Annotated in this window: 52 protein-coding genes, 1 pseudogene and 1 riboswitch (1 of these 54 only partly in view); of the genes and pseudogenes, 28 read left to right on the forward strand and 25 right to left on the reverse strand. The window is 65.2% G+C overall.

The annotated features are described in order from the left end of the window. The 9 genes from NTD88_RS01255 to NTD88_RS01295 all read right to left on the reverse strand — a co-directional run. Nucleotides 1-427, reverse strand: partial view of an LLM class flavin-dependent oxidoreductase gene (locus NTD88_RS01255; protein WP_095153648.1) — the 5' end (the start) only. Its footprint begins 893 nt before the window's first position; only the first 427 of its 1,320 coding nucleotides appear in the window; the start codon lies at nt 425-427; its stop codon lies beyond the left edge, outside the window. A 52-nt stretch (nt 428-479) separates the two neighbouring features. Next, complete coding sequence (locus tag NTD88_RS01260) at nt 480-2,918, reverse strand: TonB-dependent receptor plug domain-containing protein (RefSeq protein WP_095153647.1); 2,439 nt, start codon at nt 2,916-2,918, stop codon at nt 480-482. 177 nt (nt 2,919-3,095) lie between these two features. Then, nucleotides 3,096-4,064, reverse strand: a complete 969-nt coding sequence (locus tag NTD88_RS01265; protein ID WP_262154820.1) for an ABC transporter substrate-binding protein — start codon at nt 4,062-4,064, stop codon at nt 3,096-3,098. Between the two features lie 10 nt (nt 4,065-4,074). Further along, a complete protein-coding gene (locus tag NTD88_RS01270) occupies nt 4,075-4,884 on the reverse strand; it encodes a class II aldolase/adducin family protein (protein WP_262130603.1) in 810 nt (269 codons plus the stop codon). A 703-nt stretch (nt 4,885-5,587) separates the two neighbouring features. Continuing rightward, nucleotides 5,588-6,916 carry an LLM class flavin-dependent oxidoreductase gene (locus tag NTD88_RS01275; protein ID WP_262154819.1) on the reverse strand — a complete coding sequence of 443 codons (1,329 nt, stop codon included), beginning with the start codon at nt 6,914-6,916 and terminating at the stop codon, nt 5,588-5,590. A 34-nt stretch (nt 6,917-6,950) separates the two neighbouring features. Continuing rightward, complete coding sequence (locus NTD88_RS01280; RefSeq protein ID WP_262154818.1) at nt 6,951-7,643, reverse strand: peroxiredoxin-like family protein; 693 nt, start codon at nt 7,641-7,643, stop codon at nt 6,951-6,953. Between the two features lie 18 nt (nt 7,644-7,661). After that, nucleotides 7,662-8,750, reverse strand: a complete 1,089-nt coding sequence (locus tag NTD88_RS01285; protein WP_262154817.1) for an alkene reductase — start codon at nt 8,748-8,750, stop codon at nt 7,662-7,664. Nucleotides 8,751-8,779: 29 nt separating this feature from the next. Beyond that, a complete protein-coding gene (locus NTD88_RS01290) occupies nt 8,780-9,133 on the reverse strand; it encodes a ferredoxin family protein (protein WP_262130607.1) in 354 nt (117 codons plus the stop codon). Beyond that, complete coding sequence (locus tag NTD88_RS01295) at nt 9,130-10,731, reverse strand: FAD-binding protein (protein WP_262154816.1); 1,602 nt, start codon at nt 10,729-10,731, stop codon at nt 9,130-9,132. Before NTD88_RS01295 ends, NTD88_RS01290 begins: the two co-directional genes overlap by 4 nt. 288 nt (nt 10,732-11,019) lie before the next feature. On the opposite strand from NTD88_RS01295, the gene NTD88_RS01300 reads away from it, so the two are divergent. The 3 genes from NTD88_RS01300 (at nt 11,020) to NTD88_RS01310 (ending at nt 13,612) form a co-directional block, all read left to right on the forward strand. Beyond that, a complete protein-coding gene (locus NTD88_RS01300) occupies nt 11,020-12,108 on the forward strand; it encodes an HNH endonuclease (protein WP_262154815.1) in 1,089 nt (362 codons plus the stop codon). 73 nt (nt 12,109-12,181) lie between these two features. After that, complete coding sequence (locus NTD88_RS01305; protein ID WP_262154814.1) at nt 12,182-12,520, forward strand: hypothetical protein; 339 nt, start codon at nt 12,182-12,184, stop codon at nt 12,518-12,520. Nucleotides 12,521-12,631: 111 nt separating this feature from the next. Continuing rightward, nucleotides 12,632-13,612, forward strand: a complete 981-nt coding sequence (locus NTD88_RS01310; protein WP_262154813.1) for a helix-turn-helix transcriptional regulator — start codon at nt 12,632-12,634, stop codon at nt 13,610-13,612. Between the two features lie 29 nt (nt 13,613-13,641). Here NTD88_RS01310 and NTD88_RS01315 read toward each other — a convergent pair whose 3' ends face one another. Then, nucleotides 13,642-15,564: a tyrosine-protein phosphatase gene (locus tag NTD88_RS01315; RefSeq protein ID WP_262154812.1), complete on the reverse strand. Its 1,923-nt coding sequence runs from the start codon at nt 15,562-15,564 to the stop codon at nt 13,642-13,644. 630 nt (nt 15,565-16,194) lie between these two features. Between NTD88_RS01315 and NTD88_RS01320 the strand changes: the two genes are divergently transcribed. The 3 genes from NTD88_RS01320 (at nt 16,195) to NTD88_RS01330 (ending at nt 18,558) form a co-directional block, all read left to right on the forward strand. Beyond that, complete coding sequence (locus tag NTD88_RS01320) at nt 16,195-17,292, forward strand: HNH endonuclease (RefSeq protein ID WP_262128773.1); 1,098 nt, start codon at nt 16,195-16,197, stop codon at nt 17,290-17,292. 83 nt (nt 17,293-17,375) lie between these two features. Next, nucleotides 17,376-17,909 carry an AAA family ATPase gene (locus NTD88_RS01325; protein WP_262154811.1) on the forward strand — a complete coding sequence of 178 codons (534 nt, stop codon included), beginning with the start codon at nt 17,376-17,378 and terminating at the stop codon, nt 17,907-17,909. Nucleotides 17,910-18,018: 109 nt separating this feature from the next. Next, nucleotides 18,019-18,558 carry a hypothetical protein gene (locus NTD88_RS01330; protein ID WP_143501855.1) on the forward strand — a complete coding sequence of 180 codons (540 nt, stop codon included), beginning with the start codon at nt 18,019-18,021 and terminating at the stop codon, nt 18,556-18,558. A 28-nt stretch (nt 18,559-18,586) separates the two neighbouring features. Here the strand turns inward: NTD88_RS01330 and NTD88_RS01335 are convergent, their stop codons facing one another. The 8 genes from NTD88_RS01335 to NTD88_RS01370 all read right to left on the reverse strand — a co-directional run bounded on the left by NTD88_RS01335 (nt 18,587) and on the right by NTD88_RS01370 (nt 28,820). Continuing rightward, nucleotides 18,587-19,636 carry an NAD(P)-dependent alcohol dehydrogenase gene (locus tag NTD88_RS01335; protein WP_262128771.1) on the reverse strand — a complete coding sequence of 350 codons (1,050 nt, stop codon included), beginning with the start codon at nt 19,634-19,636 and terminating at the stop codon, nt 18,587-18,589. Nucleotides 19,637-19,736: 100 nt separating this feature from the next. After that, the gene (locus tag NTD88_RS01340) at nt 19,737-20,216 is read right to left on the reverse strand and encodes a VOC family protein (RefSeq protein WP_262154810.1); all 480 of its coding nucleotides are present in this window, start codon (nt 20,214-20,216) and stop codon (nt 19,737-19,739) included. 79 nt (nt 20,217-20,295) lie between these two features. After that, nucleotides 20,296-21,306, reverse strand: coding sequence for a hypothetical protein (locus NTD88_RS01345; RefSeq protein WP_262154809.1), 1,011 nt, complete (start codon nt 21,304-21,306; stop codon nt 20,296-20,298). A 136-nt stretch (nt 21,307-21,442) separates the two neighbouring features. Beyond that, nucleotides 21,443-22,501, reverse strand: a complete 1,059-nt coding sequence (locus NTD88_RS01350) for an ABC transporter substrate-binding protein (RefSeq protein WP_095153630.1) — start codon at nt 22,499-22,501, stop codon at nt 21,443-21,445. 74 nt (nt 22,502-22,575) lie between these two features. Next, the gene (locus NTD88_RS01355) at nt 22,576-23,724 is read right to left on the reverse strand and encodes an LLM class flavin-dependent oxidoreductase (RefSeq protein ID WP_095153629.1); all 1,149 of its coding nucleotides are present in this window, start codon (nt 23,722-23,724) and stop codon (nt 22,576-22,578) included. Between the two features lie 217 nt (nt 23,725-23,941). Then, nucleotides 23,942-25,780, reverse strand: coding sequence for an ABC transporter ATP-binding protein (locus tag NTD88_RS01360; RefSeq protein ID WP_262154808.1), 1,839 nt, complete (start codon nt 25,778-25,780; stop codon nt 23,942-23,944). Beyond that, a complete protein-coding gene (locus NTD88_RS01365; protein ID WP_095153627.1) occupies nt 25,773-27,539 on the reverse strand; it encodes an ABC transporter ATP-binding protein in 1,767 nt (588 codons plus the stop codon). Before NTD88_RS01365 ends, NTD88_RS01360 begins: the two co-directional genes overlap by 8 nt. Before the next feature lie 63 nt (nt 27,540-27,602). Further along, nucleotides 27,603-28,820, reverse strand: a complete 1,218-nt coding sequence (locus NTD88_RS01370; protein ID WP_262155210.1) for an acyl-CoA dehydrogenase family protein — start codon at nt 28,818-28,820, stop codon at nt 27,603-27,605. A 309-nt stretch (nt 28,821-29,129) separates the two neighbouring features. On the opposite strand from NTD88_RS01370, the gene NTD88_RS01375 reads away from it, so the two are divergent. From NTD88_RS01375 to NTD88_RS01450, 16 genes are all read left to right on the forward strand, one after another. Beyond that, a complete protein-coding gene (locus NTD88_RS01375) occupies nt 29,130-30,197 on the forward strand; it encodes an ABC transporter substrate-binding protein (RefSeq protein WP_262128767.1) in 1,068 nt (355 codons plus the stop codon). 12 nt (nt 30,198-30,209) lie between these two features. Next, nucleotides 30,210-30,944, forward strand: a complete 735-nt coding sequence (locus NTD88_RS01380; protein WP_262155211.1) for a class II aldolase/adducin family protein — start codon at nt 30,210-30,212, stop codon at nt 30,942-30,944. Between the two features lie 12 nt (nt 30,945-30,956). Next, nucleotides 30,957-32,144 carry an LLM class flavin-dependent oxidoreductase gene (locus tag NTD88_RS01385; protein WP_262155212.1) on the forward strand — a complete coding sequence of 396 codons (1,188 nt, stop codon included), beginning with the start codon at nt 30,957-30,959 and terminating at the stop codon, nt 32,142-32,144. 10 nt (nt 32,145-32,154) lie between these two features. Further along, nucleotides 32,155-33,726, forward strand: a complete 1,572-nt coding sequence (locus tag NTD88_RS01390) for an ABC transporter substrate-binding protein (protein WP_095153622.1) — start codon at nt 32,155-32,157, stop codon at nt 33,724-33,726. Next, the gene (locus tag NTD88_RS01395) at nt 33,719-34,777 is read left to right on the forward strand and encodes an ABC transporter permease (protein WP_262128764.1); all 1,059 of its coding nucleotides are present in this window, start codon (nt 33,719-33,721) and stop codon (nt 34,775-34,777) included. Before NTD88_RS01390 ends, NTD88_RS01395 begins: the two co-directional genes overlap by 8 nt. Nucleotides 34,778-34,789: 12 nt before the next feature. Next, nucleotides 34,790-35,608, forward strand: coding sequence for an ABC transporter permease (locus tag NTD88_RS01400; protein WP_095153620.1), 819 nt, complete (start codon nt 34,790-34,792; stop codon nt 35,606-35,608). Continuing rightward, a complete protein-coding gene (locus NTD88_RS01405; protein WP_262155213.1) occupies nt 35,605-37,416 on the forward strand; it encodes an ABC transporter ATP-binding protein in 1,812 nt (603 codons plus the stop codon). Before NTD88_RS01400 ends, NTD88_RS01405 begins: the two co-directional genes overlap by 4 nt. A gap of 342 nt (nt 37,417-37,758) precedes the next feature. Then, entirely contained in the window at nt 37,759-38,592 is an 834-nt protein-coding gene (locus tag NTD88_RS01410) for an urease accessory protein UreD (RefSeq protein WP_262155214.1), read from the forward strand. Nucleotides 38,593-38,602: 10 nt separating this feature from the next. Beyond that, nucleotides 38,603-38,905, forward strand: a complete 303-nt coding sequence (locus tag NTD88_RS01415; protein WP_095153617.1) for an urease subunit gamma — start codon at nt 38,603-38,605, stop codon at nt 38,903-38,905. 21 nt (nt 38,906-38,926) lie between these two features. Further along, complete coding sequence (locus NTD88_RS01420; RefSeq protein WP_262128760.1) at nt 38,927-39,244, forward strand: urease subunit beta; 318 nt, start codon at nt 38,927-38,929, stop codon at nt 39,242-39,244. Next, on the forward strand, nt 39,241-40,944 hold the full coding sequence (gene ureC, locus NTD88_RS01425; protein WP_095153615.1) for an urease subunit alpha: 1,704 nt from the start codon (nt 39,241-39,243) through the stop codon (nt 40,942-40,944). The genes NTD88_RS01420 and ureC overlap by 4 nt, the downstream gene beginning before the upstream one ends. 15 nt (nt 40,945-40,959) lie before the next feature. Then, the gene (gene ureE / locus NTD88_RS01430; RefSeq protein ID WP_095153614.1) at nt 40,960-41,463 is read left to right on the forward strand and encodes an urease accessory protein UreE; all 504 of its coding nucleotides are present in this window, start codon (nt 40,960-40,962) and stop codon (nt 41,461-41,463) included. A gap of 19 nt (nt 41,464-41,482) precedes the next feature. Then, nucleotides 41,483-42,028 carry a HupE/UreJ family protein gene (locus tag NTD88_RS01435; RefSeq protein ID WP_095153613.1) on the forward strand — a complete coding sequence of 182 codons (546 nt, stop codon included), beginning with the start codon at nt 41,483-41,485 and terminating at the stop codon, nt 42,026-42,028. After that, nucleotides 42,028-42,702 carry an urease accessory protein UreF gene (locus NTD88_RS01440; RefSeq protein WP_262155215.1) on the forward strand — a complete coding sequence of 225 codons (675 nt, stop codon included), beginning with the start codon at nt 42,028-42,030 and terminating at the stop codon, nt 42,700-42,702. Before NTD88_RS01435 ends, NTD88_RS01440 begins: the two co-directional genes overlap by 1 nt. A 10-nt stretch (nt 42,703-42,712) precedes the next feature. Beyond that, a complete protein-coding gene (ureG, locus tag NTD88_RS01445) occupies nt 42,713-43,342 on the forward strand; it encodes an urease accessory protein UreG (RefSeq protein ID WP_262128757.1) in 630 nt (209 codons plus the stop codon). A gap of 76 nt (nt 43,343-43,418) precedes the next feature. Continuing rightward, nucleotides 43,419-45,317 carry a M14 family metallopeptidase gene (locus NTD88_RS01450; protein WP_262155216.1) on the forward strand — a complete coding sequence of 633 codons (1,899 nt, stop codon included), beginning with the start codon at nt 43,419-43,421 and terminating at the stop codon, nt 45,315-45,317. A 33-nt stretch (nt 45,318-45,350) separates the two neighbouring features. On the opposite strand, the gene NTD88_RS01455 is transcribed toward NTD88_RS01450, so the two are convergent. Continuing rightward, nucleotides 45,351-46,055: an SDR family oxidoreductase gene (locus NTD88_RS01455; protein ID WP_262155217.1), complete on the reverse strand. Its 705-nt coding sequence runs from the start codon at nt 46,053-46,055 to the stop codon at nt 45,351-45,353. Nucleotides 46,056-46,162: 107 nt separating this feature from the next. Between NTD88_RS01455 and NTD88_RS01460 the strand changes: the two genes are divergently transcribed. The 4 genes and pseudogenes from NTD88_RS01460 (at nt 46,163) to NTD88_RS01475 (ending at nt 50,631) form a co-directional block, all read left to right on the forward strand. Next, nucleotides 46,163-46,867, forward strand: coding sequence for an alpha/beta fold hydrolase (locus tag NTD88_RS01460; RefSeq protein WP_262155218.1), 705 nt, complete (start codon nt 46,163-46,165; stop codon nt 46,865-46,867). 1,116 nt (nt 46,868-47,983) lie between these two features. Continuing rightward, nucleotides 47,984-49,042: a methyl-accepting chemotaxis protein gene (locus tag NTD88_RS01465; RefSeq protein ID WP_410017241.1), complete on the forward strand. Its 1,059-nt coding sequence runs from the start codon at nt 47,984-47,986 to the stop codon at nt 49,040-49,042. A 265-nt stretch (nt 49,043-49,307) separates the two neighbouring features. Further along, nucleotides 49,308-49,475: pseudogene (locus NTD88_RS01470) on the forward strand (RNA 2',3'-cyclic phosphodiesterase); the annotation flags it as partial. 127 nt (nt 49,476-49,602) lie between these two features. Then, nucleotides 49,603-50,631, forward strand: a complete 1,029-nt coding sequence (locus tag NTD88_RS01475) for a hypothetical protein (protein WP_262155220.1) — start codon at nt 49,603-49,605, stop codon at nt 50,629-50,631. 232 nt (nt 50,632-50,863) lie between these two features. Here NTD88_RS01475 and NTD88_RS01480 read toward each other — a convergent pair whose 3' ends face one another. After that, nucleotides 50,864-51,676, reverse strand: coding sequence for a gamma-glutamyl-gamma-aminobutyrate hydrolase family protein (locus NTD88_RS01480; RefSeq protein ID WP_175650110.1), 813 nt, complete (start codon nt 51,674-51,676; stop codon nt 50,864-50,866). 378 nt (nt 51,677-52,054) lie between these two features. Here NTD88_RS01480 and hpaR point away from each other — a divergent pair, with 378 nt between their 5' ends. Both hpaR and NTD88_RS01490 read left to right on the forward strand, forming a co-directional pair. Beyond that, nucleotides 52,055-52,477: a homoprotocatechuate degradation operon regulator HpaR gene (gene hpaR / locus NTD88_RS01485; RefSeq protein ID WP_262155221.1), complete on the forward strand. Its 423-nt coding sequence runs from the start codon at nt 52,055-52,057 to the stop codon at nt 52,475-52,477. Between the two features lie 168 nt (nt 52,478-52,645). After that, nucleotides 52,646-52,942 carry a hypothetical protein gene (locus NTD88_RS01490; RefSeq protein WP_371864249.1) on the forward strand — a complete coding sequence of 99 codons (297 nt, stop codon included), beginning with the start codon at nt 52,646-52,648 and terminating at the stop codon, nt 52,940-52,942. A gap of 116 nt (nt 52,943-53,058) precedes the next feature. Here NTD88_RS01490 and NTD88_RS01495 read toward each other — a convergent pair whose 3' ends face one another. The 5 genes from NTD88_RS01495 to NTD88_RS01515 all read right to left on the reverse strand — a co-directional run bounded on the left by NTD88_RS01495 (nt 53,059) and on the right by NTD88_RS01515 (nt 55,461). Then, the gene (locus tag NTD88_RS01495; protein WP_095153602.1) at nt 53,059-53,304 is read right to left on the reverse strand and encodes a DUF1272 domain-containing protein; all 246 of its coding nucleotides are present in this window, start codon (nt 53,302-53,304) and stop codon (nt 53,059-53,061) included. Nucleotides 53,305-53,374: 70 nt separating this feature from the next. Then, the gene (gene cobM / locus NTD88_RS01500; RefSeq protein ID WP_095153601.1) at nt 53,375-54,121 is read right to left on the reverse strand and encodes a precorrin-4 C(11)-methyltransferase; all 747 of its coding nucleotides are present in this window, start codon (nt 54,119-54,121) and stop codon (nt 53,375-53,377) included. 28 nt (nt 54,122-54,149) lie between these two features. After that, complete coding sequence (locus tag NTD88_RS01505; protein ID WP_262155222.1) at nt 54,150-54,575, reverse strand: cobalamin biosynthesis protein; 426 nt, start codon at nt 54,573-54,575, stop codon at nt 54,150-54,152. Continuing rightward, nucleotides 54,575-55,267, reverse strand: coding sequence for a CbtA family protein (locus NTD88_RS01510; RefSeq protein WP_262155223.1), 693 nt, complete (start codon nt 55,265-55,267; stop codon nt 54,575-54,577). Before NTD88_RS01510 ends, NTD88_RS01505 begins: the two co-directional genes overlap by 1 nt. Before the next feature lie 11 nt (nt 55,268-55,278). Then, nucleotides 55,279-55,461, reverse strand: coding sequence for a CbtB-domain containing protein (locus tag NTD88_RS01515; protein WP_095153598.1), 183 nt, complete (start codon nt 55,459-55,461; stop codon nt 55,279-55,281). 98 nt (nt 55,462-55,559) lie between these two features. Continuing rightward, nucleotides 55,560-55,747, reverse strand: a riboswitch (cobalamin riboswitch). Between the last annotated feature and the right edge of the window lie 19 nt (nt 55,748-55,766).

Genomic DNA, 55,766 nt, shown 5'->3' on the forward strand with positions numbered 1-55,766 from the left:
CGACGTGGTCCTGGCGGTTGAAATTCTCTCCGCCGCCCAGCGAGGTGACCAGGTTCCAGCCGGCGCGACCGCCGCTAAGGTGGTCCAGCGCGGCGTATTTGCGCGCCACGTTGTAGGGCTCGTTGTAGGTGGTGCTGGCGGTGGCGATCAGGCCGATATGGCGGGTGCTGGCGGCCAGCGCCGGGGCCAGGATCAGCGGGTCCCAGCGCACGCTGTTGGGGCCGCGCTGCAAGGCCAGGTCGAGTTTGACGTCGAGGGTGTCGTTGAAGAACAGCGAGTGGAAGCGCCCGGCTTCCAGCTTGCGGGCGATGTACTGGTAATGCTCCAGGCTCTTGAACGTGTCCAGCGGCGCTTCCGGCAGGCGCCAGGCGCTGCCGCTGAGGGTGCCGGGGATAAAGGCGCCGAGGACGAAGGGTGCGTGACTCATGGGGTGTTCCTCCGGGCGCCCGCGCCACTGCGCGAGCGCCGCTTGCGTGGGCTCAGAAGTTGTAGGCGATGCGCGTGTACCAGAAGCCGCCGTAGGGGTCGAACGGCGAGATCGAGCCGAATTTCGCGAAACCATTGACGTCGCCGGCTGGGAAACCGTTGTTGTCGGCGCGCACGTCGAACAGGTTGTTGGCGCCCACGGCGATATCGAAGTTGTCGGTCAGGGCGTAGGCCACTTCCAGGTCGGTCAGCCACTTGGCGCCGTAGGTCACGTCGTAGGTCGGGTTGGCGTCGAGGGCGACGACCTTGTCGTAGCGGGTCAGGCCCGCGTTGACGGTGAAACGGTCGATCTGCCAGTTGGCGCTGAGGATGACCTTGGTCTTGGGGTTGGCCACGGTGAGGTAGCCCTGGGCGACGCGGTCGAACAGTTCCAGGTTGTTGCCCGCGGCCCTGAGCGACGCCGGGGTTTCCTTGATGTCGTCGATCTCGGTCTTGTTGTAGTTGAGCCCGACCCCGTACTTGACCTTGCCGAACTGGCCGTAATCGACGCGGTAGTCGGCCACCAGATCGATGCCGCGGGTGGTGGTGTCGGCGGCGTTGGTGAAGTACTTGATGCGGTAGCCAGGCTTGAAGCCGTTGGCGATCAGTTGCTGGTCGACGCCGTTGCCATAGAGGAAGCCGGTGAGGGCGATGCGGTCGCGGATCTCGATCTGGTAGGCGTCGAGGGTCACGCTGGCCTGGGGCAGCGGTTGCCAGGTCAGGCCGAGGCTGAAGTTGCGCGATTTCTCCGGGCTCAGGTCTTCGGCGCCGAGGGCCTTGGCCAGCGGTGAGTCGACCCGCACGGTCTTGGCTTCGACGAACTGCGCGATGCCGTTGACGGTGGTGTACTGGTTGGCGGTCTGGGCGTACACCGACTGCGACAGCGACGGTGCGCGGAAGCCGTTGCTGATGGTGCCGCGCAGGGCGAAGGTCGGGGTGAAGTCATAGCGCGCGGAGAACTTGCCGCTGCGGGTGTTGCCGCTGCTGTCGTCGTATTTCTCGAAGCGCGCGGCGACGCCCAGCCAGAGTTTCTCGGTGGGGTTCACGCCGAAGTCGACATAGCTGGCGTAGCTGTTGCGGCTGAGCTGGCCGGCATCTTCGGGGGTGAGGGTGATCGCGCCCTGGGCGCCCACCGAGCCGGGCTGCCCGGCCAGCGGACCGCTGGGGTAGATGTAGCCGCCATTGATGTATGAGAGCGGGTCGTCGGACTCGGTCTTGTAGCGCTCGTGACGGTGTTCCAGGCCCCAGGACACTTGCAGTGGCTTGCTCAGGCCGACGTCGAAGGCGCGGGTCAGGTCGAGGTTGTTGGTCCACTGGTCGAAGTAGTTGGTGTAGGTGTCGAAGCGGGTCGGGCTCGACGGGCCGAGGGAGGCGTTGAGGGTTTCGTCGGCGCCGGCCTGGCCCTTGTCGCGGCCGAAGGTGGAGCTCAGGTCCCAGTGCCAGTCGGCGATCTCGCCCTTGCCGCCGGCGGCGGCCTGGTAGTCGGTTTCCTCCAGGGTGTAGAAGGGCGCGGTGCCGTCCGGGTAGATCTCGGGAATGATGTTGGTGGAGTTGGGCCGGCGGTAATTCTGGCCGCCGCGGGCATCACGCTTGCTGAAGGTCGAGAACGAGTACAGGGTCAGGTCGTCGCTGACCGGCAGTTCGGCGTTGTACGACAGGTTGATGGCCTTGATCTTCGGCAGGCCGTTCTTCTGCACTTCGCGGTCGGCGGTGGCGTTGCGCGGGTCGCCGGCGAAGTACAGGTTGCCGGTGGCTTCGCGGGAGCGGGTCGCGGTCTGCACTGATTTGGCGTCCAGCGCGTAGTTGAAGAAGCCGCCGTCGCTGCCCAGGGCCAGGCCCTGGTTGAGGGCCTGGCGCAGGTTGCCGCCGTCGCCGTTCTCGTAGTACTCGCCATATTGGGTGGTGACCGAGCCGCCGTTGTCCTTCTGCTTGAGGATGATGTTGATCACCCCGGCGATGGCGTCGGAGCCGTACTGTGCCGAGGCGCCGTCGCGCAGCACTTCGACGTGATCGATGGCGCTGATCGGGATCAGGTCCAGGTCCACTGGGTTGGTGCCGTAGGCGGCGGTGGAGTCGAGGTTGATCACCGCGCTGTTGTGGCGGCGCTTGCCGTTGACCAGCACCAGCACGTTGGAGCCGTTCAGGCCGCGCAAGCTATAAGGCCGGGCGATGCTGTCGTTGGAGGTGCCGGAGGGCCGCTGCGAGAACGACGGCAGGGTTTTCTGCAGGGCGCCGCGCAGGCTGGACTCGCCGGTCTTTTCCAGTTGCGTGCTGTCGATCACGTCGATCGGTGCCGGGCTGCTGGTGACGGTGCGCACTTCGCTGCCCCGCGAGCCGGTGACGATCACCGTGTCGAGGGCAGTGTCTTTGTCGGCGGCAACCGCCAGCGGGGTGAGCAGGTAGCCGGCGAGCAACGCCGGCGCCATGGACAAATGGGTGAACACAGACTTCATGATTGTTCCTTGGGTTCGATTGGCAGATCAGGCCCTGGATGTGCGATCGAACGGGCTCTCATAGGGTTTTTCACGCATCACGGGCGTGGCCGGGCTCGCGCAAGGTCCGTTGCTTGCGTGGCTGGCGTGCCTGTTGGTCGTCCGGCGCGCGCCGGTGCGTTGTGCTCCGGCAGGTCCCTAGCCGCTGAGCAGGAGGTTGAAGCGCTCATCCCAGAAGCCGCGTACGTCCAGCGACTGGCGGATCAGCCCGCTGTCATGGAACAGGTCGGCGATGCGCTGCTGGGCGAGGATGTCGGCCTCGCTCACCGGCAGCAGCCGGCTGGGGCGCTGGCGCTGGTTGAACTGTTGCAGGTACAGCTCGCGGGAAATCCCGGTGAGTTTTTCGTTGCGTTCGGCCCAGGCCTGGGGGTTGTGCTCGACCCAGTCCCAGGTGGCTTGTTCCCGGCGCAGGAAGTCGCTGATGGCGGCCTGCTTGCCGGGTTGTTGCAAGACCCGCTCGGTGGTGGCGATCAGGTAGTTGCCGCAGTGGTATTGGCTGGCCTGGGCGAGGATCACGCCGTCCATGCCGGTTTGCGCCTGCAGCGCGCCGATACCGCCGGCGACGATGGCGTCGACATGGCCGTTCTGGAACGCCACCAGCGCATCCCGCGCCGGCATGGGCCGGGCCTGGATATCGGCGAGGGTCAGGTGGTTGTCGCGCAGCAGGTTGAGGATCAGGTAATGGGTGTCGGTGGCGCGGACGAAACTCACGCGCTTGCCCTTGAGGTCGGCGATTGACGCGATGCCGCTGTCGCGCTTGACGATCAGGCTGCTGCGGTTCTGCTCGCCCTGGTAACTGGCGATCAACACCAGCGGATTGCCGGCCGCGCTGGCAAACAGCGGCAGCACCGGGCTCATGAAGGCGTAGTCCAGGCTGCTGCTGGCAAAGGCTTCCAGCACCATGCTGCCGCCGGGCACGTCGATCCACTCCAGCGGGTAGGGCGTCGCGGCCTGGCCGGCGTCGGCGAGAAAACTCGCGGCCTGGCCCTTGTAGCGCCAGACCCGCAGCGCTTCGCTGGCATTGGCCAGAACAGGCGCGAGCCCGGCGGCCAGGCCGGCGACGGCACTGTGCTGGAGGAACGCGCGGCGGCTGATGCTGATTGCCATGACGGGCTCCTCAGTCCAGCAGATCAGGTTGCTGCTGGACGATGCGGTCCCACAGCGGCAGGAAATTCAGCCAGCCGAACAGCTCGCGCTGCGCCGGGTTGAAGCTGTCCTCGCTCACTTCGGGAATGCGTGGCTGACCGGCCGAATACGCCAGCAGATGAGCGCGGGCGGTGTCGTCGGCGAGGATGAAACGCCATGCGGCGCTTTCCACGGTCTGGCCGGCGGCCCACAGCCCGTGGTTCTGCCAGACCAGCAGATTGTTGTCGGCGAAGGTCTCGACGAAGGCCTGGGCAACCAGGTCGCGGTCTTGCAGCAAGCCGCCTTCGGCATTGCGCAGGGCGTGGCGGTCGAACAGCACCTGCTCGCCGATAAAGGCCGAGGACTCGGCGGTGATCGGCTGGAACAACTGCCCCAGCGACGACCAGACCCGGCCATGGAAACCGTGCAAATGGGCGATGCCCACCACCTCCGGGCGCGCCCGTTGCAGTTCGTAGTGCAGTTCCAGGGCGCTGGTGTTGAGCAGGCCGTCGCCTTCCACCACCTGGCCTGCGCCGTTGACCCGCAGCAGGTCGCTCGTGCGGATCTGCGAGAAGGGCACACCCAGCGGATTGATCCAGTAATGGTCGGTCTCGATCGGGTCGCGGGCGGTGAAATGCCCGGCCAGGCCCACTTCGAAACCCAGCTCGGCGAACAGCCGGTACGACGCGGCCAGACGCTGCTTGCGGTGCAGGCGTTCGGCGAGCGGGTCGGCATGGACGGGCGGGGCGCTGAGTTGCAGGCGGTGGTTGTGGTTGGGCAGGGTGGTGATGCTGTGGCTCATCGGGCGTACTCGCAGGTGATGGAATCGGGAGCCTCCACCGTGCGAGGGGTCGGGTCTGAGAGGGACTGTAACAAGGGGGCGGGGCGGGGAATAAATACTGTTTTGATCTATTTTTATTATTATTTTTCAGAATAAAAAATTGGATGGATATTTAAGAATTGCATTTTCTTAGGGGCGTTTTTTGGGGTTGCTTCGGGCCTCATCGCTGCATGGGTATCTACACATCTTTCGGTCATGTGGAGGCTGGAGGGCGTTTGTCAAAAGACCGAGTGATGGCCACCAGGCGCATGCCGGAAATTTTCTAGCGCTCTCAAGACCGAGCGCCGCCCGCGCGGCGCATCGCGAGCAAGCTCGCTCCTACATTGGTTGCAACGTGCCATGGTCTGACAGAGAGGTGTTGCCCGCCCTTGGCGCCTGGCGATGAATCGCGGGGAGGCTGTTGAAGTTAACCTTATACCGCTTCGTACAAACAAGGCGTTCAACTATGGCCTGACAGGCATAGGTACGTTGCAACCAATGTAGGAGCGAGCTTGTCGGGGCGCCGAACCGTCGCGATGCGCCGCGCGGGCGGCGCTCGGTCTTCCAGCCACCACATGACCGAAAGGATTATTTGAAAATAAATCCTCAAAGACAGTTGCTCCCACAGGTTCACAGCGAGCCCGCTCTTTGTGGGAACTGGCTTGCCAGCGATGACTGCCTCAAATCAGGCCACTTGCGCAGCCTTCACACTGTGCCGATTCACCGGCACGTCCAGGCCCAGATGATCGCGCAGCGTCCGCCCCTGGTACTCACTGCGGAACAACCCGCGCTCGCGCAGGAGCGGCACCACTTCATCGGTAAACCGGGCAAACGCCGCCGGCGCGCCGACGTGGATGTTGAAGCCGTCCACCGCGCCATCCTTGAACCAGCGCTCGATTTCGTTCGCCACGGTCTGCGCCGAGCCGGCGAAACCGGTGAACGGCCGGGCAAAGCGCAACGCCGTTTGACGCAAGGTCAGGCCCTGTTCCCGCGCCACGCGCTTGATTTTCTCGGCATGCCCGCGGTAGCCGTTGCTGCCCAGTTCGCCGAGGTCAGGGAAGGGCGCATCGAGGTCGTACTGGCTGAAGTCGTGGTAGTTGAACGGCCGGCCCAGTTGCACCAGCGCTTTCTTCAGGTCCAGCTCGCCGGTGCGCTGTAGCAACAGCGCCTGGGCCTCTTCGTCGGTGTCGGCAATGATCGGCGAGATGCCGGGGAAGACCAGCACCTGGTTCGGGTCGCGTCCGGCCTCGGCGGCGCGGCGCTTGATGTCGGCGTAGTACTCGCGGGCATCTTCGAAGTTGTCGACGCCGGCGAAAATCCCTTCGGCGATCCGTGCCGCCAGCCCGCGCCCGGACTCGGACACCCCGGCCTGGAAGATCACTGGCTGGCCCTGCTCCGAGCGGGAGATGTTCAACGGCCCGGTGACCGAGAAGAACTCGCCGCGGTGGTCGAGGCGGTGTTGCTTGGCCGGGTCGAGGAAGCGCTTGTTGGCGCGGTCGCGGGGGAAGGCGTCGTCCTCGTAGGAGTCCCACAGGCCCTGGACCACCGCCACATGTTCGTGGGCGCGGCGATAGCGCTCGCCGTGGTCGATATGCTGCTCGCGGCCGAAGTTGCCGGCGGCGCCTTCAAGTCCGGTGGTGACCACGTTCCAGCCGGCGCGGCCATGGCTGATCTGGTCCAGCGAGGCGAACTGGCGGGCGACGTTGAAAGGCTCGGTGTAGGAGGTGGTCAGGGTCGCCACCAGGCCGATCTTGTCGGTGGCGCCGGCCAGCGCCGAGAGCAGGGTCAGCGGCTCCAGGCGGTTGAGGAAGTGCGGCGCCGAGTCCGGCGTGATGTAGGGGCTGTCGACGATGAACACGAAGTCGAACTTTGCCGCTTCGGCGGCGCGGGCCTGCTGTTTGTACCAGTCGATGTCGATGCTGGCGGTGCCGGGGATCTGTGGGTCCAGCCATTCCTGCGGGTCGGTGCCGACGCCGGTAAGGATGGCGCCGAGGTGCAACTGCCGTGTGCTCATGGTTCAGGTCCTATCGGGTTGAAGGAAGAAGGGCTCAGGCCCAGGCGTGCCGTATCAGCAGGCTGTCGGCATCCAGCGCGGCGTCCACCGCGTCGATGATCGGTTGTGCTTCGCTGCGCACCAGCCAGTCCGGGCTGACCTGGGCGAAGTGCACGCGGTGGTCGCGGCCGATCACCACCACGGTGGGTTGCGGCAATTCCCAGGTGCCGGTGCCGGTGAGGGCGCCAATGCCCGGGCCTTTCGCCAGCGACGCCTGGCGCGAGGCCTCGTCGAAGCTATAGAGAATGCCGAAGCGCTGGCCGAGGGCGTTGTCCTTGTCGCTGGCGACGTGCAGGGTCAAGGCGTGCTTGTCCTTGATTTCCTTCAGGCGCTCCGGCACCTGCGGACTGATCGCCACCAGCGGCACGCCGCGCCGTTTCAGCGCCGGTTGCAGGTTGCGTTCGTAATAAGGGATGGCGATGTTGCACGCCGGGCAACCGGCGAAGCGGAAGAACACCAGCACCGCGGGCCCCTTGCTCACCAGTTGTTCGAGGCTGAGGCTGCCGCCTTCGACCTTGAGCAGGGTGAACGGATCGACGATATCGCCGGCGCTGATGAAACGCTCGGGGTCCGCCTCATCCACCAGGCGTTGGCGCTGGTCGACGTTGACCTTGAGGGCTTCCGGGGTCCAGGTGCGCAGGCGTTCAGCGTGCAGTTCAGCCAGCAAGTGATTGACGGATTCGCTCATGAAAGGCTCCTGTGTTGGTCAGCCGGCAACGGCTTCGCGGCGTGGTTCGAGAAAGGGGTAGTCGATGTAGCCCTGGTCGCCGCCAACATAGAAGCTGGCTTCGTCCGGAGTATTGAGCGGCGCTTCTTGGCGGAAGCGCTCGACCAGGTCGGGGTTGGCGATGAACAGCCGGCCAAAGGCGACGAAATCGGCGCGGCCCTGCTCGACGGCCTGGCGCGCGCTGTCGCGGTCGAAGTCGCCGGCGAGGATCAGCGGGCCGCTGAACAGCTCGCGCAGGGTCGGCGCCAGGCGGCGCGCGGGCGGGGTGGCATCCGGCTCGATCAGGTGCAGGTAGGCGATGCCGCGCTGTTGCAGTTCGCGGCCGACATGGCTGTACAGCGCCAGCGGGTCGCTGTCGCGGATGCCGTCGTATTCGACGTTCGGCGAGATGCGCACGCCCACCCGCTCGGCGCCCAGCTCGGCGATAGCGGCATCGACGATTTCCAGGAGGAAGCGCGTGCGGTTTTCCACGCTGCCGCCGTAGCGGTCGTCGCGCTGGTTGGCGCCGTCACGCAGGAACTGGTCGATCAGGTAACCGTTGGCGGCATGGATTTCCACGCCGTCGAAATCGGCGCGTCCAGCATTGCGCGCGGCGAGGCGGAAGTCTTCGACGCGCTGGGCGATTTCGTCGGTTTCAAGGGCGCGGGGCACCGGGAAAGGCTGCTGTCCGCTGGGCGTCGCGATTTCACCGAGCGCGGCGATGGCCGACGGCGCCACCGGCAGCAGGTTGCCCGGCAGGCGGTGTGGATGCGCCTTGCGCCCGAGGTGGAACAGTTGCTGGAAGATCCGCCCGCCTTCGGCGTGCACGGCGGCGGTCACCGGCTTCCAGGCCTCGACCTGGGCGTCATCATGGATCGCCGAGCCGCCGGGGCGGCTGACGCTTTCGGCGGACACATGGGTGGCCTCGGAAATGATCAGCCCGGCGCTGGCGCGCTGGCGGTAGTAAGTCGCCACCCGCGGCAGCGGCTGGCGGGTCTGTTGGTCGGAGCGGGCCCGGCCCAGCGGGGCCATGACCACGCGATTGGCCAGGGTCAGGTTGCCCAGCGGTGCGTTGCTGAAAAGACTCATGAATGACTCCTGCTCAGGGGGAAACGGGTTCAGTGGGTGGCCAGTTCACGGGCCAGGACAAAGATGCCCTCCATGCGCCAGTGCTGGTTTTCGTAGCGCGGGTTGGTGGCGAACTCGTCCCAGCCGGAATCCCGGCGGTATTGGCCGACCAGGCCGCTGGCGAGCACCTGCGCCGGATCAAGGCTGACCGGCTGCTCGCAATCGGGGTGCACGTAGAGCGCGTCGCTGTGGCAGTACAGCTCGCACATGAAACAGGTCTGGCAGGCCGACTGATCGGCAATGCGCGGCTTGCCGTCGCTGCCCACGGCGAGGACGTTGCTGGGGCACGCCGTCACGCACTGGCTGCAGCCGTTGCAGCGGTCGCTGAAGATCAACTCGATCATGCCGGCACCTCGTTGGCGTGAAGGGTGGCCAGCGCATCGCGGCGCACCCAGGGCGTGTCCAGCCCGGCGCTGCGCAGATGGGCATCGAAACTCGCGAGGCGGGTTGGCGCGTCGCTACGCTGGTGCATGCCGCGGCTTTCCTTGCGCGCCAGGGCGCTCTGGTAGCACCAGCGGGCGCTGGCCAGCAGCGCCGCGGTTTCCCGCCAGTGCAACAACGCGGCGGGATCGTCGACGCTGCGCTGCTCGCGCAGGCGGTCCCAGTGGTTTTCCAGCACGCCGAGGGAGCGCTGCAACTGCGCGCCGCTGCGGAACAGGTTTTTGTCGTAGGGGTGCAGTTCGTTCTGGATGGCGCGGACGGTCTTGCGGTGATCGTCCCCGGCATTGCCAGATTTCAGGAGTCCGGCCTGTGCCACGCTACGTACCACGGTATCTTTCGCCGGCTGGGCCAAGGCATGCCGTGCCGCGCCGGCACCGGCCCATTGGCCGCTGGACAAGGCCCAGGACGAATTCACCGCGCCGCCGCCGGAGATCGCCCCGGTCACCGCTTCGCGACTGGCCGCGTCGCCCGCGGTGAACAGGCCGCGCACGCCGGTCTGGCAGTCCTCATCGACAATTCGCAGGCCGCCGACACCGCGGATGGTGCCTTCGCCGTGCAGCGTCACCTGGAATTTGTCGCGGTACGGATCGATGCCCTGACGATCGAATGGCAGCATCAGGTTCGGCTGCACATACGGCAGGCGCGCGCGGATGTCTTCGGGAATACGGTCCAGCCGGCAGAACACCGGGCCCTGCAACAGCGCACGGGCGAGGGCGTCGTTGAAGCCCGGGCCCTGGGTAATTTCCAGCTCACGGCCGGCCGCGTCGAAATAGCGGCCGAAGCTGTAGACCATCGAACGGGTCATGGTGCTGCCGGCCGGGGCGATGCAGTAGTAGTTGGAAAACTCCATCCCCGACAGCTCGGCGCCGGCCTCGACGCCCATCAGGTAACCGTCGCCGGTGTTGGTGTGGCTGCCCAGCAGCCGCGAAAGAAAACCGCAGCCGCCGGTGGCCAGCACCACCGCCGGCGCGCTGACCTGCCACTCGCGCTTGGCCTGGCGCTGCCAGCCACGCGCGCCGGCCAGCTCGCCGGCATCATTCTTCAACAGCTCCAGCGCCGGACTCTGGTCCAGCACGGTGACGCCGTGCTCCAGCGTCAGTTGGCGCATGGCCCGCATATATTCCGGGCCGCGCAAGGCGCGGTACTGCTTGTTGCCGCGCTCGTCGCGAGGAAAACCGTAAAGGCGGTCCAGTTGCGGCAGCGATTGCCAGGTGGTGTCGAGAATCCGCGCCATCCAGCGCGGATCACCCAGTGCTTCGGCACTGAGGGTACGTTTCTCGATCGCCGCTTCGCGTTGTTCAGGCGGCACCCACCAATGGCCGGGGCCGGCGGTGGCGGTCACACCGCTGGTGCCGCAGTAACCCTTGTCAGCAAGAACCACCTTCGCGCCCTTGCGCGCCGCGGCAACCGCCGCCCAGGTGCCGGCCAGGCCGCCGCCGATCACCAGCACATCGGCGCGCAGGTGGAGCGGGGCGGGGGCGTTGTGAAACAGGGGAATCATGGATGCGCAGGCTCCTGCAGAGGTCGTTGGGGGACGGCCTCCGCCAGGAGTGGGGTCGGGTCTGGTAGAACGATATGCCTGCGTTCGACGCGAGGGAAAGGCTTTTTGGTTCTAAGCTAATTATGTGAGTTTGGTATTTATTGACTAGTTAAAATTACATTTGGTTATTTTGTGCCGGCCATCGCCAGAGGCCGTCGAGCAGCGCGAATGACTGCTGTCTTTTTGCTATCATCGCTCTACAACGAGAGCCTGCGGATATGAAGGCTGCTGACACAAGGATTGAAGGTAATGGCGTTATTCGTACAAAAGCCGGTTTTCTGGAACACCAACAACTACGTGGCCCCCTCTGGCGCCTTTGCCACCAGCGGCTATCCCAAGGAAAACGGCTACGGCCACGAAGAGTGGAACAACTCCCCGCGCTTGCTGCTGCGGCGTGGCGCTGAGCGCTTCCGCGTCTTCCACACCGAAGGTTTTGGCACTGCGCCGCTGATCGACAACGCCGGCCAGACCTTCGTCTTCATGACCGCCGCGCACAACGGCATCCTGCAACTGGTCGGCATCGCCGGCAACGCCGTCGGCCTGTTCGATGAGCGCCTCCAGGCCCAGCGCGAAGAAATCGTCCAGAAGCTGGCCCTGAACGACCTCTGGGAAGAAGCCTGGTCCGTCACCAAAGTACGCAGGATCCACGAGGATGACCGCCACCACTTCCTCAAGAACTGGAAACAGCACCTGCACTGGATCCCCAACTGGGTGTGCCCGGACGATTACTTCTGGTGGTTCGATGAGCCCGTGACCCTCGACCCGAGCGTCGTCGGCGGCAAGCAGAAGAGCTACACCGAGCTGGACCTGGCGCTGGTTGGCCGGATCATGGATGCGATCCCGCAGGAGCAGCGCGGCGACAAATGGGTGCGGCTGATGGACGCCATTCAATGTGCGCCAACTGAACCCGTGGCGGCTTCGGAGCGGGATGAGTTGCTGGAGGGCACCGAGCACGTTACCGAGGTCATGGCCCAGATCCAGGCCCGACGCGGACGCGGGAAATTCCGCCAGGACTTGCTTGAAGTCTGGGGCGGCGCCTGTGCGGTGACGGGGCTGGCCTGTACCGAAGTGTTGCGCGCTTCACATATCAAACCCTGGGCGGAATCGACGGCGAAGGAACGGCTGGATAGCAGCAATGGCCTGCTGTTGGCGGCGAATCTGGATGCGCTGTTCTATCGCGGGTTGATCAGTTTCGATTCACGCGGGCAGATGTTCGTTTCGAAGCGCCTGGGCGAGGAGAGTTGCGCGGCGTTGGGGCTGCCGCGCGGGTTGCGGTTTGTGCCGGACGGGGTGGGGGACTACCTGGATTATCATCGGGAGCAGGTGTTCCAGCACTGACGATGGTTGCGCGCGGGCGCGCACCCTCCATTCCCTTTCGGGAATTTCATTCAATCTTTAGACGGACAAGAAAATGCCATCGAGTCTCGAAGATCAATTTCACGCTGCAATGCTCAACATCTATGAATCTGCAGCTCGGTTGAAGCCTCCCTATCGAGCCACACGGTTTTTACAAATGGTTCAGAGTAGTGGCGGCAAGAACACAGCAGATCAACTGCTGGCCTCTGCAAATCCGTCCCAAGGTTTTACTGAGCTTTTCCTGCGAGGAGAGGACAACCTCAAGTTGAGCGTTGAGTATCTGGTCTTACAGGATCGCTGGCGGAGCCTCTTTACCGAAGAGCAACTGTCGATCGCCCACAAGCGTCTGCGGCAGGTTGGCGTAACGCCGCCCGCGACAGGTGGCACCGACTAATCTCCGGATGGTAGATGGCATGTTGAGAGAGGTTTACGTCCTTGGAAAAACTCTGAAACCTCACTGTCATCGCCACCTGCCAGCATCCCTGCGCCCGCCGCCAAAAGGTTGATGACACAGGTGATTTCCGCCCCTCCCCGCAAACAATTCCTGATCCGTTCGGATGACCTCAGTGCCGATGATTTCGGCGCGCTTTTTACCCGCATGTTCGGCAGTCTCTATGCCCACCTGCCACGCCTCGACCGCAAGGTAGTCATCGCCGGGGTTTATGGCCGCTACGAGGGCGTCAGCTTTCGGCGGATGAGCTACCTCGGCGATTTCACGACGCAATTGCCCGATATGGACGACGAGATCACCTTTGTCTTTCCTACGGCGGGGCGGATCGTTTTCGCGCTGGGCGACGATCAGGTGGGTACTCCGCGCTATGGCCTGGCGGTGGAGAAGGCCGAGGTGCGCTCGGTGAGTTTTGTCGATGGCCATCAGCAGTACGGCATTTCCGTGCGGCGCGAGTTGTTCGCCCGGCGGCTGGCGACGCTGCTCGGCAGGCCGGTGATGGACAAGGTGCGCTTCCAGCCGGTGGTGGACCTGACTGCCGACAGCTTCCAGGGCATCCGCGCGATTATCTCGATGGCCACCGGCAGTGCGTTCGACGGGCTGATCAATTCCAGCGCGCTGATGCCGCTGCGTCTGCAGGAGATGCTGGTGGACGCGGTGCTGGAGGCCTGGCCGCACAACCACAGTGACGCGTTGCGCGCACCGGCCCCGCAGATTGCGCCGCGTCATGTGAAGCTGGCCGTCGAGTACATCCGTGAGCATCCGGATGCGCTGGTGAGCGGCACCGAGCTGGCGGCACTGAGCAACGTCAGTCTGCGGGCGTTGCAAGACGGGTTCCGGCGTTTCGTGGGCTATTCGATCGTCGGCTATCAGCGACAGGTGCGTCTGGAACGGGCGCACGCGGCGCTGCGCGGGGATTGCGCCCAGTCCATCAGCGAACTGTCGCTGAGCCTTGGATTCAGCAACGTGGGACGCTTCTGTCATTACTTCCAGAATGCCTATGGTGTGAGTCCGGCAGAACTCAGGAAGGGACGCTAGCCCGGCTGTGAGGCCGGGCTAGCTTTCGGTCAGAACTGATAGCTGGCCTTGAGGCCGCCACTGACACCGTGGCTTTCACCGCCGGCGACGGCACCGACCTCTGCTCCGATGCTCAGGGCATCCAGGCTTGCGGTCAGGCTGAAGGCACCGTTGAATTGGTCGCGGTTGTCGAAGGCTGCGCGTTGCTGGATATCCAGCCCGAGCAGGCGGCCATCGCTTTGCACCTGATGATCGCCGAGGGCATGGTCGTAACTCAGTTCGATGCCCGGCACCAGTTGCCAGCCGCCGCTCAGGCCGAGCGCAGCGAAGGTGGCTTTCACGCCTGCCGTGGCGCTGCGCCGGGTGGCCTGGAGGCCATCGACGTCCAGCGCCAGTTCGCTGCCTTTTTCCTGGAAACCGGAGAGGTCGAGATGGCTGACGCGCAGGCCCAGGCTCGGCTCCAGGGTCATGCCGCTCAATGGAATGCGATAGCCCAGCGCAAGGCTGGCGCCGCTCAATGTCCCGTGGGTATCGCCCTTGGCGCTGCCGAGCCCGGTGCCCAGTTCCCGTTTGCCGTTGTAGTCGAGCCAGCCGGCGTTGATCCCGGCGTCGATGAACAGGCCCTGTTCCAGGCTGCCCGGTGCATAGCGGGCGCCGGCTTTGAGGAAGGTCAGGTCGGTGTCGACATCACCGCTGCTGCTGCCGACGCTGCCACGGCTGTAGCCGAAACCGGCATGGCCGCTGAGCTGTTCGGAGAAACGCTGGGTCAGGCCGAACAGCGCGCCCTGGGTGTGTTCGTTGCTGCTGGCCGCCTGGGCCGAGCCGTCGGTGCCGAGATAGCCGGCGAGGGCGTTGGTCCACAGGCGGGTCTGGCCGACCTTGAGGTCCAGGCCGCTGGTGTAGCTGGCGGCGGCCCGGTCGATCAGCGCGCCCTGGCGCAGCAGGTAGCTGGCGGCGTCGGCATGCACCTGGCCGCCGACGGTGGACTCGACACCGCCGAGGCTGCCGGCATCGATGGCCGATTGCAGGTAGTAGTTGTAGGCGCTGTAGGTGCCGGACAGTTCGCTGTTCTGCAGTTGTTGCAACAGCAGGGCGCCGGCGGCGGCGTTGCCGGCGAGGCCGGTCATGCCGGGCAGGCTGTTGTAAAAGACCATCTTGCCGCGCAGCACATAGATGGTTTCTTGCGACAGGCCCAGGCCTTCCTTCAGGTAGTTGTCCATGCTGCCGTACTGCGCGGTGACCTCGTTCAGGCCGGCTTGCAGGTAGCTGGCCTGCACGCCCAGCAGCGGCGCGTAGACGGCTGCCATGCTCGACGGCATTGCGGCGAGGGTCGCGGCGACACGGGCGGCGGTGTAGTCGTTGGTGGCCAGGTAGTCGGACATGATCGTGCCGCTGTCGACTCCGGCGATGCTCAACAGCACGGCCGCGGTCCAGCCGGTGCGGTCCTTGCCCGCGGTGCAGTGGAACAGCGCCGCGCCGTCAGCGCTGGCCAGCTCGTTGAACAACACCGAAAACTGCCCGCGCATGCCGGCATCGCTGACGAAGGCACGGTTGGTTTCCTCCATCATCGCCACCGCCTGGGCGGCGCTGGTGAAGGCGATATTGGTGACATTAGCGCCCGAGGTGGTGCTGCCGATGATGTCGATATTCTGGTACTCGGCACCGGTGGGCAGCGTATCCGGCGTGGCGGCGATCTCGCTCGGCGTGCGCAGGTCGTAGACGTTGCTCAGGCCCAGGCTGTTGAGGGTCGCCAGGTCCGAGGCGGTCGGCGTCAGCGCATTGGAGCGGTAGAACTGCCCGGCGCGCATCACCCCGTCATTGCTGGTGGTGTAGGCGCTGGTGGTGCCGGCGACGTCACGGAAGTTGTCGATGCCCTTCAGTCGTGGCGTATCGAGAGGTTCGCCGGCCTGGACCTGGGCGGCGGCGATGGACAGGCTGAGCAGGGACAGCGAACACAGGATGCGATGGAACACGGCGTAGCCTCTGGAAAACCTTGGGGAGGGCTACTATCAGCGGCGCGCGGGGCGTGAATGTGACAGAAAAGGGGGTTGGCGAAATGCTTGCGCGATTGGTCCGTGGCGTGCGTTTTTGGTCTGTGATCCGCAACGGGCTCGGATAAATCACCGCTGTTTTATAGGGAAATAATGATGCCTCGGCGGAACTAGATCGATTTCGCTCAGTCTGTAGTGGCGTATTAATGTCAATCATTCAAGGAGGCAACCGGGTTTCGATTCAGTAGCGATTCATCTTGTTTTATCAGGCGACCGCGGCGTTGCTGTGTGCCTGTCCGCTAACCTTTCCGTTGCGAGGATTTTCATGAAGTTCAAGGACGTATTCCGCTGTGCCCCCGCCGCTTGCCTTGCCTCTGTTTCGAGCCGTTGTCCCAGGCTCTGATTCACGTGCTCTGCTTCAAACGAACCCGCCTCGCTGACTGAGTCGAGGGTGTTCGTTGTCGGCTGACCTCGTCAACAGGCAGCCATTCGAGTCGATGCCCTGGTCTGCATATCGCTGATTTCACCTGGCGGGACGGTTGTCGCCTGCCCGAAACAGACTGCGGCATTACTTTATTTCGGCACATGGTTTTCGCAAGGATGAGCAACCCAATGGCGCTATTCGTTCAAAAGCCCATTTTCTGGAATACCCGCCAGTACACCGCGCCTTCCGGTGCGCCCGGCACCGGTGGTTATCCCAAGGAACATGGTTATGGACAGGAAGAATGGAACAACGCTGCGCGGATGATCGTGACCCGCGACGGGCTGCGTTATCGGGTGTTTCATACCGGTGCTCTGGGCGCCGCACCGCTGGAGCGGCATGCGGGCCGTATTTTCATTTTCATGACTGCGTCGCACAACGGCATCCAGCAACTGGTCGGCGTGGCCGGGAACGCAACGTCGCTGCTGCATGAGCCGCAGCGGGTGCAACGTGATGCGATCGTCAAGGAGCTGTCGTTGCATGAGCTTTGGAAAGAGGCCTGGAGCGTGCCTCGGGTCCGGCGTAATTACCGCAATGATCCGCGGCTGTTCCTCAAGCGTTGGCGAAACGACCTCAACCGCATGCCAAGCTGGATATGCCCTGAGGAGTTGTTCTGGTGGTTCGATGAACCGGTGACCCTCGATCCCTGGGCAATCACCGGCAAGCGTCGATTGCTGGGTATGTTCAGCAGCTACACCGAGCTGGATACCCCCATGCTGGAGCGCCTGCTCGATGCCATTCCCGTCGCGCAGCGCCAGGAACAGTGGGAACGGCTCAACCACGCCATCCAGCGTTCCTTGACCGAGGCGGCGCTGGCGGAAGAGGTTGCGCAAGGCAATGCGGCGTTTTCGCCGGGTACCGTGAGCCTGCGGGCGCGCCGTGGGCAGAACAAATTTCGCGAGAACCTGATGCGCATCTGGGGCAATGCCTGTGCCGTGACCGGCGTCGCCTGCCGGGAGGTCTTGAGGGCGTCCCATGTGAAACCCTGGTCGGAGTCCACGCCGCGGCAGCGAATCGACGGGCATAACGGTTTGCTGCTGTCGGCGAACCTTGATGCGCTGTTTGATCGTGGGCTGATTACCTTCGATGAGTACGGCCAGATGCAGATCTCCGCGCGCCTTGATGCAGCGCACCGGCAGGCGCTTGGGCTGCCGCGCCCGCTGCGGTTTCTGCCGAAGGAGATGCTGGATTATTTGCGGTATCACCAGCAGCATGTGTTTCGCCATTGAGGGATGGCGGCACTGTGCATGCGCCCGTGCAGATGCCGCACAGCCCCTACCGAAGCCTTTCTTCCACCTGTCGAGTACAAACCATGCTCGTTGTGTTCAGCGGACTCCCGGGAACGGGCAAGACTACGATTGCCAAGCACCTCACGTCCAGATTGGGCGCGGTCTATCTGCGGGTCGACTCGATCGAACAGGCGATCCGTCGCTCGGGAATAACGGACGTTGGCGTCAGTGGATACGCCGTGGCCAATGACCTGGCGCTGGGCAATCTGCGCCTTGGCCATTCGGTGGTGGTGGACTGCGTGAACCCGGTCCGCGAAAGCCGCGAAGCCTGGAGCGCAATCGCCGCACAGGCTGGTGTGGCTCTGCTGAATGTCCAGGTGGTGTGTACAGACCAAGAAGAACACCGTCGCCGCGTGGAGCACCGCGAAGTCGATGTGCCGGGGCTGGTGCTGCCAGATTGGGCGGCGGTGCTGGAGCATGAATACGAACCGTGGCAAGAGGCGGTGTTCACGGTGGATACGGCGCGGGTTTCGGCGGAGGCGGCGGTTGATCTGATCACGAAACAGGGGCATGCTGGCTTTTTGATTTCATTGGCGCTGAAAGCGCGGGGACGATAGCTTCCCTGTTCGCCTGAAGTACTGCTGTTGCTCAACGGCATAAGGGACTGTCGCCGGGCTACCTGCCTTTCCCTGTGTCATCACGATCATGGTTGAGGGGAGGGGGCTTATGCCGGCTGCAGCGGTTGCGACGTATCTTGGAAACAGTGTGGGGCAGCAGTTCCTGTGGGAAGCGAGCAAGACGAGGTTGCTCAACGATTGTCTTTCCGCGCCACCGGTCGCGCGTCCGGCCTACAGCCTCAGTTGCTATGAGTTGCCGTTTTACGCGGCACGCCAGACCGGGGTAACGGACCTGGCCTGCGATGCCGTGGCACAAGGGCTGTTCGCGCTTATGCAGGGTCGACCCGTGCCGGCCACCGCATTCGTAGGTGGGTTGCGCTCCTACAACAACTACGGCTTGTGGCAGTACATCTGGTGGCAGAACCTGCCGCTGGCCGGCGATTTTGTGTTTTTCAGCGGCCCAGGCGCCAAGTACATGGCGCATGTGGCGATTGCGACGGGAGTCGGCTACGACACGGTGTCCTTCGGTCACAACGGTCTGGGCGGCGGCGGTGCTCAGGCATTGCAAGTCGCAAACCTGACCGTCGCCCAGATTTTCGCGCTGAACCCCCAACTGACTTCGGCGCATTTCTTTACGCCGACCTGGTAACAGGCGCTGTTGCTGAACGTCCCCGCGATTACGGCGCCAACGTCGCGTTATCAATCACGAACCGGTACTTCACCTCACCCTTGAGCATCCGTTCGTAGCTGTCGTTGATCTGGTCCGCGCGGACCAGTTCGATGTCGGCGACGATCTTGTGTTCGGCGCAGAAGTCGAGCATTTCCTGGGTCTCCGGGATTCCGCCGATCATCGAGCCGGCGATGGCGCGGCGTTTCATGATCAGGTTGAACACGTTCGGCGACGGGTGGCTGGTGGCCGGGGCGCCGACCAGGGCCAGGGTGCCGTCGCGCTTGAGCAGGACGAGGAAGGCATCCAGGTCGTGGGGCGCGGCGACGGTGTTGAGGATCAGGTCGAAGGACTTGCCGTGGGCAGCCATTTCCGCGGCATTGCGCGAGACCACCACTTCATCCGCGCCCAGTTCGAAGGCCGCTTCGCGTTTGGACTCGGAAGTGGTGAAGGCGACCACGTGGGCGCCCATGGCGTGGGCCAGCTTGATGCCCATGTGGCCGAGGCCGCCGATGCCGACCACGCCGACCTTCTTGCCGGGCCCGGCACCCCAGTTGCGCAGCGGCGAGTAGGTAGTGATGCCGGCGCAAAGCAGTGGAGCGACGGCCGCAAGCTGTTCTTCCGGGTGGGTAATGCGCAGGACGTAGCGTTCGTGGACGACGATCTGTTGCGAGTAGCCGCCGAGGGTCCAGCCGGGCGCGTCCGGGGTCGGGAAGTTGTAGGTGCCGATCATGCCGTCGCAGTAGTTTTCCAGGCCGTCGTCGCAGTCGGCGCAGTGCTTGCAACTGTCGACAATGCAGCCGATGCCCACCAGGTCGCCGGCCTTGAAGCCGCTGACGTGGGCGCCGACATGGGTGACGCGCCCGACGATTTCATGGCCGGGCACGCACGGGTACTGGGTGCCTGCCCATTCGGAGCGGACCTGGTGCAGGTCGGAGTGGCAGATGCCGCAGAAGGCGATATCGATCTGCACGTCGTGGGCACCGGGCTCGCGACGGGTGATGGTCAGCGGTTCCAGTGGTTTGTCGCTGGCGTGGGCGCCGTAGGCGATGACTTGCATGAAAGAACTCCTTGGAGGGGCTGAAGACAGGTTCATGTTCCGCGCGAAGCGGCGCGCGCCGGTAACCCATTTCGACCGCGTTCTTGCCTGATCCTCGCAATCAGCCCTTGAGCGCGGCCTCGATGGTAGCGATGTCGATCTTGCCCATCTGCATCATGGCTTCGAAGGCCCGTTTGGCCGCGGCCCGATCCGGGCTGGCGATGGCGGTGGTGAGGATGCGCGGGGTGATCTGCCAGGAAATGCCCCATTTGTCCCGGCACCAGCCGCAGGCGCTGGCCTCGCCGCCGTGGCCGATGATGGCGTTCCACAGGCGGTCGGTTTCGGCCTGGTCGTCGGTGGCGACCTGGAAGGAAAAGGCTTCGTTGTGGGTGAAGGCGGGCCCGCCGTTGAGGCCCAGGCAGGGGAGGCCCATGACGGTGAATTCCACGGTGATCACATCGCCTTGCTTGCCCGAAGGGTAATCGCCGGGGGCTTCGTGCACGGCGGTGACGGCGCTGTCCGGGAAGGTGGCGGCGTAGAAGGTGGCGGCCTCCAGGGCGTCGTGGTCGTACCAGAGGCAGATAGTGTTCTTGGCGGTCATGGCGGGGGCTCCCGAGTCGTGAAGACTGAGTCTAGACCCTGGGTGAAGGTTGCAGAGGCGCCCCCCGACCGAGCCGGATTTACAGTGAGACGTCAAAAAACGCCGGTTTGATTTTGCCTCTCAACGTCACGAAGTTCTCGCCGACGAATCCGAGGAACACCAGCGCATCGAAAACCACGCGCAGTGTGCCGGTTTTTATGTCGAGCATCTCGATCAGGTCTTGTTGTTGCAAGATGGTTGTTTTCAACTCTCTGATGGTTTCTTTCAGTTCTTTCAAATAGGCGTCGAATGCGAGTTCATTTGCGTCCTCAAGAGCGTAGGTTTTGAGTTCAAGCTCGAATTCGGTTGTGCTGCGCGTGCCGTTTTCGGACTTGAGCTTTTCCGCCAAGGCCTGGACCTCCTCGGTAAGCCTCTTGATTGTCTGTTCTTTGTGCGCTTGAAAACGAATCAGCGTGGTCTCCAGGTCGAGTTGCGTGATCTTGTGTGAAGACTCTTCGATCACGTGTTTGGAGTTCGCGTAAGTCCGTTTTGAATCCTCGTCCAGAACGTACTGAAACGGCAGGCTCTCGGCATAAGGCGGGGGGGCCACGCCGGTATCCGCGAAGGGGTTGCTGACGAAGCCGACCCTCGCCGATGGCGACAGCGCACCCATGTCCCTGAAGTACTTGACCGCGTGATACATGTTCAGGGCATTGGGCCGGAAATGACCGCTGTGGGCATGCACCAGCGTGATCTTGCCTTCTACCACGATCAGTTCGCCGGCGGCCTTGGCGAACTTGCCGACAAACGAAGAGTGGGCAATCTGATCGGTCTTGTTGAGGTGGTTGAACAGGTAGACCGTGCCGTCGAGCCCGACGACAAAGGCCGCGATCCCAGCCTTGTCATGGGAGCTGTAGTTATGGGTGGAGACTGGCTTCCCGGTTGTGACGCTCTGGACCACACCGTCGGCAATGCGATAGGCGTAGCGCTGAACCTGGGTTTCACTAAAACGGATGGTGTTGCCCATGTCGCGGTTGAAGTTGCCAAGCGTGATCGCCAGGAGTTTTCCGTCCTTGAAGCCATCGCTCATGATCTTCCAGTAATCAGGCACCGGTTCTCTCCTTGATTCAGCGCTATGCACGGCAAGCGGAAGTGGGCAACGCAGGCGGGGACCTCGCCGTGCGAGGAAATCATAGCCTAATGCCACCGCCTGTCGATGACCAAGCGCAACCCCGCTCAGGTGCCGCTCAGGTCGCCACCCGCGACGTCGAGCCGATCACCGCCTCCAGCACGCTGAAATCGATCCAGTCGCGCACATCGAAATGCCGCGGAATGAACTGCCAGCGGTAGAGGAAATCGGTGAAGTCCTGCAAGGCCGTGATCGAGCGGCTGTCGAGGGTGGTGCGCAGGCGCCGGTGGGCGTCCTCGCCGTAGGCCGCCGCCACCCAGTACTCGCTGGTGTTCAGTTCGCGGGCCAGGTAGCGCCGGGTTTCATCCGGGTTGGCCCAGGCCCATTGCTCGGTGCGCAGCAGCACATCGACGATGCGTTTACACGCGCCGAAATGCTCGTTCAGCAGGTTGATGTCCACGGTCAGCGTGCGTGGCGTGCCGTTGTTGGCGCGGATCAGCGGGTCGGGGTGCGAGCCGGTGTCGATCACCACGTGCAGGCCCAGTTCGTAGGCCAGTTGCAGGGCCGAGGCGCCCTTGAGGAAGATCGCGTCGATATCGCCGCGCAGCAGGCCGATCAGTTCGTTGTTGCGCCGGCTGATGCGGGTGCCGCCCAGGTAGACGGCGGCGCCATGCACATGGGTGACCTGTTCGTCGCTGTGGGTGCCGCCGTAGGGGTAGTCCACCAACTCGACATCGGCCACGTTCAGGCCTTCCAGGCGCAGGGCGTTTTCCAGCCCGCGCAGGGCCTGGGCGCGGGTGAAGTCGATTTGCACGTTGGCCCATTTCGGCAGGCCGAAGCGGCGGTTCTTCAGGTCGCGGACGGTTTTCACCCCGCTTTCGGCGGTGGTCAGGATCAACTGCACTTCATCCGCCCAGCTCAGGCCGAGCACCCGCGTATCGACCCCGGCCGAGTAGGCCCAGATGGCCGGGATGTTGCCGCCGTGGCGGACCGAGTTGGGCAGGTGATGGTCGTAGTGCGCTTCACGCACCTCCCGTTCGCTGGATTCGCGCAGCGACTGGATCGAGGTGCCCAGCGGGGCGAAGGCTTCGGCCAGGCGGCCGGTCTGCACGGCGATGCCGAGGCCGGTGGGCACCGGGCTATGGGTGTACCAGAGGGTATCGAGGGGTTTGCTCATGTGCGGATCTGGTCCTTGAAAAGTGGCCGGTTATCCGGCCAGTGGTGTATTCGGCCCGTCCTGTGGGCGTGCGCTCAGGCGCTGGCCTTGAGCGCGTCGGGTTTGCGCTCGCGCAGCAGTGGCAGCACTTCCTGGCCGATGCGTAGGGCTTCTTCCAGGTGGGGGTTGCCGGCCAGGATGAAGGTCGAGAAACCGGCGTCGCGGTACTCGGCCAGGCGCTCGGCGATGTTCTGGTGGCTGCCCACCAGGCCGACGGTCGGGCCGGGCTTGGCCTTGGCGAAACCGGCCCAGAGGTTCGGCCCGAGGATCAGGTCGTCGAAGCGCTGGATGTTCTGGTGGTAGGCGGTCTGGCGCGCCGCGCCGACCGAGTCGCTGGCGCGGGTGAAGGCGCTGGAGACCACGCTGGGCTTGCCTTCGATCCGCTCGAACTGGCGGCGCAGGTCGGCCCAGGCGGCTTCTTCGGTTTCCCGGGCGAAGAGGTCCACGCGCAGGCCGAAGCGCACGCTGCGGCCCTGTTTGTCCGCCAGCTCGCGCACCCGCTCGATGTGCGGTTTGAGCTGGTCCACCGGCTCGGCCCAGTTCAAATAGACATCGGCGTGACGCGCGGCGACGTCCAGCGCCGGGTCGGAGAACCCGGAGAAATACACCCCCGGCTTGCGCTCGTTGCCGAGGCCCGGCGGCAGCGCGCCGTTTTCCAGTTGGTAGACCTCGCCGTCGTAACTGAAGCGCTCGTTGCTCCACAGGCCCTGGATGATGTCGAGGAATTCGCCGGTGCGCTTGTAGCGCTGGTCGTGGTCGAGGTAATCGCCCTGGGCGCGCTGGCTGGCCGGGTTGCCGCCGGTGATGATGTTCCAGTCCAGGCGGCCGTGGCTCAGGTGCTGGAGAATCGCCGCCTGCTGCGCGGCGTAAGCGGGCAGGGTCCAGGTGGCCTGGAAGGCGATCAGAAAGCGCAGGCGCCGGGTTTCCCGGGCCAGCGCCGCGGCGACGATCCACGGCTCCGGCCCGGTGGGCAGCAGCGCGCCTTCGAAGCCGGCCAGCTCGGCGGCCTTCGCCACCTGGGCGATGTAGTCGATGTAGGTGAAACCGTCCGGCGTGCCGTCGGCCAGCAGCCCCGGTGCGATATGCCCGTGACGGCCGACGAAACTGCCGCGGTTGTGCTTGTCGGTGGTCAGTTGCGGGCCGTCGGTGCCCAGTGGCAGACGCCAGAAGAATTCGGTGCTCATGGCAGGTCCTCAGTGGATGTTGGATGGATGGTGCAACCGGCGTGCCACGGTGGCTGGCGGGCCCTTATCGCTGGCAGGCCAGCGCCCACGGGGCCGGCATTTACAAGGCTTTGTGGGCGCTGGCTTGCCAGCGATGAGGCCCGAACAGGCGACCCCATACCTGACGGGCTGCTGCCTGAGCAGCACCCGACAAGCAGCCGCTGTAGCCGATGCAACATCAGCCCTCCACCAGCTCGCCGCGCTGTTCATAACTGCGGTACAGCGCCGCATACGCGCCATTCGCCTCCAGCAACTGGCGGTGCGCGCCTTGCTCCTGCACCTGGCCCTGGCGGATCACCACGATGCGATCGGCGTCGCGAATGGTCGCCAGGCGGTGGGCGATGATGATCGCCGTGCGGCCTTCGCAAAGCCGGCGCAGGGCGCGCTGGATGCGCCGTTCGGTATGCACGTCGACCGCCGAGGTGGCTTCGTCCAGCACCAGCACCGCCGGGTTGGCCAGGTAGGCCCGGACCAGGCACACCAGTTGCCGCTGACCATGGCTGAGGTGGCTGCCGAGGCTGCCGACCTGGGTCGCGTATTGATGGGGCAGGCGCTCCAGCACTTCGTCGGCGCCCAGTTCCCGCGCCGCGGCGATCAGGCTCGCGTCGTCGGCGCCGGGAGCGGCCAGGCGCAGGTTGTCGAGGATGCTGCCGGCGAACAGCACGTTGTCCTGCAGCACCACGCCGACATGCCGGCGCAGTTGCTGCTGGCTCAACTGGCGAATGTCCACGCCGTCGAGTTTCACCGCGCCTTCGTCGACCTCGTAGAACCGCGTCAGCAACTGCACCAGGGTGCTTTTGCCATGCCCGGACGGGCCGACGATGGCCAGCACTTCGCCGGCGCGGATGCGCAGGTCGAGGTTGTCGATCACCGGTTGCGCGGCCCCGGGCTGATAGGCGAAGCGGACCCGCTCGAAATGCACCTCGCCCTGCACCCGCGGCAACGGCAGCGGGTTCTGCGGGTCGAGAATCTGCGGCGCGGTGTCCAGCAGCAGGAAGATCCGCTGCGCCGAGGCGGAACCGGTGGCATAGCGCTCGAACAGATCGGTGAGTTCCTGCAGCGGACCGAGGAACAGCATCACGTAGAACAGGCTTTCGCCGACCTGGCCCACGGTCACCGTGCCCTCGGCCAGCGAATAACCGCCCACCAGCACCAACACCGCCATGCCGGTGGCGGAGAGCAGCGCGGTGAACGGGGCGAACCAGCCGGAGCGGATGCTGCCGGTGATCAGGGCGTTGTTGAAGTCGTCCAGCAGGCCGCGATAGCGCTGCTGGTTTTCGCCTTCGCGGCCGCTCTGCTGCAACAGGCGCACGCCGCTGACGCTTTCCACCAGGTGCGCGGTAAAGCGGCTGCGCTGCTCGGCGACTTTCGCCCAGTTGCGCTGGGCCACGCGCTTGAACGCCCAGGTGGCGATAAACAACAGCGGCACGCTGGCGATCAGGCTGAAGAAGAACAACGGCGTGATCAGCCACAGCATCAGTCCCGCCAGGGTGCAGCGCAGCAGGGCGCCGAGCAGTTCCGGCGGACCCTGGATCAGCAGCGGTTCAAGGGCGTCCACGTCACGGTCGGCCCGCGACAGGATGCGCCCGGCGCGGGTGCGGTCGAAGTAGCCGACGCTGAGCGACTGGACATGGGCGAACACCCGCACCCGCAACTGGTTGAGCACTTCGATGGCGGCGCTGCCGGCGATGTACTGCGACAGCCCGCCGAGCAGGATGCGCCCCAGCCAACTGGCGGCCAGCCCGGCGCCGAGCCAGAGCACCAGCGGCAGGTCGAGCAGCCAGGCGTTGCCGTCGTGGACCAGGCCGCGGTCGAGCAGTTCGCGGACGAACCACGGGCGGAGGAACACGGTGAATACCAGGATCAGCTCCAGGCCGATCACCCAGGCGACCTGGCGCCGCACCGGTTTGAGCAGCGGCAGCAGGCGTTGCAGCATGCCGCGGTCGAGGGACTTCTTGGCCAGGCGCTCTTCGATCTCGATGTCGCTCATGGCCGTGTTGGTCGTGGTCTTACTCATGGTCGATCCCCAGCAGGTCGCGGTAGGCCGGGTTGCGGCGCTGCAGTTCGGCGTGCGGGCCGCTGTCGACGATGCGGCCCTGGTCGAGCAGCAACACCCGGTCGGCGCGCTGCACGGTGCTGGCTTTGCTGGCGATCAGCAGCAAGGTCGGGCCGCCAGGGCGGCGCAGATGGTCCAGCACATGGCGTTCGCTGATGGCATCGAGGGCGCTGGTGGCGTCGTCGAGACACAGCAGGTCTGGCGCGGCGAGCAGCGCGCGGGCCAGGCACAGGCGCTGGCGCTGGCCGCCGGAGAGGGTGACGCCGCGGTCGCCGAGCGGGCTGTCGAGGCCCAGCGGCAGGCGTTCGAGAATGTCGTCGGCGGCGGCGCGGTGCAGGGCGTCGAGCAGTTCCGCGTCGCTGGCCTCGGGCGCGCTCAGGCGCAGGTTGGCGGCCAGGGTGTCGGCGAACAGGAAGCTTTCCTGCGGCAACACGTGCACGCGACGGCGCAGGTCGGCCAGGTCCAGCGCGCGCACGTCCTGCCAGCCACCGGCCTGGTTGCCGATCAGCACCCGGCCGCTGCCGGCGTCGGTCAGCCGCGGCAGCAGGCTGGCCAGCAGGCTTTTGCCGGTGCCGGTGGCGCCGACCAGCGCCACCACTTCACCCGGCGCCAGGAGCAATGAGCACTGACGCAGAATGTCCCGCTCGCTGCCCGGCGCGCTGACGTTGACCTCTTCCAGTTGCAGCCCCAGCGGCCCTTCGGGCAAGCGCCGCGGGCCGCTTTCGATCTGCGTCGGGGCGTCCAGCAATTGCCAGATGCGCCCGGCCGAGGCGCGAGCGTCGGCGAAGGTCTGCATCACCCGGCCGATGCCTTCGATGCGGAACACCAGGGTCGTGGCGATCAGCAGCGAGGTCACCAGTTCGCCGATGCCGATCTTGTTGGCGGCCACCAGTTGCGCGCCGACCACCAGGATCCACACATGCCCCAGCGCCACCAGCGCCTGCGGCAGTGGAATCCGCGAACTGGCCCAGGCCAGTGCCTGGCGGGCCAGCCCGGAAAACTGTCGAACCTGTTCGGTAAAACCGTCGATGCGCTGCTGTTGCAGGCCGAACGATTTGATCACCCGCACCGCGCCGATGCCTTCGGCGAGGTCCTGGTTGACCCGGTCATAGGCGGCGCCAACCGCCCGGTCCAGCTCCACCAGGCGCTCGGTCTGCAGCACGAACAGGTACAGCCCGAGCAGGGTCAGCAGCAATGGGCCGACCGCCAGCAGCGGGTGATACCAGGCCAGCAGGCCGACCGTGGCCAGCACCACCAACGGGGTTTCCACCAGTTGTCGCCAGAAACTCACCAGGGCGTCGCGGACCTTGTCGGCGTCGCGGGTGGTGCGGGTGACGATCTCGCCCATGCCGTGCTGCCAGTGATAGCCCAGGTGCAAACGCAGGACCTGTTCGAGGATGCGCTCGCGCAGGCGCGTGAGCAGCGCCTGGCCGAGGATCAGCGAGCCGAGCCCGGCAGCGTATTGCAGCACGGCGCGGCCGAAGGCGACGGCGAGGATCAGCCAGAACCAGGTCCAGGCGACATGGCTGTCGAGGCTGCCATCGGCCTGGCGCTGTACCGCGACGCCATTGGTGACGTCGTTGAGGGCGTGGCCGATCAGCCATTGCTGCCAGACCAGGCCCAGGTTGATAAAGACGAACAGCCCGGCGACCAGGGCGAAACGCCAGGGCATCTCGCGGTAGATCGCCAGGCTGCGCAGCAGCGGATGTCGATGGCTCATGAACGGCTCGAAACAGGATGAAGAAGCGCGCGGGTGCCGTCACCGGTTGCCCGCGCAATGGGTTCAGCGGCTGGCACCGGCCTTCTGCTTGGCGGTGAGGATCGCGGTGTACTCGCCGGGATCGACGCCGTTGAGGTAGTAGTTGCCGACGTGGTGCAGGCGCCAGCGGATCGGGTCGTGGGTGGTGTGGACCCGGGCGTTGCGCCAGAAGCGGTCGAGGTTCCATTTGCTCAGGGACGCGCTGGCGCCGAGCAGCGAGAAGATATCGCTGGAAATCTTCAGCGAGGCACCGTCGGAGTGGGCGCGGGCGGTGGCCACGCTGAGGATGAGTTCGTCCTGCAGCTCCTTGTTTTCCGGGTCGCGTTCATGGGCGTCGAACACCCGCGCGGCGTCGCGCAGCAGCGATTCGGCGGCGCGCAGGGCGACCGCGTATTCGCCGATCTGGCGAATGATGTGCGGCTCGTCGCTGGCCCGTTCGACCTCGCTCTCGACCCACGGCCGGGCGTGCTGGTTGAGGTAGTCGATGCCGGCCTGCAGCGCGCCGGCGGCGATGCCGGTGTCGATGGCGGCGTGGAGGATCTGCGGGAAGGTCAGGCCGGTGCGTTTCATCGGGCCCTGGCGGCGCAGCACGTAGCGCTCGTCCAGCTCGATGTTGTCGAAGCGCACGGTGCCGCTCACCGAGTTGTGCTGGCCAAAGGCGTCCCAGTCGTCGACCAGGGTCAGGCCGGGGGTGTCGCGGTGCAGCAGCACGCCGGCACCACCGTCGTCACTGGCGGCGGTCAGCGAAATCCACTCGGCCAGGTACGAACCGGTGGAGTAGAACTTGCTGCCGTTGAGCACCAGCACACCGTCCTCGCGGCGTTCGACGCGGGTCTTCAGGGCGAACTTGTTCTTGCCGCCAACTTCGGCCAGAGCATTGCCCAGGCGCTTGCCGGCGAGCACGTCGCTGATCAGGCGCTGGCGTACTTCGTCCGGGTAGCCGCTGAGCACGCCACGCAGCATGACGTTGTGGATTTGCAGCAACTGGCCGACGCCACCGTCGGCGCGGGAAATGATCCGTACGGTTTCGACGATGGTTTCCACCGAGGCGCCGAGGCCGCCGTCGGTACGCGGCACGCCGATGGCGGTCAGGCCGCTTTCGGACAGCAGTTCGGCCTGGCGGCGCGGCAGGGTGCGGTTGTGTTGCGGGTCGGCGGCGATCGCGGCGATGTGCTCGGCGATCTCATGGGCGACGGTAATGGCCTGGGCTTCGCTTTCCAGGCGGCGGGGCAGGGTAGTCACGATTAACGCTTCCTTGAATGAACAGGTGCGTGGACTCGAGCAGGTTCTGTGCCATCAGCCCGCAGCCCTTGTGCGGCGTGGCTTGCAGTGAAACCGGCGGGAGCGGCTGCTGCTCCAGCAGCAGTCGGCGGGTGGTTGTTGCTCAGGCAGCAGCAGGTCCGTTGCGCGGGTGTTGCCAGATCAGCAGTCGGTCCTTGGGGTCATGAGCAAACGCCAATGAAATCAACGGTTTGATGAGTTGGCACGGGCGCTGCAATGACACTGGCAAAGGCCACCCGGCCCATTCGATCCGCTTGATGGAGTCTGTTCATGTCACTTGCCGCCGCTCTTGCCTCCACTCAGCCGTTGCCCGCCGCAACGCCCCTGGAGCAACTCTGGTTCACCCGCTGCCCGGTGCCGACCGCCTCGGGCATCGCCTACACCCTGGGCTGGCTCGGCGAGGAATTCGCCGCCGAAGGCCTGCCGGTGCTGACCCTGCAGGAAGCCCGCCAGTTGGGCCATCACCACTACGATCATCAATTGCCCGGCCTGTTTCGCGAGGGCGGCAACGTCCCGGCCCTGGCCGCCCGCGCCGCCGGTTCGCCGAGCCGCCTGATCGGCCTGACCTGGATCGAGGAATGGCAGACCATCCTGGTCCGTCCCGGCTCCGGCATCCGCAGCGCCGCCGACCTCAAGGGCAAGCGCCTGGCCCTGCCGGCCTGGGGTGAGAACCGTCCCGGCAGCATCGCCCGGGCCATGAGCCTGCACGGCTACAAAGGCGCATTGAGCTCGGCCGGCCTCAGCTTCGACGACGTCAGCCTGGTGGAAGTGGCACTGGCCGATCAGGCCGCGGCGCCGACCCCGGAGCAGGGCCTGCAACGCCTGTGGTCGGGCCTGGATTATCTGGTGCGCGGCGAAGTGGACGCGGTCTACGTCAAGGGCGCTTCCGCCGCCGACGCCGCCCGCCGCCTGGGCCTGGAAGTGGGCATCGACCTCGACCAACTGGAGCCGCGCTTCCGCATCAACAACGGCACGCCACGGCCGATCACCGTGCACCAGAGCCTGCTGGACGACCACTTCGACCTGGTGGTGCGTTTCCTCGCCCAGACCCTGCGCGCCGCCGAATGGGCCAAGGACAACCGCGAAGGCCTGCTGCGCATTCTCCAGGACGAAACCCGCGCCGGCGCCGAGGGCGTCGACGAAGCCTACCGCGGCGACTTCCACACCACCCTGGAACCGGACCTGTCCGAGCAGCGCCTGGCCTTCCTCGATGTGCAAAAAACCTTTCTCAACCTGCACGGCTTCCTCGAAGCCGACTTTGCCCTGGCCGACTGGGTCGACCCGCGTCCACTGCAAGCTGCCCATGAACTGTTGGCCGAGCGCACGAAGCGCGTCTGAAGGAGCAAGACCATGACCGTATTGACCACTGAACACCTGATCGATGCCGAACTGAAAGCCTTCGTTGACCAGGTCACGCACCTGGCCGGTGAGGCCTTCCGCGTCTACCGCGAAACCAACACCATCACCGCCAACGGCACCGTCGGCTTTATCGAGCGCGTGCCGGGCCGCGACCTGCTGGTGTCGGTGAACTACCCGGGCCCGTGGAAAAAGGACCAGCCGCTGAAAGCCAGCGTCACCGACTTCGCCGGCAACCTGGTGTTCGGCCAGGGCAAGGGCGGCCTCAACCGCTACACCCGCCTGTTCATCGAACAACCGAAAATCACCACCGTGTCCCACGTGCACAGCCCGTACCTCGGCGCCTGGGCGCAAACCCAGCGTTCGCTGCCGATCAGCTATGTGCCGGTGCAGCGCTACCAGTTGGCCCGCGAGCTGCCGGTGTACATCGACCGCCGTCAGGACGAAGTGGATTTCATCCTCGACAGCCTGGCTGAAAACCCGTTCACCACCGCCATCCTCGAAGCCAACGGCGGCTCCACCGTGTGGGGCACCGAGGGCCTGCAGGCCACCGCCGAATTCATCCTGCTGCTGGAGGAGGGCGCGCAACTGCAACTGCTCGCCGAAGCCCTCGGCGGTTCCCGCGCCTATGGCCCGGGCGTGCTGACCCAGCAATGGACCATGAGCAAGCTGCTCGGCCAGGCCCGTGAACTCGGCCTGGTTCCACCGAACGACAGCCCGCGCGCATAAGGACATCCGATCATGGCAGTAAAGATTCTCTGGTACCTCACCAGCCCCGATGGCCCGTATCCGTGGGAAGAAAAGGGCCGCTGGGTGACTGATTTTTCCCACCTCAAGCAACTGGCGGTGGCCGCTGACCGCCTGGGTTACTACGGCTCGCTGCTGGGCTCCAGCCCCAACGAAAGCCTGGCCGTGGCCGCCTCGCTGATCGACGCCACCGAGCGCCTGCGCTTCCTGGTGGCGCAGCATCCCGGCGAAGTCTCGCCGGCGGTGCTGGCCAAGTGGGCGCTGACCTTCGACGCGTTCTCCGGCGGTCGCCTGCTGTTCAACGTGGTCAACGGCAGCGACGCCGGCCTGGCGACCCTCGGCGTGCATTACCCGCACGACGAGCGCTACCAGTTCAGCCTGGAATACTGGCGCGCCTTCCAGAACATCTACGCCGGCGGCACCGAGGGTTTCGACGGTCAGTACGTCAAGCTGGCGCCGCGTCCGGCCGCGGCGGCGCGGCATCCGCTGGGTGGCTGGCATCCGCCGAAGCGCCTGTCGGTGCCGCTGTGGGGCGCCGGCACCTCCGGCCCGGGCGTGGCCCATTCGGTGCAACTGCTCGACGTCTACCTGAGCTTCGCCGACACCCCGCCGAAGCTGGGCGACAAGTTCCGCCGCGTCGGTGCCGAAGCGGCCAAGCTCGGTCGCGAGCTGACCTACGGCACGCGCTTCCAGATCATCGTCCGCGAGACCGAGGAAGAAGCCTGGGCCCACGCCCAGAAACTGTTGGACAACACCTCGCTGGCGACCACCCGCGCCGCCCTCGAACGGCAACTGCCGGCGGGCCAGACCCTGGACAGTTTCCACAGCGACGACCCGCGCATCGAAGCCAACCTGCAAGCGATCCGCGAAGGCCGCCTGCCCAAGGCCCGCGACCTGGAGATCTACCCCAACGTCTGGACCGGGCCGAGCCTGTTCGGCTTCAACCTGCTGGGACCGGCTGCCGGCACCTACCTGGTGGGCAGCGCCGAGCAGGTCGCCGAGCGGATTCGCGAATACGAAGCCCAAGGCACCAGCGCTTTCATTCTTTCCGGCTTCCCGCTGATCGATGAGGCGCACCGGGTCGCCGACCTGCTGTTCCCCTTGCTTGACCTGGACCACGGCTTCGAGGTCCCGCGCCTCAACGCCCGCACCATCGCTGAAACGGCTGCCCAACCGGCCTGAGGAATGACCCATGCCCAACGAATTTTCCCGCCGGATCTTCCTCGGCAACAGCCTGACCATCGGTGGCGGCCTGCTCCTCGGCTCCAGCCTGCTGACCGGCTGCGGAGGCGGTGAACCCGCCGCCGTGGCCGGCGCCAAGGCCATCGCCAGCACCCCGGTGCGTGGCGGACGGCTGCGCGTCGGCATCATCGACGGCGACCAGGCCGGCAACCTCGACGCGCACAAGCCGTCCGGCGGCGGGATCATTCGCGGCTGGGCGCTGTACAGCAAATTCTGGGAATGGAACGACGACGTCAGCACCCGCCTGGGCCTGGCCGAGTTCGCCGAGCCCAACGCCGACGCCACGGCCTGGACCATCCGCATCCGTCCGGGCCTGGAGTTCCATCACGGCAAGACCATCACCGCCGATGACATGCTGTTCTCGATCCTGCGCCTGACCGACCCGAAACTGGCCTCGCCGTACGCCGGGCTGGTCGGCGCCATCGACCGCCAGGCCCTGCGCAAGCTGGACGAGCGCACCATCGAAATCCGCTTCAAGGAAGGCCGCAGCTTCTTCCCGCTGGATGAAACCCTGATCGCCTTCGGCGGCATCGTGCCGACCGACTACGACCCGAACAACCCGGTGGGCGCCGGGCCGTATCGCCTGAAGCGCTTCGTGCCGGGCCAGCGCGCGCTGTTCACCCGTTTCGAAAACTACTTCAAGCCCAACCAGCCGTACGCTGACGAGCTGGAAATCATCGAATTCAAGGACCAGGTGTCGCGGGTCGCGGCCCTGCGTGCCGGGCAGATCGACGTCGCCAGTGGCGTGCAGGCCGAGCACAGCGCCTTGCTCAAGGCCGACCCGCGCCTGCAATTGGTGGTCTCGCCGACCACCTCGTTCACCGGCTTCAACCTCAACACCGCCAAGGCACCGTTCCAGGACGAGCGCGTGCGCCAGGCCTTCCGCTTGCTGGCCGACCGCCAGGAGCTGGTAGACCGTGGCCTCAACGGTTTCGGCCGGGTCGCCAACGACCTCTATTCGCCTAACGACCCGACCTACAACCACGCCATCGCCCAGCGCCCCTATGACCTGGAGCAGGCCCGTTCGCTGCTGCGCCAGGCCGGCGTCAGCGACCTGCGCCTGGAACTGACCACCACCGCCAACGAGGTCAATGCCGCGCTGGTGTTCGCCCAACAAGCGAAGAAGGCCGGGGTGGAAATCAAGGTCACGCCGGTGGACGGCTCGGTGTTCAACGGTCCGCAGAAAGAGCAGTGGCTGATGTCGCCGGGCTCGACCCCGGCGCGCGGCTTCCTCGCCACCGGCCTGCACAACGACGCGCCGCTGGCGATCTACAACCGCAGCAACTTCCGCGACGAGCGTTTCTCGCAACTGTTCACCCAGGCCCTCGGCCAGCCGGACCTGGCCAAGCGCCGCGAGCTGGTGCACGAAGCGCAGACCATCCAGCACCAGCGCGGCGGCCTGCTGATCTGGGGCTTCAGTGACGTGCTCGATGCCGCTTCGAACAAGGTCGGCGGCCTGCACGGCGAACAGACCACCTTTGCCTCCTGGCGCTTTGACAGCCTGTGGTTGAACCATGCCTGATCGCCTGAAAATTTCCCGTTTGCCTGCCTGGCTGCCGTGGTTCGTTGGCCGCCTCGGTTATGGCCTGCTCACCGCCTGGGTCATCAGCCTGGTGGTGTTCCTCGCCACCCAGGCGCTGCCGTCGGACCCGGCGCGGGTCATCCTCGGCCCCGACGCGCCGCTGGAAAGCATCCTCACCCTGCGCCAGCAACTGGGCCTCGACCGGCCGATCCTGCTGCAATACCTGAGCTGGCTGGCCCAGTTGCTGCGCGGCGACCTCGGTGTGTCGCTGGACTCGGCGCAGCCGGTGGCGACCATTCTCTTCGACCGCTTCGGCAATACCCTGGCGCTGCTGCTGGGGGTGTTGCTGCTGGTGCTGCCGCTGGCGCTGGTGATCGGCGTCGGCCTGGCCCTGCGCCGCGACAGCCGCCTGGACCGCTGGGGCCTGGCGGCATTGATCGTGCTCAAGGCCACGCCCGGTTACCTGCTGGCCATCGGTCTGGTGCTGCTGTTCTCGATGCCGCACTTCGACCTGCTGCCGGCGGTGTCGCTGATCGACCCGGACCGGCCGTTGTGGCGGCAACTGCATTACCTCGCGCTGCCGGTGATTGCCCTCAGCCTGACGGCACTGCCGTACCTGGCGCGGCTGGTGCGCGCCTCGATGATCGAGACGCTGGACTCCGACTTCGTCGGCGCCGCCCGCCTGCGCGGTGTGCCGGAACGGCGCATCGTCTGGCGCCACACCTTGCCCAACGCACTGGTGCCGGCGATCCAGGGCGTGGCGCTGACCCTGCGCGTACTGATCGGCGGCGCGCTGCTGGCGGAAGTGGTGTTCAGCTACCCCGGCATCGGCACCTTGCTCAACAGCGCGATCCAGATGCGCGATCTGCCGCTGATCCAGGGCGTGGTGTTGGTCATCACCCTCGGCGTGGTGCTGATCAACCTGCTGGCCGACCTGCTGACCGTCTTGCTGACCCCGAAACTGCGTACCGCGCGCCGTCCCGGACTGATCGCCCGCAACCGCCGTGGCATCCAGAGCTGGTGGCGGCGCCCGGCGGCGAAAGCCCCTTGAAAGGAGTAGAGCATGTTCACTGCACGATTCTGGCGTGAGCCGAGCATTCGCCGCGGCGCCCTGGTGACCCTGGCGGTGGTGCTGCTGGCGCTGTTCGGCCCGTGGCTGGCGCCCCATGCGCCGACCGATATGCTCGGCGGCGTGTACGGCGCGCCCACCGCCGCAGCGCCGCTGGGCCACGATTTCCTTGGCCACGACGTGCTGTCGCGGCTGCTCGCCGGCGGCCTGTCGATTCTCTGGATGTCGCTGGCCGCCGCCAGCCTGGCGCTGGTGGTGGGCAGCGTGCTGGGCATGCTCGCCGGCCTGTCGCGGCAGCGTCTGGACCAGATCATCACCTGGCTGGCGGATGTCTGGCTGGCCTTTCCCGACCTGATCCTGGTGCTGCTGATCGTCTCCATGCTCGGCCGCGCGCCGTGGCTGATTGTCCTCACCGTCGCCATTGCCTTTATTCCCGGCGTGATCCGTCTGGCCCGCGGCAGCGCGGTGTCGGTGGCCAGCCAGGAGTTCGTCGAGGCGGCGCAGATGATGGGTTTTTCCCGCACCCGCATCCTCTTGCGCGAGATTCTGCCGAATGTCCTGACGCCGCTGCTGGTGCACTTCGGCAACATGCTCACCTGGGGCATCGGCATGCTCTCGGGCCTGAGCTTCCTCGGCTACGGCGTCGCCCCGCCGGCGGCGGACTGGGGCCTGATGATCAATGAAAACCAGGCGGGCCTGCTGGTCCAGCCCTGGGCCGTACTGGCCCCGGCGCTGCTGATCGCGGTGTTCGCCTATGGCACCAACTTGCTGGCCGAAGGCATTGCCCGGTACAGCGCGGGAGCGCGCTCATGAATGCATTCGTCCTGTCCGAACCGGTGCAGACCGGCGCCAGCGCCGATGAGGCCCGTGTGGCGGCCTTGCAGGTCGAGGGCCTGCGGGTCGACCTCGACAACGGCAGCGATGTGATCGACCACATCGACTTTAGCCTTGAACCTGGGGAAATCCTCGGTCTGGTGGGCGAGTCGGGTTCCGGCAAGACCACCCTCGCCACCGCCTTGCTCGCCCATGCCCGCCGTGGCGCGCGGATCAGCGGCGGGCGGGTGCGGGTCGCCGGCACCGACTTCCTCGCCCTCGACGGAGAAGGCTTGCGCCGGGCCCGTGGCGGGCTGATCGGTTATGTCGCCCAGGACCCGGCGCTGGCCCTGAACCCGGCGATCCGCATCGGCAACCTGCTGCTGGAAACCCTGCGCGCCCATGAACCGACGCTGGGCCGCGAGGCCTGGGAACAACGCCTGCAGCAGACGCTGGTGGATGTCGGCCTGCCGGGCGACCGCGAATTTCTCCGGCGTTTCGCCCACCAACTGTCTGGCGGCCAGCAGCAGCGGGTGATGCTGGCGCTGGCGTTCATTCTCCGGCCAAAACTGATCGTGCTCGACGAGCCGACCACCGCACTGGACGTCGGCACCCGCGCGCACATCCTGCAAACCGTGCGGCGGTTGTGCAAAGAGCAGGGCGTGGCGGCGGTGTACGTGTCCCACGACCTCGGCGTCATCAAGGACCTGGTGGACCGGGTGATGGTCATGTACGCCGGGCGCATCGTCGAAGTCGCCAGCCGCGAACGGCTGTTCGAGCGGCCCGGCCATCCGTACACCCTCGGCTTGCTCGCGGCGATTCCCGAAGTCGGACGCCAGCGTGTGCTGCGCGCCATCGCCGGGCATGCGCCGGCGCCGGGGCAGCGTCCGGGTGGTTGCGCCTTCGCGGCGCGCTGCGAGCGGCGCAGTGCCGCCTGCGAGCGGGCCGAACCGGCGTTGCAAGCGCTGGACGGCACCCAGCAGGTAGCGTGCCTGCACCCGCAACTGACCACATTGCCCGAGGCGGAAAGCGCGGCGCCGCGGCTGTTTGTCGAAGGACGCACGCCGTTGCTGGAACTGCGCGAACTGAACCTGACCTATGACCGCCAGGTGCTGTTCGACCTGGACCTGCACGTGTACCGCGGCGAATGCCTGGCGGTGGTGGGCGAGTCCGGTTCGGGCAAGACCAGCCTGGCGCGGACCCTGGCCGGCCTTGGCGACAACGCCACCGGCCACTTGAGTTTCGACGGCCAGCCGCTGAGCCTGCTGGCGCGCCAGCGTCCCTCGGCGACGCGGCACCGGATCCAGTACATCTTCCAGAACCCGTACCGCGCCTTGAACCCGCGCCAGACCGTCGCCCAATGCCTGCAAGCGCCGCTGGAACATTTCTTCGGCCTCAAGGGCGCCGCCTGCCGGGCCCGCATCGATGCTGCGCTGACGCGGGTGGCGTTGCCGCTGGAAACCGCGAACAAATACCCGCATCACCTGTCTGGCGGCGAGCGCCAGCGCGTCGCGATTGCGCGGGCGCTGGTCTGCGAGCCTGAAGTGCTGATCTGCGACGAAGTCACCTCGGCCCTCGACGTTTCAGTGCAGGCCGCGATCCTTGCGCTGCTGCGCGAATTGCAGGCGGAAGGCATGACCCTGGTGTTCGTCACCCACGACCTCGGCGTGGTGCGGGCGATTGCCGACCGCATCGTGGTGGTCAAGGAAGGCCGGATCATCGAGGCCGGCGCCAGTGGGGACGTGCTGGACCGGCCGCAGACGGGGTATGTGAAAGGGTTGGTGGAGCAGGCGATGTTTTTGCGGTAGGTGTGCCGACAGATCTTTAGCGTTCTCCAGATCGAGCGCCGCGCGGGCGGCGCTCGATCTTGAGAGCGCTGAAAGCCTGTCGACTAGCACCTGTCCGCGATTCCCCGTTCCCCTGACTAGCGCCTCAAGTCCAGGACCAGTGCACCACCAACGCACGAATTCCCCTACATGCGCCATTCTGGCCCGCAATGTGCACTTACACCTTCCATCGATTACTGATCGATCGATCAGGTCTGCGCGACGGCCCGCAACCCGCGCCCGTGCAGACGTTCTTTAACCGCCGCGTCTGCCTGGGACTGCATGCCAGCCCCAATAAACGCGGTGTTTGTCGGAACCGCTGGAATGTCCCTACCCGAACAGCTTCCGCCCGTGAATTCCACTGCGGGCTGGAGCGCCGAGCTGATGCTGCGCTTCGTTGCACGAGGCGGTAAGACCTGTATTGGTGCGCGGCGTCATTCCGGACCTCTTTTGGTGCAAAGACCCTTCTACCCCGAGGGCGCACCTTGCCACGTTTATGTGCTGCACCCGCCCGGCGGCGTGGTGGGCGGCGACCGTCTGACCCTCGACGTGCACCTGGAACCCGGCAGCCACGCGCTGTTGACCATGCCCGGTGCCACCAAGTTTTATCGCAGCGCCGGCCCCGTTTCGGTGCTCAAGCAGCATTTCCACTTGGCCGAAGGCAGCACCTTGGAGTGGCTGCCTCAAGGCAATATCTGTTTCGACGGCGCCCGGCTCAGCCTGGAAAACCGCTTTACCCTGGCGCCCGGCGCGCGGCTGCTGGCCTGGGAAACGTTGTGCCTGGGCCGGCCGGTGATGGGCGAAGTGTTCAACCACGGCACGCTGGACAGCCGCCTGTTGATCGACCTGCCGGACGATCCCGGCCTGCACGAACGCCTGCGCATCGACGGCGGGCAATTGCACAAGCTTGCCGGTTATCCGCTACAAGCCACCTTTTGCGCCGCGCCCGCCACCGCCGAGTTGCTGGAGCAGGCCCGCGTGCTGCTCGATGAACTCACCGTCCCGGCCGGGGCGACCCTGCTGGGAAAACTGTTGGTGGTCCGCCTGCTGGACCACGACAACCAACGTCTTCAATCCACACTGGCGCGGCTCTGGCACGCGCTGCGCCCGGCCGTCACCGGCCTGGCGCCGTGCCCGCCGCGTATCTGGGCCACCTGAGAGAGCGACCATGGAGCTGACCCCGAGAGAGAAAGACAAACTGCTGCTGTTCACCGCCGCGCTGCTCGCCGAGCGCCGCCGTGACCGTGGCCTGAAACTCAATTACCCGGAAGCGGTGGCGCTGATCAGCGCGACGGTGATGGAGGGCGCCCGCGACGGGCGCACCGTCGCCGAACTGATGAACCTGGGCCGCGAGGTGCTGACCCGCGAGCAGGTGATGGAGGGCGTGCCCGAGATGATCCACGACGTCCAGGTGGAAGCCACCTTTCCCGACGGGACCAAGCTGGTCACCGTCCATGACCCGATCGTCTGAGCGGCGCAACAGGAGAGCAGGATGATTCCCGGAGAAATACAGGTCGCCGCTGGCGACATCGAGCTCAACGCCGGACGCGAGACGATCAGCGTCAGCGTGGCCAACCACGGCGATCGCCCGGTGCAGGTCGGCTCGCACTATCACTTCTTTGAAGTCAACGACACCCTGGTGTTCGAGCGCGAGGTCACCCGCGGCTATCGCCTGGACATTCCCGCCGGCACCGCCGTGCGCTTCGAACCGGGGCAGTCGCGCAGCGTCACGCTGGTGCCTTACGCCGGCAAGCGCGAAGTCTACGGCTTCCAGGGCAAGGTCATGGGCAAGCTGGAGGCGCGGGCATGAGCCGGATTTCCCGTCGGGCCTACGCCGACATGTTCGGCCCCACCGTGGGCGACCGCGTGCGCCTGGCCGATACCGAGTTGTGGGTGGAGGTCGAGAAGGACTTCACGATTTACGGCGAAGAGGTCAAGTTCGGCGGCGGCAAGGTGATCCGCGACGGCATGGGCCAGGGCCAGATGCTCGCCGCCGAGGCCATGGACCTGGTGCTGACCAACGCGCTGATCATCGACCACTGGGGCATCGTCAAGGCCGATATCGGCGTGAAGAACGGCCGCATCGTCGGCATCGGCAAGGCCGGCAACCCCGATGTGCAACCGGGCGTGACCCTGCCGGTGGGGCCGGGCACCGAAGTGATCGCCGCCGAGGGCAAGATCGTCACCGCGGGCGGCATCGACTCACACATTCACTTCATTTGCCCGCAGCAGGTGGAAGAAGCGCTGACCTCCGGCATCACCACTTTCATTGGCGGCGGCACCGGCCCGGCCACCGGCACCAACGCCACCACCTGCACGCCCGGTCCCTGGTATCTGGCGCGGATGCTCCAGGCGGCGGATGAACTGCCGATCAATATCGGCCTGCTCGGCAAGGGCAACGCGTCGCGACCTGAGGCCCTGCGCGAGCAGATCGCCGCCGGCGCGGTGGGGTTGAAACTGCACGAAGACTGGGGCTCGACGCCCGCCGCCATCGACTGCTGCCTGGGCGTGGCCGAGGAAATGGACGTGCAGGTGGCGATCCACACCGACACCCTCAACGAGTCCGGCTGCATCGAGGACACCCTCGCGGCTATCGGCGACCGCACCATCCACACCTTCCACACCGAGGGTGCCGGCGGTGGTCACGCGCCGGACATCATTCGCGCGGCGGGTTTCGCCAACGTGCTGCCGTCGTCCACCAACCCGACCCTGCCGTACACCGTCAATACGGTGGACGAGCACCTCGACATGCTGATGGTCTGTCACCACCTGGACACCAGCATCGCCGAGGACGTGGCCTTCGCCGAGTCACGGATCCGCCGCGAGACCATCGCCGCCGAAGACATCCTGCATGACCTCGGCGCCTTCTCCATGACTTCCTCGGACTCTCAGGCCATGGGCCGGGTCGGCGAGGTGGTGTTGCGCACCTGGCAGGTGGCGCACCAGATGAAACTGCGTCGCGGGCCGCTGGCCGGGGATTCGTCGTACAGCGACAACACCCGGGTCAAGCGCTACATCGCCAAGTACACCATCAACCCGGCGCTGACCCACGGCATCGCCCATGAAGTCGGCTCGCTGGAAGCCGGCAAGCTGGCCGACCTGGTGCTCTGGTCGCCGGCCTTCTTCGGCGTCAAGCCGGCGCTGGTGATCAAGGGCGGGATGATCGCCACGGCGCCGATGGGCGATATCAACGGCTCGATCCCGACGCCGCAGCCGGTGCATTACCGGCCGATGTTCGGCGCCCTCGGCGCGGCGCGGCATGCCACGCGGATGACCTTCCTGTCGAAGGCCGCCCTTGATGGCGGCATCCACGAACAACTGGGCCTGCGCAGCCTGATCGGCCTGGCCCACGGCTGCCGCACGGTGCGCAAGGGCGACATGCTGCACAACGGCCTGATGCCCAACATCGAGGTGGATTCGCAGACCTATGAAGTACGCGCCGATGGCGAGTTGCTGGTGTGCGAGCCGGCCACGATATTGCCCATGGCCCAGCGTTACTTCCTGTTTTAAGCCCAAGGAGAAACCATGATTCTGTTGACCCGCCGGGTGACCGAAGCCGATGCCGCGGCGACCACCACGGCAACCCTGAACCTGGACACGCGGATCAAGAGCCGGGTGCGCATCACCCTTGATGACGGTCGCGATGCCGGCCTGCTGCTGGAGCGCGGTCAGTTGATTCGCGGCGGCGAGTTGCTGGCGGACGGCGAGGGCAGGGAGGTGGTGCGGATCATCGCCGCCGCCGAGGCCGTCTCGACCGTGCGCTGCGACGACGCGCTGCTGCTGGCCCGCGCCGCCTATCACCTGGGCAACCGCCATGTGCCGCTGCAGATCGAGGCCGGTTTCGTGCGCTACCAGCACGACTATGTGCTGGACGACATGGTTCGCGGTTTCGGCCTGGAGGTGACGCTGGAGCAAGCGCCGTTCGAGCCCGAGGCCGGCGCCTACCAGAGCGCGCCGCACAGCCATGCCCACAGTCATGGTCAGGTTCAGGACCATCCCTTTATTCGCCTGCCTGCCCAGGCCCACTGATTCCAACAAGGAGCACCCCATGAAGAAGTCTCTTGCCCTGGCTTTGCTGCTGGTCGCCGTACCGGCCCTGGCCCACCCCGGTCACGACGCCAACCCGCTGCAGGACGGCCTGCTGCACCCGCTGACCGGCCTCGATCACTTGCTGATGCTGATCGGCACCGGCGTGCTCGCCGCGCTGACCCGCAGCCGCTTGACCCTGCCGCTGCTGACCCTGTGCGCCATGTTCAGCGGCGCGGTGCTAGGCCACCTGTTCGGCGGCGTGATCGGCATGGAAGCGATGATCCTCGGCTCGCTGCTGGTGGCGGGCGCCGCGTTGCTGCTGCCACGTCGCCAGGTACTGCTGTCGCTGGTGATGCCGGTGTTCGCGCTGTTCCACGGCTGGGCGCACGGCGTTGAATCCAGCCCGGGTGCGTTCTGGGTGTTCAGCGCCGGCTTCGTCACCGTCAGCGGCCTGTTGCTCCTGGCCGGCTTTGGCGTGGGTTGCCTGCTGCGCCGCCACACCCGCCTGCAACAAGCCTTCGGCGGCGGCCTGTTGGCCGGTGCGGCCGTGATGCTGGCGGGCTGATGAGCAGCGACCTGAAATTGCTGCGCCTGCTGCAACTGGCCAGCCCGAACCTGCCGGTGGGTGGTTTCACCTACTCGCAGGGGCTGGAATGGGCGGTGGAGGCCGGCTGGGTGCGCGGCGCCGCGGGCTTTGCCGACTGGCAGCGCCAGCAGTTGCACGACACCCTCGGCTACCTCGACTGGCCCTTGCTGGCGCGGCTGTACCACGCGTGCGAAGCCGGCGATGTCGCCGCGTTCGCGCAGTGGAGCCGATTTCTGCTGAGCAACCGCGAAACTGCCGAGCTTCGCACCGAAGAACGCCAGCGCGGCATGGCCCTGATGCGCCTGCTGGATGGCTGGCAAATGGGCCAGGATCCGGCGTGGCGCGCCAGCCTGGAACTCAGCCAACTCGGCGGCATGGCCTGGCTCGCGGTGCACTGGCAGATCCCGCTGCGCGACCTGGCGCTGGGGCATGGCTTTATCTGGCTGGAAGGCGCGGTGATGGCCGGGGTCAAGCTGGTGCCGTTCGGCCAGCAGGCGGCGCAGACACTGCTGCGTGATCTTTCCGAAGAACTGCCCGCGGTCCTCGAACGGGCCCTGGCCTTGCCTGACGAGCAACTCGGCGGCGGCCTGCCGCTGCTGGCGATTGCCTCGTCCCGGCACGAAACCCAATACACCCGATTGTTCCGATCCTGAGGAATCCCCTATGCAAAGTTACAAACAACCCCTGCGTGTCGGCGTCGGCGGCCCGGTCGGGTCCGGCAAGACCGCGCTGCTCGAAGCGCTGTGCAAGGCCATGCGCGACCACTACGAAATCGCCGTGGTGACCAACGACATCTACACCAAGGAAGACCAGCGCATCCTCACCGAGGCTGGCGCCCTGGCGCCGGAGCGCATCGTCGGCGTGGAAACCGGCGGCTGCCCGCACACCGCGATCCGCGAAGACGCCTCGATGAACCTGGCGGCGGTGGAAGAACTGGCGCGCACCTTCGGCAACCTGGACGTGATCTTCGTCGAGAGCGGCGGTGACAACCTCAGTGCCACCTTCAGCCCGGAGCTGGCGGACCTCACGGTCTACGTGATCGACGTCGCCGAAGGCGAGAAAATCCCGCGCAAGGGCGGGCCGGGCATCACCAAGTCGGATTTCCTGGTGATCAACAAGATCGACCTCGCGCCGTATGTCGGTGCTTCGCTGGAAGTGATGGAACGCGACACCCAGCGCATGCGCCCCGAACGGCCGTGGGCGTTCACCAACCTGAAGACCGGGCATGGTTTGCAGACGCTGATCGACTTCATCGTTGACCGGGGGATGCTGGAGGCGGCGAAGGTGGGGTGACGGGCTGAGGGAGATCTGGCGGCCTTCACTCGATGTGTTCTAAGGTTGCCAGTCCCCGTGTGAGAAGGAACTCAAGATGAAGCACCCGCACCTGCTTTTCGCCGCGCTGTCGCTCGGTGCCAGTCTGCCGGTCCAGGCCGCCTTGCCCGGCGCGCCGGCCTATATCGACGACAGCGGCTACCTGCAAGCGGCGAAGCAACGCATCCTGCCGGCGATGTTCGAACAGCAACTCACCAGCACGCAGTACATCGCCAAGGCCGACAACCCGCTGATCACGGTGGCCGAAGCCAGTGATTTCCACCAGACCAGCACCTACGAACAAACCCGCGCCTGGCTGAAAAAACTGGCCGCCGCGTCTGGTGGTCGGGTGGTGCTTAGCGACCTGCCGGAAAAGAGCGCCGAAGGTTACCCGATGCTGCTGGCGGTGGCCTCCACCAGCGCCGACAAGTCACCCGCCGGGCTGAAGAAGTCCGGCAAGCCGACCATTTTCGTCGAGGCCGAGATTCACCCCGGCGAGTCCAACGGCAAGGACGCCATGTTCATGCTGCTGCGCGATATGACCAACGGCGACAAAGCGCTGGCCGGGCTGCTGGACCGGGTCAATATCCTCTTCATTCCCACCGTCAATATCGACGGCGATGTGCGCCGCAGCCCCTACGGCCGCATCAACCAGAACGGCCCGGACGTCAGCGGCTGGCGGGTCAATGGCCTGAACTACAACCTCAACCGCGACTTCACCAAGCTCGACAGTGCCGAGATCCGCAACGTCGCCTGGGTGTTCAACACCTACGAACTGAGCTTCTTCGCTGACACCCATTCCACCGACGGCGCCATGTACCCCTACGACAGCTCGTATTGCCACAACGGCAACGGCTGGTCGCCGGCCAGCAGCGCGTGGATGGACGAAGTGATGAAAGCGCCGGTGTACCGTGCGTTGCAGGACGAAGGCCATGTGGTTCATGAGTGCATCAGCTTCAACGACAACCAGGACCCGACCCAGGGCTATTACCCGTACCGCACCGACCTGGCGCGGTTCTCCAACCAGTACGGCGATATCCGCAACGTGCCGTCGATCCTCATCGAACAGCACGCCTTGCACCCGTACAAGACCCAGGTGCTGGGCAACTACGTGATGCTCAAGCGCATGTTCCAAGTGATCGGCGAGCAGTCGACTTCGCTACGCGCCGCCATCGCCAAGGACCGCGCCCGCCTGGCGGCGCAGAAGGATGTGATCCTGACCTGGAAGCCGGGCAAGGCCGAGACCGTGCCGTTCACCGTGGGCGACTACCGCTACGACACCTCGCCGATCACCGGGACCAAGACCATCGTTTGGAGCAATCAGCCGAAGAACCTCGAAGTGCCGGTCACCGGCAACAGCGAGCCGGACCTGATCACCAAACGGCCGAAGCAGTACATCGTGCCGGCGCAGTGGCGCGAGGTGATCGCCCGCCTCAAGGCCCATGGCATCGACATGCGCACCCTCGACAAGCCCACCGCCGTGGCCGTGACCCTGTACCGCATGGACGAGGTGAAAGTGGCGGGCGGCTTCGAACCGGACCGGGCCAAGAGCAACGAGATTCCCGGCTACGAGGGGCATCTGCTGGTCAGCGGCGTGGCCAAACCGTTCGAGCGACTGCAGACCTTCCCGGCGGGGTCGGTGGTGATCAATGTCGACCAGCCGCTCGGTGTGCTGGCGATCAACCTGCTGTACCCGGAAAGTCCCGATTCGTTCTGGGCCTGGGGCTTTTTCAACTCGACCCTGGTGGTGGCGGAAGAGCCCGAGGAATACGTGATGGAGCCCATGGCGCGGAAGATGTTGGAGGAAAGCCCGGCGCTCAAGGTCGAGTTTGAGCGCAAGCTCAACGACGATCCGGCGTTCGCCGCCGACCCGCGGGCGCGCTTGAGCTGGTTCTATCAGCGCACGCCGTTCTATGACGTGAACGCCTTCGTGTACCCGGTGGGCGTGGTGTATTGAAGCGCGCCGGTCCCGCCCCGGGACCGGCATGGTTTACACCGAACGGGTAATCCCGCCGTCGACCCGCAGGTTCTGCCCGGTGATATAGGCCGCGCCCGGCGAGGCGAGGAAGGCCACGGTGGCGGCGATTTCCTCGCTGCTGCCGTAGCGCTGCAACGGCACGCTGGCGCGGCGTTCCTCGGTGGCCGGGAGGCTGTCGATCCAGCCGGGGAGGACGTTGTTCATGCGCAGGTTGTCGCGGGCGTAGGTGTCGGCAAAGATCTTGCTGAACGAGGCCAGGCCGGCGCGGAACACGGCGGAGGTGGGGAACATCTCGCTCGGCTCGAACGCCCAGGCGCTGGAGATATTGATGATCACGCCGTCGCGCTGGCGCTGCATGATCGGCGTCACCAGGCGGGTCGGGCGGATCACGTTGAGCAGGTAGGTGTCGAGGCCGCGGTGCCAGTCGTCGTCGCTGATTTCCAGGATCGGCGCCCGCGGGCCATGGCCGGCGCTGTTGACCAGCACGTCGATGCGACCCCAGCGCGCCTGCACCTGGTCCACCAGTTGCCTGAGGTCGTCGTTGGATTGGTTGGAGCCGGTCACGCCGATGCCGCCCAGTTCTTCGGCCAGCGCCTCGCCCTTGCCGGAGGAGGAGAGGATGCCGACCTTGAAGCCGTCCGCCGCCAGCCGGCGTGCCGCCGCCGCGCCCATGCCGCTGCCGCCGGCGGTGATGATCGCCACTTTTTCTACCGTCATTGATCATGCTCCTGTGATTCGAGGTTTAAGCTGGACCAAGGCTAGCAGCCACGCGACCGGCCAGAGAGTCAGTTTTCCATCGTCCAGCCAGTAGAAAATCTATCGCCATGCCAGAACAGTCGCTCGTCCCGCTCGAGGTTGCTCACGGTCATGATCGGCTGTTTGTCGATCACCGCTCCGGCAGCGGTTCGGCGCACCTGCTGGCGATTCATGGTGGCGGCGCGGCGCAGGCGGGGATATTCGACGGCGTGCGCGCTGAACTGGCGCAGCACGGCGTGGGTTCCACGGCGTTCGATTGCATCGGTCACGGCCGGACCGGGGGCGACAAGTTCGGCACCTCGCTGCAGGAGCGCACTGCCCAGGCCCGGGCGGTAATCGAAGCAACCCGAAGACCGACGGCAATCATCGGGTCGAGCATGGGCGCCTACAACGCCATCCGTCTCAGCGAAGCCCTTGATTTGCGGGCGCTGGTGCTGGTGGTCCCCGGTGTTTATTGCCCTGAGGCCTACGACGTGCCATTCGGCCCGGCATTTTCCCGACTGATCCGCCAGCCACGCAGTTGGGCCGACAGCGATGCCTGGATGACGCTTTCGCGTTTCCGCGGCCGCCTGCTGGTGATCGCTGCCGGCCAGGACGAAGTAGTGCCGCCGGAGATTCCGCAACGGCTGCACGACGCGGCGGTCAATGCCGAATGGCGCTCGCTGCTGGTCGTCCCGGATGCGCCGCACAGTGGGTTGCTGGCGCGGATGCTGGACGATCCCCGATGGCGCGGTGTGTTTCTGCGGCGTTTGATCGACTGCGTGGGCGTCTGAGTCGGGTAATTGTTGCAACTCTTTTCTATGTCCCTCCGGAATCGTCGGGCTTATCCCACCGTTCAAGGCGTCCGCCAGCGTGTCCGATCCGCCCCGGACCAGCAGCGGGGCATTCAATCCGGGGACGCCTGCGATGGCCCGTTCGGCGCGCTTTCGTGTATCGATAAAGTCATGATCAGTAAGGTCTTTTGCCTCTTGCGCGGGCGCTGTTGGACGGTCGCCGGCATACAGCTCCGAAGGTTGTTCGCGCGGATCTGCGAGGCGCTGAGGGTAACCGCATCCGGCTCAGGGTAGGGGGACCAATAGCGGCAAACAGACATTAGTGTCATATTGAGATCAATCGTTTGCGAATGTTACTATTCCCTTACTGAAAGTATGGGCAAAAACAGGGCAACGGATGCCCAAGTACACCCGGTTCCCGCGCTGGGAAACTGCACGGATGCCAGTGTGAATCCCTTCGGAACACCTCTGCGCACCAGGGTCTGTACGGGCTTTTTCGTACACGGCCTGATTCCCCACGGCTTCAGCGTCATGACATTACTCCCGGTTTTTTGGGCTTGCCGACTACCGTTACCTGCGGACCGGCGAGGATGAATTCACAGGTTGGAGAAAGGTATGTCACAGGCATTCACGCTGAAGAACCTCAGCGTTACCCGCAAACTCGGCCTGGGTTTCGGCCTGCTGTTGTCGTTTGCCTTGCTGTTGTCGCTGCTGGGGGGCTTCGGGCTGCAGAACAGCAGTGCGTCGCTGAAGCGCATCAGTTTCATCAGTAGCCTGTTCGACGAGATCGTCTTCACCCGCGAAGCCAACTACAACCTCGCCCTGAGCAGCGATGCCCAGCACCAGGCCCTGCACCAGGAACACCACGCCAAGCTCAAACAAGGCTTCGACCAGTTGGTGCTGGATGCCCGCGAAGGCCGCTGGCCGGCCCAGGACCTCGGCGCCGCGCAGAAGCTGCGCGCCGACCTCGACACCTACTCCACGGCTCGCGACCAGGCCCGTTCGGTGGCCGAGCTGACCGCCGCCAACCAGTTGCTGTCACGTCTGCAGGACGGCGCCAACGAACTGTATTACGCCGAAGAAGCGCGCGCCTCCGAGCAAGTGAAGAGCACCCATATGGGTCTGGCCGTCGTGACCCTGGTGGCGATCCTCTGCGGCATCGCCGTCGCGCTGCTGATCAGCCGGCAGATCGTCTACCCGCTGCGCCAGGCCGTGCAGGCGGCACAGCGTATCGCCGGCGGCGACCTCACCGCTGACATCAAGGTCGAGCGCAGTGACGAACTGGGCGTGTTGCTGGGGGCGTTGAACACCATGAACGCCAGCCTGCGCGAAGTGATTTCGCAAATTGGCTGTGGCTCGCAGCAACTGGCGGCTTCGGCCTCGCAACTGGCGGCGATCACCAGCACCACCCAGGAAGGCATCGACAGCCAGCGCAACGAGACCGACATGGTGGCCACTGCGATGAACGAGATCGCCATGACCGTGCAGGAAGTCGCGAAGAACTCGGAAGAGGCGGCCAGCGCCGCCAAGGGCGCCGATCACGAGGTCAGCAGCGTGTTGGCGATGTCGCAACAGGCGATCCGCCAGATCGAGGAAATGGCCAGCGGCGTCGGCACCTCGGCGGAGTCGCTGGGGCGTCTGCAACAGGAGTGCGGGCGTATCGGCGCGATCCTCGACGTGATCAAGGCCGTGGCCGAACAGACCAACCTGCTGGCGCTCAACGCTGCCATCGAAGCGGCACGGGCCGGCGATGCCGGGCGCGGGTTCGCCGTGGTCGCCGACGAAGTGCGCAACCTGGCGCAACGGACCCAGGCGTCGTCCAGCGAGATCGAGCAACTGATCGTCACGCTGCAACACATCGCCGACGAAAGCACCGGGATGATGAAGACCAACCTGCAGCAGACCAGCGCCTCCGTCACCGGCGTGCGCGACACTGGCATGGCCCTGGAGCACATCACCCGCCAAGTGTCGAATATCCAGCAGATGAGTGAACTGATCGCCACTGCGGCGGAAGAGCAGGCGGCGGTGACCGAGGAGATCAACCAGAGCGTGACCCGCGTGCGCGAAACCGCCGAGGAGTCCGCCACCGCCAGCGCGGAAATCTCCGCGGCGAGCACCGAACTCAAGCACCTGAGCAATCGGTTGCACGGGATGGTCGGGCATTTCCGTTTCTGAAGCGCTTTGCGCCGGCGCATCTGATCCGTATTTTTCAGTGCTTTCTGCCTCTGTTATGCAAACAGCCGCTTGCCGACAATAAGCCCCGTAAAGGCGTGGTTGGCGGCGGTTGTTGCGCTGCTCCCGTCTGAACCGTTGTTTAGGTAATCGGAGGCAGTGATGGGCAAGATGGCGATTTTTCTGTTCGGGTTTCTGGCGTTGGCGATTCTGATTGGCGCGTTGGGGACGATTTCTCCGGTTTGAAGTATTGAAAACGGAGGTCGATCCGCGGGAGTTTCGCCCGCACCTGACGCTGATGCGCGATTTCCGTGATGGCGTCCCGGAGACGGCGCTGGGTACGGAGTTTCGGCTGCTGGCCGAGGCATTTGTGCTGTACGAATCGTCCAAGGGGCGCTATCAGGCCGTCGGGCAGTGGCCGTTGCGGGCCGGGTAAGGCGTTTTTGTCGTCACCGTCCTGACGGGCCGCTTCTATACTCGGAAAACGGACGCTGAACGCGTCCGGGGCGGGCGCCCGTGCAGGGTGCCCCGGTGTAGTCCCTCGATTCCGGCGGGGCGCAATCGTGAAACAGCCTGTGCTGTCTGTCGCTTTGTTCGTCGGCGTGTTGTTGACGCTGGGTGGCTGCGGCTCCAGATCTCGCACGCCGGAGCCACCTCCGGTGGTGCTGTCGCAGGCCGCCTGGCAGCAAGTGGATCGTGAAATCGTCGTGGCCTCGCGCGGCGCCACGGGCTCGGCGGGGGATTATGCGCGCCGCTCCATGCGGGTCTGGCGCGAGCGCGTACAGGCCCGCACCGAAGAAGACTTCATTCCCTGGTTCACCGGTTATTGGACCCAGCAATGGCTGACCCTCAAGGTCGCCTGGTACAAGATGAGCCAGAACAAGAACGACACCCAACCGGACAATCGCTTGGCGCTGTACCTGCAGGAGCAGTATCGCGAACGGGTGCTGGAGCCGGTGGCTGAAGAGATCAATCCCGACCTGATCCGCGAACGCGCCACTGAACTCTATGTGCAGTTGCTCGGCCAGCAAGTGCAGGGCATTGCCCAGCGCTATCGGGCGCCGCCGGAGCAGTTCGCCCTGCACCTGAACCGTATTCCCGCGATTGCCCTGGGCCCGCCGCCGGCACGGGATGCCAGCATTCAGCAGGCGCTTGCGGCGCGGCCGTTCCTGCAGCTTCCCGCCTGGCTCGCCCTCGACGAACAGATCCGCAAGGCCGCAGCGAGCAATGCCACGGCTTCGGACACCGGCCTGTCGTCGGTGGCCAGCAAGGCCAGCACGCGTCTTGAAGCGACGTTGGCCCCGCGCGGCGCGGCCAGCGCGGTAGCCGCGGCGGTCGGCAAGGCGGCTGGCCTGCTGATCTCCGTGGCCTCGGCCGGCATCGGCGCGATGATGCACGAGAGCGACCGGCCGGAAATGGTCGAGCAGTTGCGGGTGATCCTCAATGTGGCGCTGAACGAGGAGTGGCAGAGCCTGATGGAGAATCATGCCTCTGGGGTAATGGCGGGTGTGTGGTCGATGGCGGGACAGATCGAAGGGCGCCTGGGGGCGCAGTCGGAAATGGCGCCGAGGATGGATGCTTTCCTTAGATAAATCATTAAAAACAAATAGTTATGATCTTTTATTGATTTGTTTTGTGAGGTTAAAGAAGAACAATCTAACCCAGTGCTTTTATCGTAAAAATACTTATATTTCAGCAGCTTGAATGATTTAGTTAATGTTGATTGGATTTTGAGTCAGACAAAAAAGCCGCATCAAGGTGTCCTTGATGCGGCTTTTTTCATGATTAAAAAATCAACTAAATCATGATATTGCGTGGCTTTTCTCAAGCAATGCTTTGGGTCTTGCTCTGCTGCCGTTTGGTCGCCTGGGTACGGCAGGCATTGCCGAACGCTTCGAACATCCTCACCGAATCAGGGTTCTTCGCGGCTTGCCATTCCGGGTGCCACTGCACCGCGAACAGGAACGGCGACAGGCTTGGCGCATGGATCGCCTCGACCAGGCCGTCTTCGGCACGGGCCAGCGGCTCGACGCCTTCACCCAGGGTTTTCAGGCCTTGGCCATGCAGCGAGTTGACGCGAATCTCGTCGCTCTGCAGCAGTTCCTGCAACCAGCTTCCGGGCTCGATGCGCACGCTGTGCACCGCGCTGTACTGCACCTCCACCGGATCTTCCGGGTTTTCCCGGTGATCGTTGAAGCCAGGCTCGGCGTAGACCTTCTGGTAGATGTCGCCACCCAGCGCCACGTTGATTTCCTGCATGCCGCGGCAGATACCAAAGATCGGCAGGCCACGGGCGATGGCCAACTGCACCAGCGGCAGGTCGAAGAGGTCGCGGTTGCGGTCCTGACCCTTGCCTGGAGTCTGGTTTTCCTGGCCGTAGAGGGCCGGGTCGATATTGCTGCCGGCGCCGGTCAGGTACACACCGTCAGCCATGTCCAGATACTGTTCGAGGTCTTCGGTGCCGCAGCAGGTCGGAACCAGGAGGGGGACGCAGTCAGCGTGTTCGACCAGCGGCACGATGTACTTGTGGGTCATCACTTGATAGTCGTGACCCTTGCGCTCTTGAGAGCCCATGGTCATCAGGACGACAGGTTTGCGGGCTTTTTGATTCTTATTGCCAATGTTGCTGTTGGGCATATGTCACCTTGGGACAGGCGCGGCCTGTCATTGTTGTGCAGGCGCGCCGATTGCTGCAGGGCGCTACCCGAGGTTTCGAGCACTGCCGGGTGTGCACGCGAACGTCGATTCCCGGTCGAAACCTGCCGCATAGCTTGCCAGAGCCGTTAAATATATCAAGCGGATTAACCGTTTCGTGTGCATATTTTTTAACGTAAGACCTTTGATTTATCGTTTAACTCTCTGATTGGCCTCAGGTAAATGTGATTTTTAGCGGACACGGCAGTTCATTATATTTGACGAGCCTTTCACCGCTGTCCGCACCGTGGCCATTACGGGCCTTGCGGCCCGAAAGCCCCGCTCTTAAGCTTCAGAACCTCCGTTGATATCAGCCTGCCCATGCCCAGTCCAAGACCGTCCCTGACCCTCACGCTGTTGCAAGCCCGCGAAGCCACCATGGCCTTCTTCCGCCCGTCGCTCAACGCGCACGGCCTCACCGAGCAGCAGTGGCGGGTGATCCGCATCCTGCGCCAGCAAGGCGAGCTGGAAAGCCATCAACTGGCCGAACAGGCCTGCATTCTCAAACCGAGCATGACCGGCGTGCTGAGTCGCCTTGAGCGCGACGGCCTGGTGCGGCGCAAGAAATCCGTGCAGGACCAGCGCCGGGTCTTTGTCAGCCTCACCGAGCAGGGCCAGCAGTGCTTCGTGGACATGAGCGAAGACATGGAGCGCAACTACCAGCGCATCCTCGAACAGTTCGGCGACGCCAAGCTGCAAACGCTGCTGGGGCTGCTCAACGAGTTGAAGGGCGTCAAGCCCTGAGGGGGCGGCTGTTCGCGCAACTGAAAAGTCCTACATATACTGTCGGTTATCCGCAACAGCTTGCCGTCGTTGGTCGGACCACGACGTCTCAACGCCGGTGGTAGTGGCCGTATCTGAAGTAACCCGCTCGCGAGTCGTCATTTCAGGCGCTTAAGAGAGGCTATGGCGATGGATATCATCAGTCTGATCATTCAGATCATCAGCGGTGTGGTAGGCGGCAACGCGGCGGGCATGAGCAAACAAGGCATGGGGCCGCTGCTCAATTCGATTCTTGGCGGGGTGGGTGGCGTGGTGCTGGGGCAGATCCTGGCGTCATTCACCGGCGATCAGAGCCTGGCCCAGGCTGGCGCGGCAGGCACCCTGGATTTGCCCGCGATCATCAGCAGCGTGGTGGGCGGCGGGGCTGGCGGGGCGGTGCTGACGTTTATCGTCGGGCTGATCAAGAACAAGCTGCAGCCGCATTAGCCACAAAATAGGGCCAGTCAGTTAAGCCCGTCGAGACCCTTCGCGAGCAAGCTCGCTCCTACACTGTAGGAGCGAGCTTGCTCGCGAAGGGCATTACTGCATCGTAGGCCCTTTCTTCAATGAGTCGGGCAACCCTCGGCCTTCACCGTGCGCACCGTCGTTGCCGGATTGCGCGCCAGCTTCTCGCCCACCCTGGCAGGCCTTGGCTGCAACTCGCCACCGCAGTTCGGGCACTTGCCCTTCAACTGACCTTCCGCACAGCTGCGGCAGTAGGTGCATTCGAACGAGCAGATCAGTGCATCGCGGCTGTCGCCTGGCAGGTCGGTGGCGCAGCATTCACAGCAGGGGCGCAGTTCAAGCATTGAAGGTAGTCCTTTGAGGTATGCCGAAGCGTTAAATTGAAGCAACGCTGATGGCAATGCAATAGCGCGGTCAGGGACGGTACAGATGCGCGTGGCCCGCCCGGTAAAGCGCGGACTCACTGAAATTGTCGCTGGCAAGCACCCGGCCCACCAGGATCAGCGCCGTGCGGCGGAATCCTTTGCGTTCCGTCTGCTCGACGATGTCGTCCAGCGTGCCCAGCACCCAGTCCTGGTCCGGCCAGGTGGCGCGATGGACCACGGCGATCGGGCAGTCGCCGCCGTAATGCGGGCGCAGTTGCTCGACGATCTTTGGCAGATGCCGCACCCCGAGGTGAATCGCCATGGTTGTCTTGTGGCTGGCCAGGCTGGCCAGCGCTTCACCTTCGGGCATAGGGGAGCTGTCGGCGAAGCGGGTGAGGATCACGCTCTGGGCGATGTCCGGCAGTGTCAGTTCGCAGCCGAGCAGGGCGGCGCTGGCCGCAGTGGCGGTCACGCCGGGGATGATCTGGTAAGGAATGCCCAGTTCACGCAGATGGCGAATTTGCTCGCCGATGGCGCCGTACAGGGCGGGGTCGCCGCTGTGCACCCGGGCCACGTCCTGGCCCTTGGCATGGGCGGCGCTGATCGCCGCGATGATCTGCTCCAGGTGCAACTCGGCGCTGTTGATGACGGTCTCGGCCTGGTGCCCTTCGAGCACTGCGGCGGGCACCAGGGAACCGGCGTAGATGATGACCGGGCACTGGCGGATCAGGCGCTGGCCCTTGACGGTGATCAGCTCCGGGTCGCCGGGGCCGGCGCCGATGAAATAGACGGTCATGGCAAATCCTTGAACGAGAGGGGGCGGATTATCCGCCAAACGACGGCGCCCAGGCCAATGCCAGGGTCATATCGTCCTGGACGATGCGGGTGACCCGCAGTTGTGCGGGAAGGCCGCTGACCTGTTCGGCCAGCGCCAGGGCACAGCTCTCGGCCACGCCATGGCAGCCGCTGTGGCGAAAGGCGACCGGCGAGCGGTGGCTGAGGCGGGCGGCGAAGGGCGCCAGTTGCGCGGCGCTGAAGAAACTCAGCGGCAGGGCAAGTTGCGCGGCCAGTTGCAGCAGGCCGGGTTCGTCGTGCTTGAGATCGATGCTGGCCAGGCCGGCGAGGGCTTCGAGAGGGAGGTCATGGGCTTTCAAGGTCCGCCTTAGCAGCCCGGCCAGATTATCGGCCGGACTGCTGCGGCGGCAGCCCAGCCCGGCGAACAGCGGGGTTGCGCCGGGCGGGAAGGGCATCACGCAGCCTGGCGGCGGTACAGCCAGGCGCTGATCAGGCCGAGGGCGACCCAGAACGCCGCATTGGTCAGCAGCGAAGCGACGATGAACTGCGACTCCAGCGCTTCTGGTGCCAGGCTTTCGTGCACTTCCGGTTGCGGCGCGCCGATCACATGCGGCAGCACCAGCAGCACCAGGCCCACGGCCTTGAGCAGCCAGTTACCGGCGAACACCATCAGCGCCAGGCCAACGGCGGTCGCCGCGGCGGTGCCAATCCACCAGTACTGACGCAGGGCCAGGTCGGCGGCGGCGGTACCCGGCAGTTCCGGCGGCAGGCCCAGGTTCGGCGCCAGGCAGAACACGGCGAAACCGCCGAGCCCCCACAGCGCACCCGTGGTGACGCGGCCTGGGCGACGCAGCGTGTACATGGCGGCGAGCAGCAGGGCAAAGCCGACCGCGACCACCAGATTGCCGCCCGTGGTGGACAGCACGCGCTGCCAGCCATCTTCCGGCGACCAGGCTTCGGCGTCGTGATGATGCTCCGCGCCCGCCGCGGCGTCGGCGTGCTCGTGTTCTTGTACGGCCGGGGCCGCGGTTTCATAGGTTTCCGCCTGGAGAATCAGCGGCGCGACCCAGAAGCTTTGCAGCAGGGTCAGCAGCAGTGCGGCCAGCAGGCCGGCGAAGCCTGCGGTGCGAGCGATGCGCATGAACATTCGGGCAGGCCTCAGTGGCAAGGGAAAGCGGCGCTGTGACGGGTATCGTGCGCGGCGTTGTGCACCGCTTCGATGTGCGAGAAGCCGGCGAAGTAGACCAGGCACAGGCCCAGCACCGAGGCGCTGACGGCAGCGACGATGCGCTGGCTGAGGGTGGTCGGGGTGGCGATGGCGTGACTGGCGATGATCGGCATGGCGCTTTCCTCTTGGTGTTGTCGGCAACAGGCAAGCGCGAAGAACCCCTGGCCGGAATCGCCCAGGGGCTGCAACGTCGCCCGCCCACCGCGGGTTTGGTCAATGCTGTTGTTCAGGCCGGTCTCCGGGCTTGCGAGGGCATTTCGCCGTGGCGTCACCTTCCCATGCCCGCAGGCACAGTGGTCTTGACGCTTTCCTCGCTTACCGTTGCGGGGGCAGCACCGGAATTTACCGGTTTCCCGTTTCACCTTGTAACAAAAAGGCACCCAAACGAATCGCGCTAGGAAATCACGCGCGTTGACAT

The sequence above is a fragment of the Pseudomonas sp. 20P_3.2_Bac5 genome, from assembly GCF_025466035.1.
Taxonomy (GTDB): domain Bacteria; phylum Pseudomonadota; class Gammaproteobacteria; order Pseudomonadales; family Pseudomonadaceae; genus Aquipseudomonas.

What these genes read in the sequence shown, in the direction of transcription:
- ureC (WP_095153615.1), top strand. Translation starts at nt 39,241, where the DNA reads ATGAGCCGGATTTCCCGTCGGGCCTACGCCGACATGTTCGGCCCCACC.
- NTD88_RS01410 (WP_262155214.1), top strand. Translation starts at nt 37,759, where the DNA reads ATGTCCCTACCCGAACAGCTTCCGCCCGTGAATTCCACTGCGGGCTGG.
- NTD88_RS01360 (WP_262154808.1), bottom strand. Translation starts at nt 25,780, where the DNA reads ATGAGTAAGACCACGACCAACACGGCCATGAGCGACATCGAGATCGAA.
- NTD88_RS01260 (WP_095153647.1), bottom strand. Translation starts at nt 2,918, where the DNA reads ATGAAGTCTGTGTTCACCCATTTGTCCATGGCGCCGGCGTTGCTCGCC.
- NTD88_RS01325 (WP_262154811.1), top strand. Translation starts at nt 17,376, where the DNA reads ATGCTCGTTGTGTTCAGCGGACTCCCGGGAACGGGCAAGACTACGATT.
- NTD88_RS01505 (WP_262155222.1), bottom strand. Translation starts at nt 54,575, where the DNA reads ATGCCCTTCCCGCCCGGCGCAACCCCGCTGTTCGCCGGGCTGGGCTGC.
- ureE (WP_095153614.1), top strand. Translation starts at nt 40,960, where the DNA reads ATGATTCTGTTGACCCGCCGGGTGACCGAAGCCGATGCCGCGGCGACC.
- NTD88_RS01405 (WP_262155213.1), top strand. Translation starts at nt 35,605, where the DNA reads ATGAATGCATTCGTCCTGTCCGAACCGGTGCAGACCGGCGCCAGCGCC.
- NTD88_RS01285 (WP_262154817.1), bottom strand. Translation starts at nt 8,750, where the DNA reads ATGAGTCTTTTCAGCAACGCACCGCTGGGCAACCTGACCCTGGCCAAT.
- NTD88_RS01380 (WP_262155211.1), top strand. Translation starts at nt 30,210, where the DNA reads ATGACCGTATTGACCACTGAACACCTGATCGATGCCGAACTGAAAGCC.
- NTD88_RS01305 (WP_262154814.1), top strand. Translation starts at nt 12,182, where the DNA reads ATGCCATCGAGTCTCGAAGATCAATTTCACGCTGCAATGCTCAACATC.
- NTD88_RS01435 (WP_095153613.1), top strand. Translation starts at nt 41,483, where the DNA reads ATGAAGAAGTCTCTTGCCCTGGCTTTGCTGCTGGTCGCCGTACCGGCC.
- NTD88_RS01460 (WP_262155218.1), top strand. Translation starts at nt 46,163, where the DNA reads ATGCCAGAACAGTCGCTCGTCCCGCTCGAGGTTGCTCACGGTCATGAT.
- NTD88_RS01310 (WP_262154813.1), top strand. Translation starts at nt 12,632, where the DNA reads ATGACACAGGTGATTTCCGCCCCTCCCCGCAAACAATTCCTGATCCGT.
- NTD88_RS01385 (WP_262155212.1), top strand. Translation starts at nt 30,957, where the DNA reads ATGGCAGTAAAGATTCTCTGGTACCTCACCAGCCCCGATGGCCCGTAT.
- NTD88_RS01365 (WP_095153627.1), bottom strand. Translation starts at nt 27,539, where the DNA reads ATGAGCCATCGACATCCGCTGCTGCGCAGCCTGGCGATCTACCGCGAG.
- NTD88_RS01280 (WP_262154818.1), bottom strand. Translation starts at nt 7,643, where the DNA reads ATGAGCGAATCCGTCAATCACTTGCTGGCTGAACTGCACGCTGAACGC.
- NTD88_RS01395 (WP_262128764.1), top strand. Translation starts at nt 33,719, where the DNA reads ATGCCTGATCGCCTGAAAATTTCCCGTTTGCCTGCCTGGCTGCCGTGG.
- NTD88_RS01455 (WP_262155217.1), bottom strand. Translation starts at nt 46,055, where the DNA reads ATGACGGTAGAAAAAGTGGCGATCATCACCGCCGGCGGCAGCGGCATG.
- NTD88_RS01400 (WP_095153620.1), top strand. Translation starts at nt 34,790, where the DNA reads ATGTTCACTGCACGATTCTGGCGTGAGCCGAGCATTCGCCGCGGCGCC.
- hpaR (WP_262155221.1), top strand. Translation starts at nt 52,055, where the DNA reads ATGCCCAGTCCAAGACCGTCCCTGACCCTCACGCTGTTGCAAGCCCGC.
- NTD88_RS01340 (WP_262154810.1), bottom strand. Translation starts at nt 20,216, where the DNA reads ATGACCGCCAAGAACACTATCTGCCTCTGGTACGACCACGACGCCCTG.
- NTD88_RS01490 (WP_371864249.1), top strand. Translation starts at nt 52,646, where the DNA reads ATGGATATCATCAGTCTGATCATTCAGATCATCAGCGGTGTGGTAGGC.
- NTD88_RS01510 (WP_262155223.1), bottom strand. Translation starts at nt 55,267, where the DNA reads ATGTTCATGCGCATCGCTCGCACCGCAGGCTTCGCCGGCCTGCTGGCC.
- cobM (WP_095153601.1), bottom strand. Translation starts at nt 54,121, where the DNA reads ATGACCGTCTATTTCATCGGCGCCGGCCCCGGCGACCCGGAGCTGATC.
- NTD88_RS01265 (WP_262154820.1), bottom strand. Translation starts at nt 4,064, where the DNA reads ATGGCAATCAGCATCAGCCGCCGCGCGTTCCTCCAGCACAGTGCCGTC.
- NTD88_RS01480 (WP_175650110.1), bottom strand. Translation starts at nt 51,676, where the DNA reads ATGCCCAACAGCAACATTGGCAATAAGAATCAAAAAGCCCGCAAACCT.
- NTD88_RS01290 (WP_262130607.1), bottom strand. Translation starts at nt 9,133, where the DNA reads ATGATCGAGTTGATCTTCAGCGACCGCTGCAACGGCTGCAGCCAGTGC.
- NTD88_RS01495 (WP_095153602.1), bottom strand. Translation starts at nt 53,304, where the DNA reads ATGCTTGAACTGCGCCCCTGCTGTGAATGCTGCGCCACCGACCTGCCA.
- NTD88_RS01415 (WP_095153617.1), top strand. Translation starts at nt 38,603, where the DNA reads ATGGAGCTGACCCCGAGAGAGAAAGACAAACTGCTGCTGTTCACCGCC.
- NTD88_RS01465 (WP_410017241.1), top strand. Translation starts at nt 47,984, where the DNA reads ATGGGTCTGGCCGTCGTGACCCTGGTGGCGATCCTCTGCGGCATCGCC.
- NTD88_RS01275 (WP_262154819.1), bottom strand. Translation starts at nt 6,916, where the DNA reads ATGAGCACACGGCAGTTGCACCTCGGCGCCATCCTTACCGGCGTCGGC.
- NTD88_RS01355 (WP_095153629.1), bottom strand. Translation starts at nt 23,724, where the DNA reads ATGAGCACCGAATTCTTCTGGCGTCTGCCACTGGGCACCGACGGCCCG.
- NTD88_RS01330 (WP_143501855.1), top strand. Translation starts at nt 18,019, where the DNA reads ATGCCGGCTGCAGCGGTTGCGACGTATCTTGGAAACAGTGTGGGGCAG.
- NTD88_RS01515 (WP_095153598.1), bottom strand. Translation starts at nt 55,461, where the DNA reads ATGCCGATCATCGCCAGTCACGCCATCGCCACCCCGACCACCCTCAGC.
- NTD88_RS01300 (WP_262154815.1), top strand. Translation starts at nt 11,020, where the DNA reads ATGGCGTTATTCGTACAAAAGCCGGTTTTCTGGAACACCAACAACTAC.
- NTD88_RS01420 (WP_262128760.1), top strand. Translation starts at nt 38,927, where the DNA reads ATGATTCCCGGAGAAATACAGGTCGCCGCTGGCGACATCGAGCTCAAC.
- NTD88_RS01335 (WP_262128771.1), bottom strand. Translation starts at nt 19,636, where the DNA reads ATGCAAGTCATCGCCTACGGCGCCCACGCCAGCGACAAACCACTGGAA.
- NTD88_RS01390 (WP_095153622.1), top strand. Translation starts at nt 32,155, where the DNA reads ATGCCCAACGAATTTTCCCGCCGGATCTTCCTCGGCAACAGCCTGACC.
- NTD88_RS01320 (WP_262128773.1), top strand. Translation starts at nt 16,195, where the DNA reads ATGGCGCTATTCGTTCAAAAGCCCATTTTCTGGAATACCCGCCAGTAC.
- NTD88_RS01450 (WP_262155216.1), top strand. Translation starts at nt 43,419, where the DNA reads ATGAAGCACCCGCACCTGCTTTTCGCCGCGCTGTCGCTCGGTGCCAGT.
- NTD88_RS01295 (WP_262154816.1), bottom strand. Translation starts at nt 10,731, where the DNA reads ATGATTCCCCTGTTTCACAACGCCCCCGCCCCGCTCCACCTGCGCGCC.
- NTD88_RS01350 (WP_095153630.1), bottom strand. Translation starts at nt 22,501, where the DNA reads ATGAGCAAACCCCTCGATACCCTCTGGTACACCCATAGCCCGGTGCCC.
- NTD88_RS01270 (WP_262130603.1), bottom strand. Translation starts at nt 4,884, where the DNA reads ATGAGCCACAGCATCACCACCCTGCCCAACCACAACCACCGCCTGCAA.
- NTD88_RS01440 (WP_262155215.1), top strand. Translation starts at nt 42,028, where the DNA reads ATGAGCAGCGACCTGAAATTGCTGCGCCTGCTGCAACTGGCCAGCCCG.
- NTD88_RS01375 (WP_262128767.1), top strand. Translation starts at nt 29,130, where the DNA reads ATGTCACTTGCCGCCGCTCTTGCCTCCACTCAGCCGTTGCCCGCCGCA.
- ureG (WP_262128757.1), top strand. Translation starts at nt 42,713, where the DNA reads ATGCAAAGTTACAAACAACCCCTGCGTGTCGGCGTCGGCGGCCCGGTC.